We start from the raw sequence: 56556 nt of genomic DNA, 5'->3' as shown, positions 1-56556 counted from the left end.
TTGACGGTGTCGAACATGTGCCAGAACCAGTTGTCTTCCGACATGTTGCCGAGCGATGCGCCGATGCCGCCTTGCGCCGCAACGGTATGCGAGCGGGTCGGGAACACTTTCGACAGTACGGCGACGTTTAGACCGGCCTCAGCCAATTGCAGCGAGGCACGCATGCCGGAACCGCCGGCGCCAACGATCACCGCGTCGAAGCGACGGGAAGGAATTGTGGATTTGATTGCAGCCACGTTTACACTCTCCACAAAATCTGTACCGCCCATCCGGCACATGCGATCAGCCACAAAATTGTGGCAACTTGCAATGCCAGCCGGACCGATACCGACTTGACATAGTCCATCCAGATATCGCGCACGCCAACCCAGGCGTGGTAGAACAAGGCGACGAAGACCACGAAGGTCATGATCTTGAACCATTGCTGCGCGAACAGCCCGGCCCAGCCGTCATAGCTGAAATTGCTGCCGGTCAAAAATGCGATAAGGAGAACGATCGTATACAGCGCCATCACGATCGCCGTGATGCGCTGCGCCAGCCAGTCCTTGAGGCCGTAATGGGCGCCGACGACCAGGCGCTTGGGGCCGATATTGTTATTTGTCATTCAGTACGCTCCGATTAATTTCAACCCGACCAGCGCTGTCAGCACCAGGCTGACGGCCAGCACCACGACCGACGATTGACGCGCGGAGTCCTTGTCGAGACCGATATGCAGGTCCATCACGAGGTGGCGCACGCCGGCGCAGAAATGCTGCAGATAGGACCAGCTCAGCGCCAGGATGACCAGCTTGACGAACCAGCCGGAGGTAAGAATCCTGAAATACTCGAACGTACTTTCGGAGGTCAGGCTCCGGTCCAGCAGGAACAGGATGAATGGCAACAACAGGAACATGAACAGGCCACTGATGCGATGCAGAATCGACACCAGACCCGCCAGTGGCAGCCGATAATGCGCCAGTTGCGTAACGTGAATGTTGCGGAACTGCGGCCGGTCGCTCTTGGCAACTTCTTTTACGGCTTCAGACATAACAGGAACTCCCCAGTCTAACTAAAATAAATCATGCAATTTTCGCCGATTTTTGTGCGGCACAGCCAATAATTGTGCAGTGTAAACAATCAGTCAGGCCCACATTGTATAGGACTTGCCCCATATCCATGGCTCGCTTCAGCTCAACTCATTCTGATAATGATGCTGTGCGGTCAGATACAGGCCGCGCCTTAATTCGACCGGCTTGTCACCATAGGTAAACGACACCCGCTCGACACTCAGCAGCGGCGTACCGGGCGCGATGCCGAGCAATTGGGCCGCCTCGGCGTCGGCGCTCAGCGCCCGGATCGCTTCGGTCGCGCGGATCATGCGCGTCCCGAACTCTGTTTCAAACAGGCCATACATCGGCCCCTTGTAGTCGTTCAGCCGCTCGGCGGTCAGACCCTTGAAGATCGCGCCCGGCAGCCACAACTCTTCGAGAATCGTCGGTGCGCCGTCAAACGACTGGACGCGCTTGATGAACACGACGGAGTCGGCGGATTTGATGTCGAGCGTGCGCGCGACCTCGGCCGGCGCGCGCAAGCGCTTGACTTCGATGATTTTATTGGCAGGATTGTGCGGCTCGCCCTCGTCAGGCACCAGGCGCAGGAAACGGAATTGGGCACGCTCTTCGTGATGCGTCGCAACAAAGGTGCCCTTGCCCTGGCGCCGCACCACCAGGTTCTCTGCGGACAGCTCGTCGATCGCCTTGCGCACGGTGCCCTGGCTGACCTTGAAGCGGCCCGCCAGTTCGACTTCGCTTGGAATCATTTCGCCCGGCTTCCACTCGCCAGATTGCAGGCTCTGCGTTATGAGCACCTTGATTTGCTGATACAACGGGCTAAATGTCGGCGAGGCGCCAGCGACGGACGCTGCCCCACCCGCGGCGGAGGTACCATTGTTGACCAGATTGGGCAGGACAGAACTCATAGCTGCGATTTCACCACAAAACACCCGTTGCCGTCTAGCAAAAAAGCGATTGGTTATATGTCTTATATAAGACATAAGATAGTCATTGACAGGGCGATCCGGCCCGCCTACACTCGCGAACAACATTCACACTTGGCGCACTCTTCAGTTTAGCAGTCGCGTGCCGCAGCGATCAGGCTGACTTGACCGCGGTTCAAAGGTATCATTACAGGTTATCAGAACAGACATTCGTTAAGTTCCGAGATCGTTTTCATTTCACTTTGGAGATTCAACATGGCTAAAGCACCAATGCGTGTTGCCGTCACCGGCGCCGCCGGCCAGATCGGCTATTCCCTGCTGTTCCGCATCGCCAATGGCGACATGCTCGGCAAAGACCAGCCGATCATCCTGCAATTGCTCGAAATTCCCGATGAAAAAGCCCAGAAGGCGCTGAAGGGCGTGATGATGGAGATCGACGACTGCGCATTCCCGCTGCTGGCCGGCATGAGCGCCCACAGCGATCCAATGACCGCATTCAAGGATATCGACGTTGCATTGCTGGTCGGTGCCCGTCCGCGCGGCCCTGGCATGGAGCGCAAGGATCTGCTGGAAGCCAATGCACAGATTTTCACGGTGCAAGGCAAGGCGCTCGATGCGGTTGCATCGCGCAATGTCAAGGTACTGGTAGTCGGCAATCCTGCCAACACCAACGCCTACATCGCCATGAAATCGGCACCAAACCTGCCGGCCAAGAACTTTACCGCGATGCTGCGTCTGGACCACAACCGCGCACTGTCGCAAATCGCCGCCAAGACCGGCAAGCCGGTGACTGCGATCGAAAAACTGTACGTCTGGGGCAATCACTCGCCGACCATGTACGCCGACTACCGCTATGCAACCATCGACGGCAAATCGGTCAAGGACATGATCAACGACGACGCATGGAACAAAGACGTATTCCTGCCGACCGTCGGCAAGCGCGGCGCCGCCATTATCGATGCGCGCGGCCTGTCGTCGGCTGCTTCGGCAGCCAATGCCGCGATCGATCATGTGCATGACTGGCTGCTCGGCACCAACGGCAAGTGGACCACGATGGGGATCCCGTCCGACGGCTCCTACAGCATTCCAAAAGACACGATGTTCGGCTTCCCGGTCACCACCGAGAATGGCGAGTACAAGATCGTCCAGGGTCTGGAAATCGACGCGTTCTCGCAAGAGCGTATCAATATCACCCTGAACGAGTTGTCGGAAGAGCGTGAAGGCGTAAAACACCTGGTCGGCTAAGGCGACCGACGGCAGCAAGACGCTGTAACCAGGTCGGGCCGGCGGCGCTATTATTCTCAGCGCCGCCGGCCTACATAATCGCCCGCAACTCGGCAACTCTTTCAGCACCCAATACGCAACATTCACGCACCAATCACGTACCAATCACGTACCAAACGCATCAATGCATCCCACCGAGGTCTTATTCCAGGGCACGCAGTTTCCGGTTAGTTTACCGGTCTGCGATCATTACGCCGGCTCTGACAAGCTGATGCGTAAATCGATGGCCTTGCAACAAAAGCTTGGCCCGGTCTTCGACATCACCTTCGACTGCGAAGATGGCGCCGCCGCCGGCAACGAGCAACGCCACGCACAATTGGTGGCAGAGCTGATCAACAGCCCCGACAACCATTTCGACCGGATCGGCGTGCGAGTCCACGACGTCGCCAGCCCATTCTTCGAACAGGATGTCACCCTGATCTGCCAGTCGGCAGCGATCCGCCTCGCCTATGTCGTCCTGCCCAAAGTTGACGGCGTCGCGCAAACCAGGGACGCGATCGACCGCATCAACCGCCACAGCGCAAGTCGCAAGCTACCGATCCACGTGCTGATCGAAACCCATGGCGCACTGCGCGATGTGGATGCGATCGCGGCACTGGACCAGGTCGAATGCCTGTCGTTCGGCATCATGGATTTTGTCTCTGCCCACTACGGCGCGATTCCGGCCAATGCCATGCGCAGCCCCGGCCAGTTCACGCATCCACTGGTGACGCGCGCCAAACTGGAGATTGCGGCCGCCTGCCACGCGCACGGCAAGGTGCCGTCGCATAACGTGACGACCGACATCGGGGACAGCGCTGTGGTCGCCAACGACGCACTGCGGGCGGCGACCGAGTTCGGTTACACCAGGATGTGGAGCATCCATCCCGATCAAATACAGCCGATCATCAAAGCCTTTGCGCCACAAAGTGCGGAAGTCGATGAAGCCGCCCATATCCTGACCGAGGCGCAAGCGGTACAGTGGGCACCGATCCAGCGCAACGGCAGCTTGCATGATCGCGCCAGCTATCGCTATTATTGGACAGTTTTGCAGCGCGCCAAGGCCAGTGGCCTGGCATTGCCGGAATCGGCGGCATCCCTGTTATGACTGACCCAATGCTGACTGATCGAATGACGAACCACCCAAAGCTGAATTACCCAAAGCTGAATTACCCAAAGTCGGCCGTTAGTCCGGCGCACCGACATCAACACCTTCAATCATAGTCCAACGGAGACCAATCCCATGTTCAAATCCCTATCCCTGTCTGTCCTGATCGCCGCCAGCATCGCCGTGTGCGCGCAACCGGCAGTCGCAGCCGAACCAGCCCAAGCCAAGAGCACCAAGAAGGCCGCGCACAAGACGCCGGCCAAGGCCGCACCGCATGAGCCGAACGAAGAAGAAGACGAGCCGGATACCAAAGGCAGCACCACCATCGATTACACCTGCGAGCTGGGCAATAGCCTGACCATTTTCCAGAATGCCGACGACGACAAGCACGTCGCACTGCGCTGGCACAAACGTATTCACCGTCTCACCCGCGTCGGCACCACCACCGGCGCCAATCGTTTTGAAAATCATCACTACGGCCTGGTCTGGATCGGCATTCCAGCCAAGGGCATGCTGCTCGACTCGAAACAAGGGCACCAGCTGGCCAACGATTGCAAGACCGCCGAACAGATGAAAGCAGGATCCTGAGCGGCTACCGACTTACCGGTATCCCGATCCGCCATGCAAGAGAACTGATGTAATTTTTTTATCCGCTGCCAAGAAAACCAAGGAGAGGCCATGTCCCGCAACACATTGAACACACTGAAGGACTTCAAGCTTTCAGATACCAGGAAGGGCAAGTTCTACTCGCTGCCCGCGCTGGAAAAAACGCTAGGCGTCAACGTCTCGCGCCTGCCGGTGTCGATCCGTATCGTGCTCGAATCGGTACTGCGCAATTGCGACGGCAAGAAAGTCACCGAAGAGCATGTCAGGCAGCTCGCGAACTGGAGCCCGTGCGCCGATCGCGTCGATGAAATCCCGTTCGTGGTGGCGCGCGTGGTATTGCAGGACTTCACCGGGGTGCCGCTGCTGGCGGATCTGGCGGCGATGCGCAATGTTGCGTCCAAAATGGGTAAGAACCCGAAAAATATCGAGCCGCTGGTGCCGGTCGATCTGGTGGTTGACCACTCGATCCAGATCGACCATTTCCGCGAGAAAAAAGCGCTCGACCTGAACATGAAACTGGAATTTTCGCGCAATAACGAGCGCTACCAGTTCATGAAATGGGGCATGCAGGCGTTTGACACCTTCGGCGTCGTGCCGCCGGGCTTCGGCATCGTGCACCAGGTCAATCTGGAATACCTGGCGCGCGGCGTGCACAAGGCTGCCTCCAAGAAAGGCGACATCTACTACCCTGACACGCTGGTCGGTACCGACTCGCACACCACCATGATCAACGGTATCGGCGTGGTCGGCTGGGGCGTCGGCGGCATCGAAGCCGAAGCCGGCATGCTGGGTCAGCCGGTCTACTTCCTGACACCGGACGTGGTCGGCGTCAACCTGACCGGGGCGTTGCGCGAAGGCGTGACCGCGACCGATCTGGTATTGACGATCACCGAAATGCTGCGCAAGGAAAAAGTAGTCGGCAAGTTCGTTGAATTCTTCGGTGAAGGCACCGAATCGTTGTCGCTGACCGACCGCGCCACGATCGCCAACATGGCACCGGAATACGGCGCCACCATGGGCTTTTTCCCGGTCGATGAAGCCACCATCGACTACCTCAAGGGCACCGGCCGCAGCAAGGCCGAAATCACCGCCTTCGAAACCTATTTCAAGGCGCAAAAGCTGTTCGGCATCCCGAAATCGGGCGACATCGATTACACCAAGGTGGTGGCACTCGACCTTGGCAGCGTCGCACCGTCGCTGGCCGGTCCGAAGCGTCCGCAGGACCGGATTGAAATCGGTCACGTCAAGGCCAATTTCGCCGAGCTGTTCGCCAAGCCGACCTCGGAAAACGGCTTCAACAAAAAGCCGGAAGATCTCGATGCGGTCTACCAAAATGCCGATGGCGTCTCGGTCAGGAACGGCGACGTCCTGATCGCCGCGATCACCTCCTGCACCAACACCTCCAACCCGAGTGTGATGCTGGCCGCCGGCCTGCTGGCCAAGAAAGCGGTCGAAGCCGGTCTCAAGGTATCGCCGCACATCAAGACCTCGCTGGCGCCGGGATCGCGCGTCGTGACCGAGTACCTCGAAGCAGCGGGTCTCCTGCCCTACCTCGAGAAACTCGGCTTCGGCGTCACCGCCTACGGCTGCACCACCTGTATCGGCAATGCCGGCGACCTGACGCCGGCGATGAATGAAGCGATCACCAAGAACGACATCGTGGCCTCGGCCGTGCTGTCGGGCAATCGCAACTTCGAAGCGCGTATCCATCCGAACATCCGCTCCAACTTCCTGGCATCGCCACCGCTGGTGGTCGCCTATGCGATCGCCGGCAACATGACCAAGGATCTGATGACCGAGCCGGTGGGCCGCGTCAAGGGCAAGGACATTTTCCTCGGCGACATCTGGCCGACCAGCAAGGAAATCGGCAAGCTGATGAAGCATGCGTTGAATGCCAAGACCTTCAAGGATAACTACGCGGACGTCAAAGGCGATCCGGGCAAGCTGTGGGAAAAGGTGACCAGCGTCTCGGGCCAGGTCTACAACTGGCCAGCGTCGACCTACATCGCCGAGCCGCCATTCTTTGACGGCTTCACGATGCAGCCGAAACCACCCGCCACCGGTATCGTCGCTGCGCGCGCACTGGGCGTGTTCGGCGATTCGATCACCACCGACCACATCTCGCCGGCCGGTTCGATCAAGGAATCCAGCCCGGCCGGTAAATGGCTGACTGAAAACGGCGTGCTGAAGGCCGACTTCAACTCCTACGGCTCGCGCCGCGGCAATCACGAGATCATGATGCGCGGCACCTTTGCCAACGTGCGTATCAAGAACCGCATGATCCCGCTGACGGCCGACGGCTCCAGCGTCGAAGGCGGCATCACGATCCACCAGCCGTCCGGCGAAGAAATGTCGATCTATGACGCCGCGATGCGCTACGTCAACGATGGCGTGCCGACCATGGTATTCGGCGGCGAAGAGTACGGTACCGGCTCGTCGCGCGACTGGGCCGCCAAGGGTACCCAGTTGCTGGGCGTCAAGGCGGTGATCACCCGTTCGTTCGAACGCATCCACCGCTCCAATCTGGTCGGCATGGGCGTGTTGCCGCTGCAATTTCTTGGCGACGACAGCGTCGAGACGCTTGGCATCAAGGGTGATGAAACCTTCGACCTGAAAGGCATCGAGGGTGACATCAAGCCGCAGCAGGACGTCACGCTGGTGATTCATCGCAGCAACGGCCAAAGTCAGGAAGTCAAGCTCAAGCTGCGCATCGATACCCCGATCGAAGTCGACTACTACAAGCACGGCGGGATTCTGCCGTTCGTGCTGCGTCAGCTGCTCGCCGCCTGATGATCGCGCTGCTCGGGTGATCTGCCGCCGTGGCCTGGTTCGTCCACCTGGCGAACCAACGCGACGGTGGGCGGTCTACTGAGAAGGGCAATCGCAAGGGCAATCGAAACAAAAGCGCCGGATTCGTCCGGCGTTTTTTTTCGGGGGGAGCAACAACATGCGCACGTCGATGGTCGTGGTCGCGCTGCTGGCGCTGGCCGGATGGCTGTACTTCATGCTGGGTACCGATGAACGCGGCGACGAGCTAGCCAGCCCGGCCGACACCCACGCGGCCGGCAATCCCGCTGAGGCCGGTGCAGCGAGGTCTGGCGTACTGCCGAATGCACCGGTGCCAGATAGCGCGACCACGCAGTTGGCGACTGAGCCCGGTAGCAAGCCGGCGCCGATCCGGATGAGCACCACCGGCACGATCATCGGTTCTCGACGCGGCCGTGATGCGCAGCCCGCCCCGCACTAGCCGGGGTACCGCCAAGCTTGGCATAGCCGTTTCCAGACCACCGCGAACCTGCATAGTGCAAGACAGTACACGATACAACAACGTAATATACTATACCCTGTATTTTTAACTTCGCAATAAAATCAAGGGGATTGGCGCATTTTCCTAACATACTCCCTAATAATATCGTGTTCCGAGGTGCAGCCACGCATCACCAGGCGCCGAATTGGCGACCGTGCGACATTGCCAGCGGCACCCAATCACCGCTCCCGTTTGCAAATCCACTACAATAGCCATCCCCTGCCACCATTTCCCCACCATGCGTCGTCCATCCAAAACTGCTTCTCCAAAACTTTCTGCCGATAGCCAGCGTCTGGCTGCACTCGCACAGGCCACGATCCAGGCCGCCAGCCGCCTGGAAGAACGCAACTGGGAGCGCAGCCTCGACGCCGCCGTGCACAAGCTGCTGAAGGCTAATCATCAGGATGCGATCGACCATACGCTGGACCATCTGTTCGCGACCGATCTGGACGCCTACGATGCGTTGATGGAATCGGCCGAAGCCGTCAGTGAATCCTGCAGCATCGAACACGACGGCGCGGCCTATGACGCGCTGCTGATCGCCGCACCGGTGCTGGCATGGACCCGCTTTTCGATCGCGTCGGGCGCCATCCCGACCGACATGTTGCACACATTGTCGGCCCATTTGTCGGCGCATCTGCTGGCGCCCGGGACCCGACTGGCGATGGCGCCGCACCTGTTTTCGATCGACCAGCTGCCGCACAACCATGCCGAAGCCTTTGTGCTGACACAGCGGATGGCACAGACGGCACTGAAAGACGGAGTAGTGCGCGCCAGCGCCCATCCGGCACAAACCGTCCCCTTCCTGGCCGATACCCGCTATCTGCTGGCAGTGATCGCCGCGCCCGCCGGCACGCCGTTGTTCCGTTGGCAGGGCGTCACCAATCCGCTCGATGCCAACACCGAGCGCGATCACGCACTGCAGCAATGGCGCGACCAGGCCACACCCAATCTGGCAAAGTTACTGCCCGGTTGCGGTGTCGAACTGTTGTTGCCGGAGGCCTACTACGTCGCCTGTCGCGAGGCCGACAAGCAGATCCGCCCGGCGTCCATTCGCGCAGCAGTGCATTTCCTGACCCATACCCTGAGCGTTGCGCCGGTCGATTTGCGCGCCATCATCGGTGGTTTCGGCGATCCGGCAACGCAGGAGGGGATCGAGGAATACCGGATCGGCTTCACTTTGCGCCAAAGCGATACAGTCGCGTATGGCATCGTTTGGCCGCTGTATGGGCAGGAAGATGCCGAGGAAGAATTGCGCGCGATGGCAACCGTCGGCGCTGCAACGCCCGGCGCCGCCACGACCGCAATACCCGCCACACCGATCGAAGAAATCCTCGGGTTGTTACACGAGGCCGGTGTCGTGCATATCAAGAACCATCAGGAACGCTTCCCGATGGAGTTCTGCGATGACTGCGGCGCTCCGCTATTCGCAGATGCCGACGGCGAACTTGTGCACCCGGAGATGCCGGAAGATGCGCCCCCGGGCACGCAGCATTTCCATTGATTGTATGCGGCGCGGTGCAATCGTGGATCGTGCTACCTACCACCGGTAATAGCGTCGCCCCAGCGAACGCTGGGGCCCAGTGGCGTATTGCGCACCAAGAGTAAGTGAGCCGCAGCGCGCAACGCTGTCACCCCACAATCAAGCCAGCAATCGGGACAGCCCGATCAAACCTGCGATCACCACACCGAAAACGGGCGCGCGATCAGATTCGCGTTGTAATAACGCGGGTCGTCCGTCACTTCGTCACCGACCCAGTCCGGCCGCGCAAACGGCTGATCCTCCGCCGTCAATTCGATCTCTGCCAGCACCAGACCGGCATTCGCCCCCAGAAATTCATCGACCTCCCAGACCATGCCAGCATGCGCGATGCGACTCCGGTACTTTTCAATGATCGGCTGCTGACACAGCGTGTCCAGAAAAACCTGGGCATCAGCCAGCGGAATCGGATATTCCCATTCGCCGCGGCTGGCGCCGGTATTTCTGCCCTTGATCGTCAACATGGCCGACTCGCCCTCGATCCTGACCCGCACCACGCGCGCCGGATCGGATGACAGATAGCCCTGGCGCAGCAACACACGCTGCCCCAGCCCCCGCCACCCGTCACCGCGCAGCAGAAATTTGCGCTCGATCTCGACACCCATCCGCCCTCCTCCAGCTTATTTCCCGATCGCGCGCAAGATCGGCTGCAACACCGCCGCACCCAGCACCGCACTGCGAGCGCCGTCCCAGCCGACCTGCGCATCGGGCAGGTTGACGTTGTCCTTGAACGGCATTTCCAGCGTCAACGACACGCACTGGAAGGTGTGGCCGACATATTTTGATGCCAGTTTCAGCAAGTCCTCGTTGTACTTGCTGGCCGCATAGCCAACCTTGTCCTGGAAGTCCGGATTGGCCTGCTTGTAATCATCAATAAACCCCTGCTGCGCGGCCGCCTGTTGTGCGCTGAAGCCTGCCAGCATCTCACTGCCGGCCACAAACACATACGGCAAGGCCTCGTCGCCGTGGATGTCGAGAAACAGGTCGCAACCAGTTTCATGCATCTTGTGCTTGACCACGAACACCTCAGGGCTGGTCGCCAGGCTCGGCGCCATCCACTCGCGATTCAGGTTGGCGCCAGCTGCGTTGGTGCGCAGATTGCCGCGCACCGAGCCATCCGGATTCATGTTCGGCACGATATAGAACACCGCCTGCTCCAGCAGCCGGCGCGCGACCGGATTGGCGCGGTCCAGCAACGCCTCAAGCATGCCTTCGACATACCATTCGGCCATGGTCTCGCCCGGATGCTGGCGCGCGATGACCCAGATTTTCTTGTTCGCGGCCGGGTCGCCCACCACCACCACATTCATATCACGCCCATCGACCGTGCTGCCCAGGTCCTGCACCCGCGCCAGAGGTGATTCCTCGGCCCGCGCCAGCAGGCGCAGATGGCGCTCCCACGAGTACGGCTCGAAGTAGGCGTAATACACGCTGTCGCGCTCGGGCGTATGGGTGATGGTCATCACTTTGCCATCGAAGGCGGTCGGCACGCGGAACCAGTTCTCGCGGTCGTAACTGGCGGCCGCCTGATACGTGACCCACCCCTTCGGATAAGTCGCCTGCGCCGCGTTCAGAAAACGCATCGTGCAGGCTTGTCCGCGAGCACCCTGGAGGCGGAAATAAAACCACTGTGCGATATCGGCATGCGAATCCTTGCGCAGATTCAATTCAATATTGCTGGCACTCTCGGCACACTGGATCTCGATGGCACCGGCATCAAAGTTTTGGCTGATTTTAATTGTCATGAAAATTTTCTCGCAGTGCGCGGCAGGCGCTGCCGTTGGTGAAGTGGAGTGGAATCTTAGAAATTGCCCGTGCGGCCGCCGCGCCGTGAGCCCGGCTACATGCAGTCCGACCGCCCGGCAAACCGATCGCGCCATTTTCCCGGTTTTATGCCCTTTAGCAAAGCACCGGATAATTCAGGTGTAACACGCAGGCGACTTTAGCTTGGCACTGGAGAAAAATTGCCATTCAGCACAAGTTTACCGCCCAAATCGACGGTCGCTACTGCTATAATTATTAGCTCGTCGGGGCGTAGCGCAGCCTGGTAGCGTACTTGCATGGGGTGCAAGGGGTCGTGTGTTCGAATCACACCGTCCCGACCAATTAAATCAAACACTTAGGCCAATCTTCGGATTGGCCTTTTTGTTATCTGGTGGAGTTAGTCACCAGTTCAGGTACCATTTGGCGATCGTTGGACACTGTAACAAAGTTGGCCGACAGAATCGGAGGCAGACGATGGCAGATTCACCAAAGAAGTGGCAAACGTATGAAGAGGTCGCCGCTGAAATCCTTGGCCGTCTTAGGGGGGCACTTGGCCTTTCGGCAGTTGAAGCGAAACAATCTATTCCCGGTCTCTCAGGGGCAGAATGGGAGTTGGATGCGAAGGGCATCCAGAGCGGGTCGGAGGCATTTGTGATAGTCGAGTGTCGGCGTTATACGACTTCAAGAATCAAGCAAGAAGCCGTTGGTGCGCTCGCATTTCGCATTCAGGATACAGGTGCTGCGGGAGGGTTCATGGTTTCCCCCTTGGGATTGCAAGAGGGTGCTCAGAAAGTGGCGGCGTCAGCAAATATTCATTCAGTCATATTGAATGCTGAGGCAACGCCGCAGGAATTTGTTCTTTCATTCTTAGGGAACCTCTTCGTTAGTTTAACCGGCGTGGACATGCGTGGGGAAGTTGGAAAAATGACCCCTGTCGTAGAAAACAATGTTGCCGGCAAAGGTCGAGATTGAAGGTGTCGGCTCCACGCGTTGTAAACGGACGATGAGCTTCCTCGCTTCGCTCTGTCGGGTGTCCGCCGCCGGTATTTCGCGGATTTTATTTTCGCGTTTCCGGGGCGGCGGATAAACGCTATTCGTTAGAGGATATATGTCGAAGCGAGCTCTAATCCGCAAAGAAATCGATGCCATTTACGCAGAGGGCGCGGTGCTAGGTGAAGCCTTCCAGAATAACCAGGATAAACAGTTTCAATACGACTACCAACGTTGGTATACGAAGGCATTAAAAGCCGTTGCAACGCTTGCGCCTGATCGATACGCCGAGTTCAGAAATTACTATGAGATCGATCCGAAACGTAAATCTCTCGGGTACGGCTCGTACGTTATTCAGGACTTTTTCAAAAACGTCATACCATCAGGTTACCCAAATTTCGACAGCAGAAACCAAGCGTTGAGGTGCTTCTTTAATCAACTCACGCTGTTTAAGGCAATCGCTGAGCGAATTGATTCCGTTGTGGCAAACATTGAAGGCGAGCTGTACGCCGAGTTGCAGGACAGCGAGATCGTGATAGCGCGGCAATTGGCTAAGGTGAGACTTCGGGCCGCGGGAGCGCTCATGGGCGTTGTAATCGAGGGACACCTACAGAAAGTAGCATCAAGTCATGGCGTCACTGTTGGTAAGAAGAACCCGACCAATGCGGACTTGAATGACCCTCTCAAATCTGCTTCGGTTATCGACATACCCGCGTGGCGTAAGATATCGTTCCTTGCCGACCTTCGTAATCTATGTTCGCACAAGAAGGACGCCGAACCGACCAAGGAGCAAGTTGAAGAGTTCATCCAAGGAGCCGAGTGGCTTACGAAGAATGTCTTCTGACATGGTGGTTGATCGGACTGGCCGGGCCGCGCCGTCAGTTTTTGCTTTTGTTCCGAGCGGCCAGCCGCTCAGTTCTATGTAAGCCCCCTCAACCTTCCAATGGCGACGTACATGTTTACTGAGACCTTCAATGCTCTGATCAAGGAGGCACAATTCACAAAGGAGATGCTTGGCTCAGGCGCTACGCAAATTAGAAACGCCAACTACGCAGCCAAGGGTGTTTATTTCCAAGCATTCACAAGCCTGTCTACTGGCCTTGAGCGAATCGGAAAGCTCTGCCTTATGCTCGATCATTTCATTGATCACAACGGCCAGTTCCCGGATTTCAACTACATGAAAAACGAAATCGGACACAAGATTGGTGTCATCTACGAGAAGTCACTGGTGGTAGCTTCGAAGCGGTCGATATCCATGCAGTTTTTGCGCAAACTCGATGACCCCATCCATCAAGCCATTCTAAGAATCCTGGCAGAGTTTGCGCAGGGTGATCGCTATTCCAACATTGATCTGATTGTTGGCGCGAAACGGCAAAGTGATCCCATTGCGTCATGGTTCACGCAAGTAGACATACCGCTATACGCGACACGCGTATCGAGGAACAAAAAGGAAGCCATCGATGGCAACGCTACCGCCATCGCCGCGATGCTCGCCCCGCACGCCATGGTCAGACATACGTCTGAGACCGGCGACGAAATCACAGACGTTGAAGATGCAAGCCGTAGAACCGGAATGCAGACTGCCGTTGCCCCTTTTCGCCAACTATATGTACTCCAAGTCATCCGCTATTGGGTTGAGTTACTGTCCTCTCTTCAATACACAGCAATGCAAACCGGGAGTGAGGACATTCCATTCTTCAGCGAAGTGTTTGCTCCTTTCTACAATGACGACTCCTATATCAGAACGAGAAAGACATGGGATACCGTCTGAATCATCAACCCGACCATGTCGCTTCAACTGCCGCAACCATCCTGGTGGTGCGCCGCAGGTCGGGCGAGCAAGGGCCTCGCCTGCCGGAGTCCTGTCGGCCATCCAATCTTGACGCTGCATTGGCCATACAAGCCGCCGTCAGCGAGCAACTCGGCGATGGCATCGCTGCATGGAAGTGCGGCTTGCCCGCTGCCGGGCGCTTGGTCTTGGCGCCTATCTATGCCAGCACCGTCCACACTAGCGCACCATGCGCGGTGTGGGTCCGCGCCGGTCAGGCGCGGGTGGAGCCGGAACTCGCCTTCATCCTCGGTCGTGACCTGCCCGTGCGCGACCTACCCTACACGCCGGCCGAGGTCGATGCCGCGATAGCGCGTACCCACCTCGCGCTCGAGCTGATCGACAGCCGTTACAGCGATGCTGCCGACGCCAGTTTTGCTGAAAATCTGGCGGATAGCTTGCTCAATCAGGGCCTGTTCATCGGCCGGCAGGTGGATGCCGGACCAGCAAGCGCCGCCAGCGACATGACGATAACGATCACCCATGCAACTGGCGAGGCAACCCAACTTGAGGGCCACCATCCGAGTGCCGATCCACGCGCGCCACTGTATTGGCTGGCGGAGTTTTTGCGCAGCAAAGGCCGGGGGTTGCAAACCGGTCAAGCCGTGATCACAGGGTCGTATGCCGGGAGCTTTGACCTGCCGGCAGGAGAAGACATCGCCATTCAATATGGCGACCTAGGCACACTGACGGTGCATTTTGTGCAGAAATGAGTCGTATCACCGAATTGCTCGACCACTTCCGCCCTCTGTTGGGTTTGATCTAATGCGCTCTCTGGGGGCAAATACGGCTACAGGCGGCGTGAGGAGTGAGCAATGCGGAGAAATCAACCCCGAATCGCTAAAAACAGACCCGCCATGGGCGAAAAACTCAAGATGCGAACGTGCCGGGTGAAAAACCAAACATTGCGAACACGGCAATCCGCCCGCATGGGGTAATGCCGTTCAGTTAAGGGCCAATTCCCCCCAATTTGTCGCCCCCGCACAGGCGGGGATCCAGTGGCTTGCGTGCGTACGACACTGGATTCCCGCCTCCGCGGGAATGACACTAATTGGTAGTTATGCCTTAACTGAACGACATTAGCCCGCTTTGGGAGCATTTCAGCAGCCTGCTAAATAACTCAAAACTGTCGGACTGTAGTGCTTGCCCCACGGAATGTTGCAGCATGGCATGATTTAAGCTAGTGTGTCAGGATGATTCCCTCTCTCAAAACCGTCTCACATCAAAGTAATGACCGTCAATCAGGAGCCTCGCCGATGTCAGATCAACATTCGTTCGAACCGAACCCGAGAGCCGACGTTAACAACATCGCCAGTCAAGACCCTGCTCATCAGGAATTGCTTGATGCATTTATGCGCGGTGCGGGAATTGCGCAAGATCCGGCCGGACGGGGGATTGGTTCCAAACTCACGCCGGAATTGATGGAGATGTTGGGCAAGTTGCTATCGGTCTCGATACGCGGCACGCACAATTTGCTGTCCAGCCGTTCCATGGTCAAGCGCGCAGTGCAGGCCGATGTGACGGTGGTCGTTAAGCGCAACAACAATCCATTGAAATTTTTACAAGATAGCGACACCATCATATTGCAGATGCTGCGCAAAAAAATGCCGGGTTTCATGGAGCCGGTGGAAGCGATGCAAGAGGCTTACGGCGATTTGTATGCGCATCAAAAAGCGATGCTTGCCGGTTTTAGCGCCGGTGTGCGCGATGCGATGGATCGCTTTCATCCACGCCATATCAGCGATCATGTGCCGGAGCCAATTGGCATGGATAAATGGTTCCCATCCAGGCACAAGGCCCAGATGTGGGATGCCTACGGTGTGAGGTTCCGGCAAATCCGCAAGGAAGGCATACATCACGAACAACCGGCTATAGGCAACGCTTTCCTGAACGCCTACGAAAAAGAAATCGCGCGTTGCGAAGAGCAATCGCCGTTCGACTCTTTGAAGTCCGAACTGGTGGTCAAGGCTGAGGAAAGATAATCATGGGCGGCGAATTTGCAAATGCATTGGCAAATGACTTAACTGCAGCGGTAGCGGGTGAGTCGATGGCCCGGGCGTTGCAAACGCGTTGGCTGATCGATGCCGCACAAATGTGCCAGATCGGCGGCCGCGACAGTAATCAGGATGCACTGGACAGTTTGCACAATGAGGGTCTGCATTGCTTTCTGGTGGCCGATGGCGCAGGCGGACACAAGGGTGGTGAAATCGCTGCCGCAGTTGCGATCAAGGCGATCAGCACTGCGTTTGCCGCCGATTCCGCTTTCAGCGTAGAGAAGTTATCCGCATATTTGAACGCCGCCAGCCAGAGCGTGGCGCGAGCGCAAGACAGCGACCAGCAATTGCGCGAAATGAGTACCACCGTCGTCAGCTTGCTGATCGATACGCAGCGGGGCGCCGCGCTGTGGGCGCATCTGGGCGATAGCCGCATTTATTTTTTCCGGCAGCAAAGAATTCAAGCGATGAGTCAGGATCACAGCTTGGTGCAGCAATATATCGATGCCGGTTATTGCGGTGCCGAGCAATCGCGCATCCATCCGCATCGACATGTGTTGATTGCCGCGATTGGTGCCGAAACCGATTACACCCCTTGCATCAGCACGATGCAAGAGCTGGCGGCCGGCGATGCGTTCCTGCTCTGCAGTGACGGTTTGTGGGAATGGGTTCTTGAAGACGAAATGGAGCAGGCGCTGACGCAAGCGAGTTCAGCACAAGACTGGCTGAGCCGTATGCAAGGGATTGCCGACCACCGCGCCAATCAGGGCCAATCGACTTCAGTACGCGATAATACGACGGCATTTGCGATCTGGATTGACCAGATGCCGCAATCTCCCAATAGCAAAGCGCAATAATGCCAAGTAACGATATGAGCACGAGCCCCGAAGACAAAGTTCGCCCGCTGCCCGGCAAAAGCGGCTCGTCCAATTGCCTGCCCATCGGCACGCGCCTGTCCGATTTTGAAATCACCGGCGTGATTGGCGAAGGTGGTTTCGGCATCGTCTATATGGCTTTCGATCACAGCCTGCAGCGCACGGTCGCCATCAAAGAGTACATGCCAATGTCGTTGGCCGCGCGCGGCCATCACAACACCGTCCTGGTACGCGCAGCCAAACATCTGGAAGCTTTCGATACCGGCCTGAAAAGCTATATCAACGAGGCGCGCCTGCTGGCACAATTCGATTATCCGGCACTGGTCAAGGTGTATCGTTTTTGGGAAGAGAACAAAACCGCCTACATGGCGATGCAGTATTACCAGGGTCAAACCTTGCAACATCTGGCCGAACACCGACCCGAGCTGATCACCGAATCCTGGTTAAAGAAAATGCTGCAGTCGATTTTGTCCGGGCTGGATTTGCTCTACAAGGCGCAAGTTCTGCATCGCGATATTTCGCCGGAAAACATCATGATCCAGAAAAACGGCGCACCGGTTTTGCTGGATTTTGGCGCTGCGCGCCAAGTCATCAGCGGTATGCCGCAATCACTGACGGTGATCCTGAAACCGCGCTTTGCCCCGGTTGAGCAATACGCCGACGACGAAAGCATGGCACAGGGACCATGGACCGATATCTACGCCTTGTCCGCAGTGATTTACAGCTTGATCGCGAAAAAGGCACCGCCAAGCTCGGTGGCGCGCATGATCAAGGATCCGATAGAAAATCTGAGCACTGCCAACTACCCGGCTTACAGCGAATCCTTCCTCGATGCGATCAATGTCGGTCTCAGAGTTTTGCCGGAGCAAAGGCCGAAAACCATCGCCGAATTTCGTATCCTGCTCGGGGTCAAGGCCGGTGCGGTTTCCTATTCACCGGCGCCGCCTCTAATCAATTCTGCTCTTCTAGAAACTGACGAAAAGAAAGTCGAAGTTGCCGGCGCTACGGTCTGGTGGAAGCGTTGGAAAATCGCCCTGCCGGTGGCTGCGGCGGCGCTACTGACCCTGGTCGCTATTGCAAAATTTGCGCCGGGTAGCAGGGATCAGCAAGTTATCATCGACCATCCACCGGCACCGCTGGTTGCAGCAACTCCCGCTTCAGAGATCACCAACACGAGTAATGCACCGACGGTATCGGCCGACGATCTGCATACCATCCCTGCCAGCGGAACGACCAGCGCAACGGCGAGCAGCCCAAGACAAACTGCCGACAGAAAAACCGTGGCAAGTACTGTTGCAAGTACAGTAACAACTACCGCTGCTGCCAGCGCGGCGCATGTGGCAACCCAAGCTGCAGCGCAGGCCATCAATGTCAAACTCAGCGTCAGGCCATGGGGTGTTGTATATGTAAACGGCGTCGAAAAGGGAGTAAGCCCACCGATTAAGAAACTCGCGCTGCCCGAGGGCAAATATAAGGTTAGGATCGTGAATCCCGCCTTCCCCGACTACGTCACAGAGATTCGTGTCAGCAACAACGAGCCGGCCACGCTCGAACACGATTTCAACGGCAACAAATCGCAATGACAGCAACCATGCCATCCAATCTGACAAACCTGGGTTTTGCTCAATGTGTCATCCTGTGTTTCGCTTTGATAGGCTGTGCAGAGATGCGCCACAATGCCGAACCGGCTCCGAAGTCAGTTGCCAACAATTCCACTCCGACGACGATACCGAGGGTGGCACCTGCGCCGACTGTGGCAACTATTGTTGTTCCGGCCGCAGTGAACAGTTCACTGAAAGAAGGCCTCACTTTGTACGACAATGGCGATTTCAACGGCGCGATCCAGAAACTCTCCTTACCCGCCGATAGCCGGTCGGCTGACAAGAGCACGAAGCTGACGGCACTAAAAACCATGGCTTTCAGTTATTGTGTGACCACACGCATGACGCTATGCCGCCAACAATTCGACAAAGCCTTGAAGCTTGATCCGAGCTTCGATCTGGACGCCGGTGAAAAACAGCATCCTTTGTGGGGGCCGGTTTTCAAACAGGCGAAAAAAAAGCGGCGGCCAAACCGGCCGGCAAAAAAGCAAAATAACAAATCAACAGTCCACACGCAGTATCCATGCGCTTCGCAGAATAAAAGTAGCGAAAAGACCGCATCAATATTGTGTAATCAACGTTGAGTCGGAAATGAAAAATGGAGCAGGTAAAAAGAAGCCTAACCCCTCCATGGAACTAAGAGACGACGGCGTTCCGCCGTTGTCTCCGTCTCATGTCGAACGTTGAGCGTCCGCTTGCGGGAAATGCGAATGTCTCTAATGGGTCGTTTTGATCTTGCCCACGTTTGGTGGACACACTAAAAGAGCCATACTAGCTCTGAAAGAAGTGTCCCATGGAACGCAAGGGAAACACAAGCTGTGGTCGGAAATTCAAGCTGGAGGCCGTTCGGTTGGCGGCAATTGGCGGGAGGCCTAAGAGGCGCAGCTTCACCATTTTTTGAGGCACTATGCAGCTACGAACAACGCTTCTCCTTTTCACGTCGCTGATGGCTTCATCAGCCTGGTCAATCGGACCGGCCGCAACATTACCGACACAAATCGAGAACTCGGTCGGCATGAAGTTCGTGTTGGTTCCCGCCGGCGAATTCATGATGGGCAGTGATGAGTCGCCCGATTCCCTCGCCAAGTCCTATCCACAATACGAGCGAGCGCGTTTCCTGGAACTTGACGACGAAGCACCGGTACACAAGGTGCGCATCACGCGTGCGTTCTATCTCGGACAGCACCATGTCACCGTCGGCCAGTTCCGACGATTCCTGGAAGCGTCAGGCTACAAGCCTGAATCCGAAACCGACGGTACCGGTGGCTATGGTTACAACCCCGACTATGACCCGGCCAAATCGGTGCGCGGCGATGCATTTGAAGGACGTAACCCGAAATACTCATGGCGCAATCCCGGATTTCAGCAAGGCGATGATCATCCGGTAGTGAACGTCACCTGGAACGATGCGGTAGCGATGAGCAAATGGCTGAGCGAGACGGAAGGGAAGACCTATCGCCTACCGACTGAAGCGGAATGGGAATATTCAGCACGCGCCGGTACCCGAACGCGCTATTACACCGGAGACGATCCGCAATCTCTGTTGAAAGCCGCCAATATATTCGATGCCGATGCGCAGAAAAATTGGGAAAAGTGGGCAATCTATGCGCTTGCAGGACACGATGGTTTTGCATTCACGTCGCCCGTCGGCAGCTTTGCGCCGAATGCATTCGGACTCTATGATATGCACGGCAATGCATGGGCATGGACCGCAGATTGGTATGGTGAGCACTATTATGCGAACTCGCCGCTCGACGATCCAAAGGGGCCAGCGACGGGAGCCGTGCGCGTGCGTCGTGGCGGCTCATGGCACACATGGTCGTTCTATGCGCGGTCGTCCTATCGCAACTGGAATTCGCCGGACACGCGTTATACGCTTGTGGGCATGCGACTGTTGCGCGAAGCCGACTGACAAATTGTCCACCAATCAGGGCCTGATTCTGTCCGAAGCTTCACCAGCGAGCAACGACCGGCATAGGCCTCGTACACGTGAAAACCGCTCTATGCATTGTCACCCCGCATCGCGTCACCTACCGGCACAGGCCAAATGACTTCCAGCTCCACGCGAATCGATTTTGCCAGACCGTCCAGATCAGGAAACAGCGTCGCATTGGTGATATTCATCCGGTAGAGCGCTTTCATCGCTTCTTCGCGTATGTGTTGCGGCAAAACTATTTTTTTAAGCAGGGCATCGTTATCACGATACTTGCTCAGGATTTCGTCCAGCGATTTATTCAGAATGCCGGGTACGACAACCGTACCGGATTGAGCGACCAGCCGCTTGTCCATTTCGGTCGGTTCGCCAGTCCACACAATTTCATTGTCGTCCTGCAGGAAATAACGCTCAAAGTTTCCTGCCTTTCTGGGATCGATGGTTTCCCGATTTAAGGCTGGATTTTTCGCCGGGGTCGCATCCCACAATTTCGGTGTGTTTAGCGCATAGACCGCGGCATCGGTCACCGCGCTTTCGAGCGCAAAAAAAACGGCGACGAAGGGTGATTTCGTAAAGTCCAACAAACGGGTAGGCGCACCATGGTGCTGCATCAATGCAATACAGCGTAAATCGTTGCTCAGCACCGAAGAATCGGTCAGATAGTTGTGCGCCTTGCGGCGAAAGATGCGAATCGCGCGCTCTTCGCGCAGGCGCCAGGTGGACTTGTCCGGAATGAACGCATCGAGATAACGCGACAGCGAGCTCAGCAATGGCCATCGCGCATCCTGCTGTCCCCGGAATGCCCACCCGTCCAGCGTCGAGCTTAAGGAGACAAATTCATCCCAGGTGGAAACGCTAATCTCTTCCAAGTCTGCTCCTTTCGTTTGGCAGGATTCAGTATTATGTCGCCAGTTTCTGGCTATCCAGTTTGACAAACAGCAACCTGCGCTCTGACGCCCGCGCGGTCTCCTTCTCCGATACCGCATAAGCGATAGCCAGTCGCGTGCCGATCTTTAAATTTCCAAACATTCTTCCTCCCTAACCGTCGCGCACCGCAGCACGCGGCGCGCGACGAAAGCTACCCTAGAACGAGTGGTGCATGCCTACCGTTGTCACCCATTGGCTGTCACTGCTGGATACACCGGTGTTGTTCTGGATCGCAAAGTGCGCAGTGCCCCCGGCGCGCTGGTACGCCGCCTGCGCATAGACTTCGGTGCGCTTGGACAGCGAGTAGACATTGCTCACGCTGATCTGGTTATAGCGCGCGCCTTCCAGTTTGGAATGCGTGTAGCCGAGGTTCAGCGCATTGGCCGGGTTGTAATGCCAGCTCGCGCCGAGATCGACATTCTTTTGCGTCAAGCTGGATGCCGGCAGTTCGATCTTGTTCTGTGTGTACAAGCCGTTCAGACGCACATCGCCGATCGTGTAGCCGGCGCCTGTTGCCAGTGTCGTCAGGCTGTTGAATACGGTCGCGCCATTGCCCAGACCAAGGCTGCCGAGAAAGGTGCCGGCATAGCCCGCTACGCGATCGTTTTGCTTCGAGTACGCCAGCACCAGGCGCAACGGACCCTGTACATAGTTGGCGCCCGCGCTGATGTTGCGACCCTTGCTGTTGTCGCCCGCGACTTCACCAAAACCGTACATCGCGCTCATAGTCAGTCCGGAGAAACTGGGCGAGGTGTAGCGGACGGCGTTGTTGAACTGAAAGGTATTAGCCAGCGTATCCAGATTACCCGGATGGAACAGGTAGAAATTGGTGAGCTGGAAGCCGTTGCTCAGTTTGCCTGCATAGTCGAATACGATATCCGGCATGTTACCCAAGGTCACCGCACCGAAGCTGCCCGACAGGCCGATAGTGCTGGCACGGTTGAACAGGCGGTTAGCATTGGTGCTGGCGCCGGTATCGGTGGAAAAACCGGCCTCCAGCTGGTAATTGGCTTTCAAACCCTCGCCCAGATCTTCAGTGCCGCGGAAACCAATCCGGTCCGGTTGCATGGTGCCCTGGTCCAGCCGCGTGACTGACTTGCCGCCCACGTTGTTAACGTATGCAACGCCGGCGTCCATGCTGCCGTAGACCGTCACGTTGCTTTGCGCGAACGCACCTGCAGTCATGCCTGTAGCCGCGATGACAAAAAGTACCTGTTTCATCAAACTCCCCCCCTTTTATTGAATTGCACGGCGCACGCCGTGTACATTTCACCCGCTCGCCCTTCGCTTGCCGCGGTGAATAAAGACAAACGCGTTTCACCTATAAAACAACGTTTTAAAAAATCCACTAGCGTCAAAAAAAGCCCGAGTTGATCCGGGCATTTCCTGAAGCTGTCAGCGATTACAAATCGAGCACCATGCGCTGTCCCTTGCAACCGGACACGCACACCATCATGGTCTTGCCGGATTCGCGCTCAGCCTTGGTCAATACGCCGTCGCGATGGTCAGGCACGCCTTCCAGCACCCTGGTCTCGCACGAACCGCACACGCCTTCGCGGCAGCTGTGGTCGACACTCATTCCGGCTTCCAACAGCGCGTCCAGCAGCGACTTTCCGGCCGGCACCGTGACCGATTTCTTGGCGCGCGACAGGTAGGCCACATACTCGCTGCCTTGGACCGCCTCCACCGGCTCCGCGGGGGTGAAACGCTCGATGTGCACGTTCGGAAAACCAAGCTCTGCGCAAATGTTTTCGAAAGCGTTCAGCATCGGCGTCGGTCCACAGCAGTAAAAATGCGCAGTGGCGGACTGGCCGGCAAGGTAAGCGCGCAGATCAGGCGGCGCTCCTTTGTCCTGGTCAAAATGGGTCTGCACGCGTCCGTCCGTCAGCAGCATGTCGCAGAACGCCGCTTCCGCCTGGGAGCGCGCGCAGTACAGAAGTTCAACCGACTTGCCCAGGCTGCGCAGATGGTTCAGCATGCAAAAAATCGGTGTAATGCCGATGCCGCCCGCGATCAGTACCGTATGCGGCGCCGATTCGTCCAGCGGAAAGTTATTGCGCGGCAGCGAGATATCGATGGTCGAGCCGACGCGCAACTGCTCGTGCACATAACGCGAACCGCCGCGGCTGTTGCGGTCATTCAGCACGCCAACCACATAACGGTGCCGCTCGGTCGGCGGGTTCGACAGCGAGTAGCTGCGCACCACGCCGTTCGGCAGATGCAGATCGATGTGCGCGCCCGCGGCGAAGGCGGGCAGTTCGGTACCCGCCGGCGACACCAGTTCCACGCTGACGATGCCGGCTGCCTCGAAGCGCATTGCCTGCACACGGACGGAAAGAAGAGGACTGCTAGTCATGGTTCAAACTCTTGCAAGAATTAAACTGCATTACAGGTCGAAGGTCGGAACACGGCAGAAGTTCACGCCGCCTTTTCCTCGGCCGCTGCGAGCTGCGCTTTCGCCAGGCTGCGCAGGTGACGGCGCAGACGGACGATGCCCATGTCGTGCTGGTACAGCATTTCGTGCTGATTGGCGTCCGGCTCCATCGCTTCCAGGATCGCGCGGTCCTGTTCCAGCACTTTCCAGTGCCGTTCCTCGAGGCGGTTCTTATACAGGAAGCGCCAGGTGTCGCGCTGCCAGCCGCTGACCTTGCGCACGCGCCAGTGGAATGCGGTCGACACGTTGTCCGAGATCGGCGTGTAGCTGCCGATGATGATGAAATTACCGCCGGGCCCGCCCGTTTTCGGATATGGAATTTCCAGGCGCATCCAATGCAGGCCGGTATCGGCCCATTCGGTCCAGTCGAAGTTGACGCCGCGCTGGCCTTCCTTCTCGAACACGAAGCCGGTGTCGGTATCGCGCACGCGGAATGCCGCCGTGGATTCGCCTTCCGCCATCGAATGCGACTGCTTGTGCAGGAAGGTGCCGTGCATCGGGTCCATCACATTGTCAAGCACGTAGCGGTAATCGCCGTTCCATTCGGTGTAGCAGAGGAAGTTCGAATACTCGTCGCCGGTCAGTTCGGGCGGCAGGTTCAGCGGCGGCGGTTCGGCGATCTCGCCGCTGGCGTTGTACAGGAAGATTGCGCCGGCCGCTTCTCGCACGTGGAAGGAACGAGTCGCCTTGGCGCCTTCCAGCTTGCAGCCGGGGCTGCCCGGCACGCTCATCACCACGCCGTCGGCGCGCACCTGCACGCCGTGGTAGCCGCAGGCGATCCGGTCGCCCAGCGCAATGCCGAGCGAGAGTGGCGCGCCGCGATGCGGACAATGGTCTTCCAGCGCGTGCAGCACGCCGGACGCTTCGCGCCAAAACACGAACTTGCGGCCGAGACGGCGCAGCGACACCGGGCGTTCAGCGACAAATTCGGACGGGCAAATTGGATACCACAGATCCTTCAGGCCGATGGACAGTGCGGCATCAACGGGATCGTTTGCTTGAGTTCTCATCACTTGACCTTTCTTTGATTAGCATTCGGCGGCCAGACGCGCCATTTCCGTCTGATAGTTTTGCTCGGTCCATACGTCGCTGCCAGGGCAGTTCGGCCCGCTGCGGTTCAGGTGTTCGACCAGTGCCGCCAGATCATGAATGCCGGACGCAAACGAGCGTTCGATCGAATCGCCCAGCAGATCCTCGTAGGCGGTCGGCAGGCGGCGGCGCGCCTGGTGCGAATTCAAATAAAGTTCTTGCATCATTCCCTCCGTTTCTGTGGCGTGCGCGGATGCGCTTGCGCCGGGTACCAAGTCATCAATTCAATCGCATTGGGCATCAGGCGCGGCCGATTCCGCCTTCACTGTCCATGCATCGTAGCCATACACCCAGTCGGCATTGCCGCCTTCGCGCAACCAGTTGTTGCCGCGCGAACCGATCTGAATCTTGCTGGCGCGCTCCAGGCGCAACGATTCGTAACGCTGGAATGCGGTATCCATATCGGCAACTTGAGTAATCCCTGCGATCTCACGCGCAAGAACGACCGCGTCCTCGATCGACATACCCGCGCCTTGCGCCATGAAGGGCATCATCGGGTGGCAGGCATCGCCCAGCAACACCATGCGGTCATGCGACCAATGCGGGAGCGGATCGCGTTCGTACAGCGCCGTCTTCAACACTTCGTCGCAGGCATCGAGAAGAGCCCGCGCGTCGGGGTGGAAACCGGCGTAGCTGTCGCGCAATTCCTGCACGCTGCCCTGCGTAGTCCACGATTCCAGATGCCAACTTTCCTGCGCGGTGGTGGCGAAGATAAAAATATCCTTGCCGCGGTTAAGCGGGAAAGTGACGATCTGACTTTGCAGATTAGGGCCCCACCATTTGGTGAACGCCTGAATGTTCGGCACCTGGGCTACACGTTCGGCCGGTATCACCGCGCGGAACGCGACCACGCCGGTGAAGCGTGGATTTTCCCTGCCGAACATCGCGGTGCGTACCGCGGAATGGATGCCATCGGCGCCGATCAATGCATCGACCAGGTAGGTACTGCCGTCTGTGAACGTCAGCGTAATGCCATCCGCATCCTGCTTGACTTCTTCAGCGCGCTTGGCGAACAAGACGCGCTCCGCCGGGAACACGGCGGCCAGTGCGGCCAGCAAATCGGCGCGGTGGATGGTCAGTTGCGGCGCGCCGTATTTTTGCTCGGCGCTGTCGCCCATCTCAAGCCGCGAGGTTTCATCGCCGGTGTCCCAAGTGCGGCTAATACGGTGCGTGGGGCGCGCGGCAGTGTGGCGCACGGCATCGCCGATGCCCAGTCCGTCCAGTGCGCGCACCGCATTCGGGGTCAGATTTATGTCGGCACCAACCCGCAGGAATTGTTTCGACTGTTCGAACACGACCACATCATGGCCAGCGCGATGCAAGGCGATCGCTGCAGTGAGCCCGCCAATACCGGCGCCGACAATGCCGATTTTCAGAGAAGACATATGGTTTACCTTTGCTGTATGTGGATGCTGCGGGTCAGGACTTCGGTTTGTCGGTCAAAAACTTGCCGCCCGGCGCATTCGCATTGCGCTGGCGGCGCGTGTTGCCATCGAGACCACCTTCAATCGCCCATTCGGCAAAGACGGTCGGTCCGGGCTCGAAATCGCGCGGCTGCCAGTCGGCGTCGAGCTGGTCTTCATCAGCGTAATACTCGATCAGCCCGCCGGCCGGATTGCGGAAGTACCAGAAGTAGGCCGACGAGATTGGATGTCGTCCAGGTCCGAGCTGCGTGTCCCAGCCCTGGCGCGCCATGTGCATGCCGCCGCCGAAGACCTCGTGGATATCGCGCACCGTGAACGCCACATGGTTCAGGCCGGCGCGCGCTTCTGGCGTTTGCAGCAGGAACAGGTCGTGATGGCCGCCTTCGGCCGCGCAACGCAGGAAGGCGCCGCGACCCGGGTAATGGTCGGACGGCACGAAGCCGAAGTTTTCGCAGTAGAACGCTTCGCAGGCCTTGACGTCCTCGACAAAGAACACCACATGACCGACTTCGATCGGCGCGGCGCGTTCGTAGGCCGGGCTGCGCTGATTGATGCGTGGTCGGTGCGACCAGGTATTCATCTCAGCACATTCGACCTCGATCTCGCGCTTCTTGGTGACCTGGAAACGCACAGCCAGACCGTTCGGATCGGTACAGCCGACGCGCGTCCCATCGCTCACGTAACCGGGCAGCCCGGCGATGCGTGCCGCAAAACGCTGCAGCACTTCGGCGGTTGACACGCCCCACACCACTTCGCGCAGCGTCGGCCCGGCTTCGATCGCCGGCGGCAGGTCGGGATCATCACTGCGTTTGACCAGCACGCGGCAGCCGTTCTGCGTTTCGTACGCCAGCAATCCTTCATTCTCTTCGACCAGGCTCATACCCCAGTCAGCAAAGAAGCGCTTGCACAGAGGCAGATCGTCCGCGCCATAGGTAATTTCGTCGATACCCAAAACGTCCATCAAATATTCTCCTCGCCAGCCCAAGGCAGCGGCTGTTCGTTCATGCCCCAGTAGAGGCTCTTCTGTTCCATGTATTGCAGGATGCCGAGCCGGCCCTTTTCGCGTCCGAGGCCGCTGTCGCGCCAGCCGCCAAACGGGGTCGAGATCGAAAACTGCTTGTAGGTATTGATCCAGACATTACCGGCCTGTACCGCGCGGCCGAATCGCCAGGCCTTCTTGTAATCGCGGGTCCAGATGCCAGCAGCGAGCGCATATACGCTGTCGTTGGCCTGTTCGATCAAATCGTTTTCGTCGCTGAACGGCATCGCCACCAGCACCGGCCCGAAGATCTCTTCCTGGCAGATGCGCTGGTCGTTGCGCACGTCTTCGATGATGGTCGGCAGGTAGTAATTGCCGCGATCGAATTGCGCGCCTTGCGGGCGCATGCCGCCAGTACGCAGGCGGCCGCCGTCCTCAATACCCAGCGCGACATAGGATTCAATCGATTCGCGATGACGCGCCGTGATCAGCGGGCCGACCTGCGTGCGCTCGTCGGCCGGGTCGCCCACCCGCAACGCAGCGGCGCCGGCAGCCAGGCGTTCCATGAAGGTGTCGTAAATGCCATGTCCGACAAACAGGCGCGAACCGGCGATACAGGATTCGCCGGACGAGCTGAATATTCCGTACAGCACGCCGGCCACCGCGTGATCCAGATCAGCATCCTCGAACACCATGGTCGGCGACTTGCCACCCAGTTCGAGCGACACCGGCATCATCTTGTCGGCAGCAATATGCGCAATATGCTTGCCGGTGCTGGTGCCGCCGGTGAATGACACGCGGCGCACCAGCGGATGAAGCGTGATGGCGTCGCCGATCACCGAGCCCTTGCCGGGCAACACGCTGATCAGGCCCTTGGGCACACCTGCTTCTTCGCAAATCCTGGCAAGTTCCAGCGCCATCAGCGGCGTCACTTCGGCCGGCTTGACCACCACCGCATTGCCGGCGGCGAGTGCCGGCGCCATCTTTTGCGCTTCGCTTGCGATCGGCGAATTCCACGGCGTGATCGCCGCTATCACACCCATGGGCTCGTACACGCTCATGGTCAGGTTGTCGCCGCGGCTAGGTGTGATGGTTTCTTCCAGCGTCTCGCAGGCGGCAGCGAAGAACTGGAACGTGGCGGCGGCGCTGCCGACCAGGTTGCGTGTTTCCGTGATCGGCTTGCCGTTGTCCAGGCGCTGCAGCTGCGCCAGTTCCTCGCCGCGTTCGCGGATCAGTTGCGCCACGCGGTACAGCACGGCGGCTCGTTCGTGCGGCTTGCGCTGCGCCCAGCCGCTGGTGCGAAAGGCCACATCGGCACCCTGGATCGCTTCTTCCACGTCGTCGAGGCTGGCCGCGTTCAGGTAAGCCACTGCCTCACCCGTGGCCGGGTACAGCGTGGCGTAGCGGTCGCCCTGCCCCAGGCGCCAGCGGCCGGCGATACAGATGGGAAGTGTTTGGTTCAGATTCATGTCAGCCTTCGATCAATATAAGTTGGCTCAAATCGACAATGCATGTGCGCGGTTGTTGAGCGCGCGCACCACGCTGAACACCGTCAATGCCGAGGTTTTAGGGTTGGCCACCAGCGGCTTGCCCCGCATGGTCAGCTCGAAGCCGCCGAATGCGCCTTTGGCTTCCACGTGATGCACGTTTTCCGTGACCGCTGGATCGGCCAGCAGGCGCACCTGCGTATGATCCAGCCCCAGTCCGGCCAGTGCCAGCGTGGCCGCGACGTTGGCATTCTTTGGATACAGCCGTGCGGCTTCGCGCGCGCTGCCTTCAAAGATCACGGTGACGCCGTCCAGTGCATCGAGCGCGAACAGCGCTTCCGCCGGCGTGTCTTTCCAGGCGCCAGGCGGCTTGCGCCCGGTGTAGACCACCGAATCGAGCCCGCCGATCTTGGCCGCCGACAACGCGTCGATCGCGCCGATGGCGCCAGACAGCAATTGCACCTGCGTCTTGCCGCGTCGAGCCGCCTGTTCCAGACGTTCGGCCAGGCCGGGTTCGCACAGCGCGCCGATTGACACCACCATGCAGGCAATGCCGCGTTCCAGCGCCGGCAGGATATGTTCTTCAATCGCCCCATGACCGGCACATTCAATCAGCAGGTCGGGGCGCACTCCGTCATAGTCCAGGCGCACGGCGACCCGCGCCTGCGGCGCCAGCGCGCGCACCATCGGGCCCGCGCTGGCGAGTGCCGCTTCCGGCACGATGACGACGTCGAACACGACCTCCGGATCGCTCTTGAGTAACTCCATAACACCGGCGCCGATAGCGCCATAGCCGATCATCGAAACGTGCAACATATCTTTCTCTCCTTAAGCTGTTGCAGGTTCGTCGACCTTGACCGGCGGGCCGGCAAAGGCGGTCTTGAAGCTGCCGATCGACAGCATGTCGATTTCAAGCAGAAACGGGCCGGGTTCGGCCAGCGCGCTACGCAAGCCGGCGCCGACATCGGCCAGATTGCTGATGCGAGCATGGCGCAGCTGGAGCGACTGCGACAACATCGCGTAGTCCGGCGTATGCAGGTCGACGTAATGACGGCGGCCACCGTACTGCGCGTCCTGGATGTTCTTGATCACGCCATAACCTTTGTCATTCATCAGGACGATCACCATGTCGGCACGTTCCTGCACTGCGGTTGCCAGCTCGCCCAGGTTCAGGATGAAGCCGCCATCGCCGGCCAGACAGAACGTTTTCTTGCCGGGTGCGGTCTCGGCGGCGCCCACTGCGGCGCCGATCGCCATCGCCAGCCCCTGCCCGATGCCGCCGCCCAGTGCATGCACGCCGGCCAGCGGATCGAAAATGCGCAGGAAGCGGTTGCCCCAGGTGCTGTTCGACACCGTCACATCACGGACCCAGTTGAAGCTGCGGCCGGCAGCTTCCTGTAGGCGCGATACCAGCGCGCTGTATGGGCCAAGGCCGTCGACCAGGCCGGCGACCGCAGTGTCGCGCGCCTTTTGCAAGTCGCCAATGAAAGCGGGATCGACCTTCATTTTTCCTTCCAGGCGATCGGCCAGGCCTTGCAGCGCCAGCGCAGCATCGCCGCAGAGGAAGGCATCGCTCTGGTAGCAGCGGCCTTCTGCGGCCGGATCGGCATCGATCCGGAACAAGGGACGCGGCAGCTTCAGTTCATATTTCAGTGTTTCGTTGCCGCGCAAACGGGAACCGACCACCACCATCGCATCGCAAGTTTGATAGAAATTTTCCACCGGCTTATGCAGGTTGAAGGCGCCCAGCGAGCGCGCGTCATCTTCCGGCACCACGCCTCGGCCTTGTGTCGTCGTCACCACGCCGAAGCCCATGTTCATCAGGCGCTTGACCTGTGCACTGGCACCGCGCGTTCCGCCACCCAGCCACAGCAGCGGACGTTTTGCTTTCATCAATTTCTCGGCCAGTTCATCGAGCGCTTGCTCGGACGGGGCCTGGCACGCGATCGCCAGCGGGCGCAGATCGGCCGGCATGGTGATCAGTGCAGCCTGGATGTCGATCGGGATTTCTACGCTGACCGGGCCCATCGGCGGCGTCAGCGCGGTTTGCACCGCCAGCTTGATGGTGCTGATCGCAGTATCCACGCTGCGGATGCGGAAGGCCGCTTTCGAGACGGCTTTCAGCATCGTCAGCTGATCCGGCGCTTCATGGATATATGACAGACTCTGGTCGAGGTAAGGGGTTTCGATCTGGCCGGTCAGGTGCAGCAAGGGCGTGCCGGCGGTGAGTGCTTCCACCATGGCGCCGGAGGCATTTCCGGCGGCAGTGCCGGTACTGGTCAGGCAGACACCGAGGCCGCCGGTGGTGCGCGCATAGGCATCGGCCATGTTGGTACCGCCCGCTTCGCCGCGCGCAGGCACGAAACGGATCTTGCCGCGCTCGCCCAAGGCGTCGAGGATCGGCATGTTGTGAATCGAGATCACGCCGAACGCCGCCTTGACGTTGCACTGTTCTAGAAAAGCTGCAATGGCGCAGCCGACGGTAATTTTGTTTTGATTAGGCATGGCGGGAAAGTCCTCCTGAAACATCGATATGGCTGCCTGTTGTGTAAGAAGAAAGCGGCGTCGCCAGAAACACGATCGCGCGTGCCGCTTCCTCTGGGAGGCCGAGACGGCCGAGTTGAATCTGTTTTTTCTGCGCCAATTGGGCGGTCCATTGCTGCCACGACAGCGCGCGCTCCTGGTCCGGCCGGGCCTCGTAACGGCGGCGCCATTGACCGGATTCGACCAGGCCGATCAGGATCCCGTTGACGCGGATCTGGTCGACGCTGAATTCGGTTGCCAGCGCGCGCACCAGGTTGTGCACGCCGGCCCGGGCGGCCGAGGTTGCCACCATGTGCGGCTCCGGCTGCACCGCGAGCAGTGAATTCACACAGACGACCGCGGCATCGGGCGCGCGTTGCAGCTGCGGCAGGAAGGCCCGGGTCGGATGAATGACGGAAAAGAATTTGAGCTGCAGTTCTTCCAGCCACGCCGCATCGTCGGTGTCGGCGAAGGTCGAGATACGGCCCTGGCCGGCGTTGTTGATCAGGATGGAGACGGTGCCGAGCGCCTGCTCGACCTGGGCAGCGAAATCGCGCACCTGTTGCGGCGCCAGCACGTCGCATACCGCGCTCAGGATGCGGCTGTCGGGAAAGCGCTGGCGCAGACCCGCTTCGGCCAGCGCGAGACGCTCCGCATTGCGACCGCACAGCGCGACCGCAGCGCCGGCTTCGAGCAGCAACTCGACGGTTGCCAGCCCGATGCCGGCAGAGCCGCCAGTCACGACCGCGACTTTACCGTCGAGATTGATCATGCGCATGGTGATTACCTCCGCCACAGGTTGACGACCTTGCCCGATTGTTCCGGTGCATGGTCGAGCAAACGTGACAATTCACTGGCGCTGCCACGCACGTGGCCCACGATACCGTCCAGCTGGCTGGCCTCGATGTGCGGCGCAGGGATGGTCGCGCCGAGTGCGGCCACGACCTTGCCGGTATGGTCGCGCACCGGCGCTGCCACGGTCGATATGCCGCGTTCGAAGAAGCCCTCTTGCAGCACATAACCGCGCTCCATATCTTGCTGCACGATGTTGAACAATTCGAGCACGGTCTTCGGCGTGTTTTCGGAGAACACTTCCAGATGATCTTCGGGATACAGCTCGCGTAACTGGTTCAAGGACAGATCTTGCAGCAACACGCGGCCGAGTACCGTCGCATGGGCCGGCAGCCGCGTGCCGACGTTGACCGAGCTGACGAAGGCGGTCGGCGTGACGGACTTGGCGACGTATACGATGTAACGGCCGTCACGCACCACCAGGTTGCAGGAATAACCGATTTCATCGCGCAGGCGTTCCAGCAGCGGACGGCCGATCTCGGTCAGCTCAAGCGAGGCCAGATATTCGAAGCCGAGGCGCAGCACGGCCATGCCGAGACGGTAATCGCGGCCGCCTTCGGAGCGCTCGACAAAGCCCATGCGCTCGAGCGTGGTCAGCAAACGGAACACTGTCGAACGCGGCACGCTCAGGCGCTTTGCCAATTCCGGCGCGGACAGGGTCTTGTCCTGGCGATTAAATTCGCACAGCAGGCGCAGACCTCGCTCGAGTCCTGGAACGGCGTATTTTTCCTGCGTATCTTCTTCTGGCAGCTCTGGTTTGGTCATGATTTTTCCTGTTGAATTTGTTAACTATCAATCCTGGCGAATCGCGGCAGCTACCGCGTCGGGCTGTTCGACGTAACAGGCATGGCCGGCTTCATCGATCAACGCGAACGGCAGCGCGAATTGCGTCGCCAGTGCCCGGCTGTCTTGCGGCGTGGTGATCGCATCGGCACCACCGCAATACACGGCGCCTGTAACACCTACCGGAGCATAGTTTTGGATTGCGTCGCCGCACAACATATGCACCGCTTGCGTATATCCGGCGGGGTCAAGCTGCTGCATGTTCCAGCGCACCCAGGCGCGTGCCGCGTCGCTTGCTTGCGGCGACAGCATGCGACCGGAACGATGCTCGGCCATGCCGCTCACGCCCATGTTTTCCAGCGCGGCCAGGCGATCCTGCGCTACCTGCTGTCCCTGCGCGCGCCTGGCGGCGCTACCGTAACCCTGTGCAGGGCTGAGCAACACCAGCTTCGACACGCTTTCGCCATGCGCCGCGGTATACGCTGAAGCCATGATCGCGCCGAGCGAATGGCCGACCAACACGCAGCGCTTGATGTCCAGCGTTGTCAGCAACTGGTGCAGGCGCGCCGCATAATCCGCAGCGCGCGGCAGCGCATTGGCCAGTGGCGAGGAACTTCCGTATCCCGGTGCATTCCATGCGATCACCTGCGCCTCGTGCGCCATTCTCAGCGCGCAAGGCAGCCAGGACGCTGCGCCAGAGCCGATCCCGTGCAGCAGCACGATGGCCGGACCTGTTCCGCAGGTACGGTAAGACACGACGCCGCCGTCCACCGCGATGCGACGCTCGGGGAAGCGTTCGTCCAACAGGGACATGGCGTCCTGCAGGTCGTCACGGCGGACCGCGGATGCGCAAGCGGTCGTCATATCAGCCACGCTTGATCTTGGTCAGCGGGCTATCCGGCGGATAGGTCGGCGTGACCGGTGTGTTCGAGCCGAGCATCACGCACATCAGCGCATCTTCTTCGCCGATGTTTATTTCCTCGCGGTACACGCCAGGCGGAATCGACACCACATCGCGGTCGGTCAGAATGGTTTCGTAGCGCTCGCCGTCCTTTTCCAGCACCAGCTTGATCTTGCCGCGCAAGACGAAGAACACTTCTTCCACATCGATGTGCAGATGCGACGGTCCTTCATGCCCGGCCGGAATGATCATGGTGGAGAAGGTGAAATGTTCCGACGGAATCGTGTTGCTGTCGGTCGCCACGCCGGTGCCGCCAGTGCCGATATAACGCATTTGCGCGCGGCGGTATTTCGGATCGTAATCGGCCTGGAACTTCAATGCGTTCCAGTCATACTGGCGTGTCGAAAAACGGGCCACGCGAGTATTCATCCAGTCTTCAAAACTCGCGCCCGCCGGCTGATCCCAGCTGCGCTGGATTTTCAATTGTTCTGAAACATCGCCCATCGTTAGCTCCTTGGATTAAATTAATTCATGACAAAGCCGCCGTTGACGGCAAGCACTTGTCCAGTGATAAAACGGGAAAGGTCGGACAGTGCAAACACCACTGCGCCGGACACATCGTCGGGCAACTGGAGGCGCTGCAGCGCGCGCCCGTCCTGATAGGTGCGATAGCGCTCTTCCGGCACGTATTCAGTCGCTTCGACCCGCGTCAGACCGGGCGCGACCGCATTCACGGTGATGTTATCGGCGCCGACTTCGCGCGCCAGCGAGCGTGTCATGCCGATCAGCGCGCTCTTGCTGGCCACATACGCCAGCAGGTTCGGCGCGCCCCACAGTGGCGTGTCGGAAGCCAGGTTGACGATGCTGCCGCGGCCGGATGCGCGCAGTGCCGGGAGACAGGCATTGGTGATCAGCCAGGTGCCACGCACATTAACCGTCATCACCTTGTCCCACAGCGCGATATCGAGTTGCTCGGACGAACGGCCGCCGGAGTTCGTGACCGCTGCGTTATTCACCAGGCCGTCCAGTCCGCCCAACTGTTCGACCACGCTCCGGGCGCAGGTGTCGATCGATTGTGGATCGGCCAGGTCGAGCAGATAGCCGTGCACCTGCAGGCCGCGCCGGGTCAGCTCGGCCACGCTTTGGCGCAGGTTCTCTTCCAGGATGTCAGCCATCGCAACGCTGGCGCCGGCTTCCGCGATCGCGGTGGCAAAGGCCAGACCGAGGCCGCGCGCGGCGCCGGTGACCAGCACCCGGCGTCCGGCTAAAAGTTGGTTCAATGCAGGCATGGCGGCGCTTCCTTATTTGGTGGTAGTGGTCGCTTTGGGCAGGTAGTGCAGAACGCGGCGTTCGGCCCAGACCACGGCGCCGTATGTGACGATGCCAGTCACGGTCAAGGCGCAGATCGCGACAAACACCGCCGCGGTATTGCCTTGGCCTTCGCCGTCGACCAGCAGGAAGCCGAGGCCCTGGTTGCCGCCGACCAGTTCGCCGACCGTGACGCCGATCACCGCCAGTGTCGAGGCAATGCGCAAACCAGAGAACAGCGCCGGCATCGCGGAACGGAATTCGACCAGATGGAAGATCTGCCAGCGGCTCGCATTCAAGGTGCGCACCAGGTTGACCATGTCCGGGTCCACCGTGCGGATCGCGGACAATACATTGATCATTACCGGGAAGAACACGATCAGGATCGCGACGATGATCTTCGGATAGATGGTGTAGCCGAGCCACATCACGAACAATGGCGCGAAGGCGACTTTCGGCGCAATCTGCAGCGCCAGGATGTAAGGCGACAGCATTGCTTCGGCGCGCGGCGATAGGCCGAGCGCAACGCCGACCGCCAAGCCGAGCAGCGAACCGAGCAGAAAGCCGACCACTACTTCCAACGCGGTAATGCCGAAATGGCCGAGCAGGTTGCTGTTGCTCCACATCACGCCGGCTTCTTGCACCACCCTGCTAAAGCGGGGCAGAATAAATTCCGGCATGCCGAGCCAGCCCGGGCCCCATTCCCACAGCGCCAGGAACAGCGCCAGCAGCAGCAAGCTGCCGGTGACAGTCTTGGCCTTGTCATTAAACGAAGGACCGCGTTTTGCTGGTGCTGGCATGACCACATTGTTTGCTGTAGTTGCGGTTTCCATTATCGATCTGTCCCGACGAATTGATTGGTGTACAGATCTTTGACCGGCGAGGCTTTGCTGACGATGCCTTCGCTGACATAAAATTTCTGCACGTTCTCCATGCGCGCCGCATCGATCTGGCCTAGCGGCTTCTGGTTCGCATATACATGCTTGCGATACAGATTAAAAATTTGTTCGATGCTCGCTTCCTTGCCTTTATACGAAGGCACGGCCTCGACATAACTTGCAGCTGCGGCTTTCGGGTCCTTCATGATGTCTTCCATGCCGCGCAGGGTGGCGCGCACTAGGCGCTTGAGCAGCTCGGGCTTGTGTTGAATGGTGTCGTCGGAAGCGAGAATCGCCTGCGCCATGCTCTTAAAGCCATTGCTCTCGATGATGTCGACCTTGGCGCCGGCATCGGTGGCGCTGACAATCCAGTCCGGCACACCGGCAAACCCGGACGCTTTGCCGCCGGCAAACACTTGCCAGACGCCTGACGGACCGGCGGCCTGGATCGATACATCGGTCTTGCTCAGGCCGATGCCGCGCAGGTTGCCCAGCAAAGCGTAATAGGTGGTGTCGGTATACGACATCACGGTGACCGTCTTGCCCTTCAAATCCTGCAAGGATTTGATGCCTTCATTCTGGTGCACGCCGACCATGGTCAGCGAGCCCGCGCCCAGCACCGCAATCGCCTTCACCGGCACGCCGTTGGCACGCACGATGATCGGCGTGTCGCCGATTGCACCGCCGATCAAAGCATTGCCGGCGCCAATCTGTTTTGCCACATCGACGCCGCCCTTGGCAGCGACGAAATTGATCTTCAGGTTTTCGTCCGCGTAATAGCCTTTTTGCTGCGCGATCATCCAAGGCGCAAATGCGGGGGTATTCGGCGGCGCCGGCAGCAGGTAAGTTATTTCCTCCGGTGCGGCATGCGCGAGAGGCGCCACTGCTGCTGCCGCCAGTGCCAACGTGCAGCAGAGAGATGCGAGAGGTTTATTCATGCTCATGTTCACTCCTGGTTAGTTTCTTAAATACGCATTTGGATGCGCTTTGATTGGGTATGCGACGGCTGCGCCGCCTTAATGCAGCTCGGCGCTTTCTTCCTTGCCCACTTTCAGCAGTTCCATCAGGCGCCCCTGCAAGGGCCCGATTTCCGGCAGCTTGCGGCGCTCCAGTGGGTTGTCGCGATACGGCAGATCGACCACGATTTCTTCGATGATGGTGCCGGGACGCTCGCTCATCACGAGCAGACGGTCGGACAAGGCGATCGCTTCGACCAGATCGTGGGTGATGAACAGCGCGGTCTTGCGTTTTTCATACAGCATCTTCGCCAGGTCTTGCTGCAACACCATCTTGGTCTGTGCATCGAGTGCGGAGAATGGTTCATCCAGCAGCAATACCTGCGGGTCCACCGCCAAGGTGCGCGCCAGCGCCGCGCGCTGCCGCATGCCGCCGGACAGCTGGTACGGGTAATGCTCTTCAAAGCCTTTCAAGTGACACTTGGCCAGCAGCTCGTCGGCCACGCGTTGTCGTTCGCGCGGTGCGACGCCATCGATTTCAAGGCCCAATGAGACATTGGCGCGGATGGTACGCCATGGCATCAGCAAGTCTTTCTGCAGCATGAACGCGACTTTGCGCACTGGCTTGGTGACGAGCTCGCCACTCACATAGACTTCGCCCGCGCTCGGCAAATACAGACCGGCGCCCATGTTGAGCAAGGTGCTTTTGCCGCAGCCGGATGGTCCGATAATCGAGACCACCTCTCCGCTGCGGATGGAAATATTGACATTGGTTACCGCGGCACGTGGTTCAGATGTCTGCCGGTCGAGGAAGCTCTTGCCAACTTTACGGAATTCGATTTCGATCATGATGTCTCTGACTCGTTAATGTTGATGCTCGAAAGCTAAAGCGGGGATGCCTGCTGTGAGCGGTGATTCAAACTACCTGGCCAGCCACTTCTTATCGCCACAAAGAAGCATTGTTTGTTTCACATACGAAACACTGATTCATATATGAGCGGTTATGCGATTGAAATATAACAGATATTCCGGAAAATGCCAGCGGTTTGTTTTAAATAAAAATCGTTGTTTTATATATGGAACAAGATGCGGTTTGGAGGCAGGCGCTGGATCCAAGTGTTCGCGCCGGTTGAACATGGCTCCAGCGCAATATCACGCTCTAATCAATCATCGAAACATAGCAACGTCCATGCATGAGTCGCCCGACGCTTCCAGGCCTAAGAATTAGGTTAAATGGAGGTGTCATGAGTGCAAACCGGTATACAGAAGGCAGAAGATAGAAGAATTCAAGGTCGGAAGCGGTCAAGCAGGTCAGCGGTGACATCCCGGTGCAGTAGTGGCCGCTCGGCTCGGCGCGAGCGCCTACAGTGGGCTTATGCGCATTTGCTGTGGACATACTTATGCATGACCAAGTGCGACACCCACCCGGCTCACGATGGCGCTCCCAATGTGGCGTTCATGGCGATCGTGATCATGATGGCGTTCCGAATAGCTACGACCGCGCTACCGCACAGAAGCCCAATGCATTACGATATCGCCAAGCACCTGAAGGCCGGATGGGACGTTTCTTACCTCGGCCCGCTTCTGGGCCTCTGGTATAAAGGCCTTCATGCGATTGCCCTGGATTTTGCGGGGATTGATGTAAGCTTTTCCTCGCGTTACGACAACTTCTCTGCAGTGTGATCCATATGTTCCAATCGATCCCCGTTCCGATTCGCAAGGAGTGCCCACCCGGTGCCTGCACATGTGATCGGGGCAGCCTATTGAATGACCCTTACGGCGATAGTCGCATACTGATGTTGACATTGGAGGAAGAGAAAAAACTCATCGCGCGGATTGACAATATTTCCAGCTATGCTGACTTGAGGCACATCGAAGAACGCATGCAATCACAGCTGGGCATTGTCCTTCAGATCACTCCAAGTATTCGCGAAGTACGCACGGTGCGTGGCTTTAGCATCCAGCTTATAGAACGCCCCGGGCTTTGCAGGAAGACGCGACAATCCATTCCCGCAGCCATTCGCAGGTGTCTCGAGAAGAATCCGGACATTGTCTATGCCATCCTTAACGCGCGCGACCTCCTTGGTGCTGGCTAAACCAGGGCAAGTCCCCTCTCGAAATGCAGGCTGACAGTTTTCAGTTGGCCGGCGCTTGACCTATGAATCATCTGGACGGCCGCCGGCCTGGCTTTTACACTTCTGTCGGTTCAGCCATCTCCACAGCAGGAAAGACGAGACGGGTTACCGGCTTGCGGCTGAACTGCTCAAGACCTGGGATCAGTGCTCCGAGTTCGGTGCACACGCTGACGACAGTTCTTGCGCGCTGCGTTTAACGGTTACTCCGATTACAAATGTACTGACACGAGCCATACACAGAGCAGTGCCCTCTATGGCTGACGGCGTTCCATCCAGCTCACCTCGGACGGGCGGCCGACCAGGCTCAGCGTCGCCGTTGCCGCCGGCGTGCGCGCAATCACTTGGCCGCCGCGGATCACTGCTAACCGGGTCGCACGCAGGCGGATCGCCTCGACCGTATCGCGCGCCTGCAACAACACCAGGTCGGCCTTGCAGCCGACGGCGATACCGTAGCCGTCCAGCCCCAGGATGCCCGCTGGCGCCGTGGTGACCGCATCGAAGCAGGCGCGCATCGCGTCCTGGCCGGTCATCTGCGCCACATGCAGCCCCATGTGCGCGACCTCCAGCATGTCGCCGCTGCCCATCGGATACCACGGGTCCATCACGCAATCATGACCAAAGGCGACTGCGACGCCGGCTGCCACCAGTTCGGGCACACGGGTCATGCCACGCCGCTTCGGATACGTGTCATGCCGGCCCTGCAGCGTGATGTTGATGAGCGGATTGGCAATCGCGGCGACGCCGGCTTCGCGGATCAGGGGGATCAGCTTGGACACATAGTAGTTGTCCATCGAATGCATCGAGGTCAGGTGTGATCCGGCCACCCGGCCTTGCAGGCCGAGGCGCTGCGTATGGTAAGCCAGTGTCTCGATATGGCGCGACAGCGGATCGTCCGACTCGTCGCAGTGCATGTCCACGCGCAGCCCGCGCCCGGCCGCCAGCTCGCACAATATGCGAACCGATTCGGCGCCATCGGCCATCGTGCGTTCGAAGTGCGGGATGCCGCCGACCACGTCGATGCCTTTGTCGAGTGCGCGTGTCAGGTTGTCCAGCGCACCTGGTGCGCGCAGCACACCATCTTGCGGAAAGGCGACCAGCTGCAGGTCGAGATAGGGTTTCACCTTTTCGCGCACGTGTAGCAGTGCATCGACGGCCAGCAGACGCGGATCGCAGACATCCACGTGCGAGCGGATCGCCAACAAACCCTTCGCCACCGCCCAGTCGCAATACGCGAGCGCACGCTCGACCAGCGCTTCTTGTCTCAGCAGCGGCTTGAGCTCGCCCCACAGCGCGATGCCTTCCAGCAGGGTGCCGGACCGGTTCACGCGCGGCAGGCCATAGGACAGCGTCGAGTCCATGTGGAAGTGAGCATCGACGAAAGGCGCGGACACCAGTTGGCCAGCCGCATCGATTGTCTCGCCCGCCTGGGCTGCCAGCGCCGGCTGCACCGCGACGATGCGGCCATCTTCGACGCCAATATCGATGCCGCTGCGGCCGTCCGCCAGCGTACAGTTGCGAATGATTAGATCAAGCATCAGACAACTCCACGAAATGCTGCCGTCAATTTGTACTAAAAGAGTGCCGCAAACAAGTGCCACGAAAACACAGGTTCATCAAGCAATATCCACTGTAGATTCAGTGTCCAGCCCGCAACCTCGCAGCAGCAGCTTGGTCAGGTGCGCAGTCGCGGACTCGATTTGCCGGGCCCCCAACCGCTTCACGCCCAGTACCGCGCACACCTGCGGCTCGAAATCCGCATAGGTCTGGGTTGCAGCCCAGATCGTGAAAAAGAGGTGGTGCGGATCGACCGGCGCCATTCTGCCGTCGGCGATCCAGCGTTCAATCACGCGGGCTTTGACATCGACCAGCGCGCGCAGGTCAGCGCGCAGATAATCGCCGATCTCGGCCGCGCCATGCAGGATTTCGTTAGCAAACACCCGTGATGCATCGGGATGGGATGCGGACAGCTTCATCTTGGCGCGGATGTAATCCGATAGTGCGCGCTTGGGGTCATTGTCCTCGCGGATGCTGTCGGTCTCGGCCAGCCAGAGCGACAGCGTATTGGCCAGCACCGCGCGATAGATATCCTTCTTGGTCCGAAAGTAGTAATGCAGGTTGGATTTAGGCATCTGCGCGCGCTGCGCGATCTCGCCCACGGTCGCGCCAGCAAAGCCGGCGCGGGCGAACACATATTCTGCCGCGTGCAGTATGTCGGCTTCATTGCTGAGGCGAATTCGTCCTTTGCCTTGCTGCTGCATCGCGCAGACTTACTTGGTACCGAACATGCGGTCGCCGGCATCACCGAGGCCGGGGATGATATAGCCATGATCGTTCAGGTAGTCGTCGATCGCCGTCGTGGTGATCGATACATCCGGATGCGCCGCCCGCAAGGCGGCGAGGCCTTCGGGCGCCGCCAGCAGGCACACGTATTTGATGGCGCCGGCACCGGTTTCCTTCAAGCGGTTGAGCGCGGCGATCGCTGAGTTGCCGGTCGCCAACATCGGGTCGACCACGATCACCAGGCGCTCGCTGATATCCTCGGGCACCTTGAAATAATATTCGACCGGCTCCAGCGTTTCCGGATCGCGATACAGACCAATATGGCCGACACGCGCGGCCGGCAGAACGTCCAGCATGCCATCCAGCATGCCGTTGCCGGCGCGCAGGATCGACACCAGGCACAGCTTCTTGCCGCTGATGGCCGGCGACTTTGTCGTCGCCAACGGCGTCTTGATCGTGACCAGCTCGGTCGGCAGGTCGCGCGTGACCTCATATGCGAGCATCTGACTGATCTCGCGCAGCAAGCGGCGGAAGTTATCAGTCGTCGTCTCCTCGCTGCGCATATAAGTCAGCTTGTGCTGGATCAGCGGATGGCTGATCAGGTTCAGGTTTCTTGTCATCGCATCTCCCGGGTTATCGTTGCTCAAAATACGGTGCCATCGCTGACGATGCTGACCGGCGGCATACCGCCTGGTCGGCGTTCTGCTGCAATCCGGCGTCCGGCGGCCCAAGTGCCGCCCTCCAGCACGCGCGCCAGCGGAAACGCCTCGGCGCTCACACCCAGCTGCGCGCGCACTGCGTCGGCCACGCGATCGAGTGCGATCACGGTCAGCGCGCGCCATTCGACCACCGCCGGCTGGTCTACCGTCAGGCTGGTGCTGCAAAAAGCCGGATCGCGCGGCAGCACCAGCCCGAGGTCGAGCAGCAAGCCGCCGTTGCGGTATTCCGGCAGGCCGGTCAACTGGTCGAGGCCGGTGACGCAAAAGCCCGCTTCTTCCAGCGGCTCCAGCAGCGAGTAAGTCAGCCATTGCATGAGCTTGTGGAAAGGCAGCAGCCCGCCCTCCACGTCCGGATGGCGCCAGCAATCGCCGAGCGACACGCCGTCCAACAGGATGCGGCCGGGCCAAACCGGACCCAGCGCGCGCAGCAGGGTCTCGAGGATGAATGACGCTTCGATCTCCTTGCCGTGCGCATGGTCGGCCAGGTAATCGAACAGATTGCCCAGGCGCCGCGTCGGGCCGAATACGGTGGGCGTGGCCGCGGCCACTTCGCCGAGACGGCGCAGCATCTGGACCCGGCCCGCGAGTCCCACCAACGGATTGCTGTCGCTCACCTGGAAGGCAGTAGCCACGGTTTGCTCAGACAGCGCGACCAGCGCCGACGCATCGGTGCGCAAGGGCTGGTTGCGCTCGGCCGACAGTGTGCCGCCGGCAAACAGCGCGAGGCTGGCCACACCCAGGCCTTCCGAGCGGGTCAGCTGGATCTGGTTGGACTGGTCGAGGTAGCGCCAGTCCGGACCGGCGCCCGCATCCAATTTGACGGAACCGTTCGTCGTATTGATCGCATAAACGACGTCGTCAAACCCGCCGGACAGCCACAACGTCTTCCGCGCCGACATTGCTAATATCCGGAATGCCGCCGCGCGGAATTGGCCGGTCTGACTTGCTCCCCAAATTAGTCCGACATCGACATAGAGTCTGCGGTTACTCATCAGTAATTTCTTGCGTCACATCAATAGGAAGAGGCTAAACGGGTACACGATTGCATATAGACGATATGGCATTGTTTATTTGGCAATAATTTTCCGCAGCTAACAAGCGATAGCAAGAAATCCGATGCCTAATGGCACGTAGGAAGGTGATCTTATTGCGGTCGAAAGAAAATCGATAAAAACAGGCGATGCGGCGGCGTCGACTTTCTGCCGAATTTATATCAGTGAATCGCCCTTGGTTTGGCAGACGCTTCCAGGCCTAAAAATTAGGTTAAATGGAGGTGTCATGAGTGCAAAGCGGTATACAGAAGAATTCAAGGTCTAAGCGGTCAAGCAGGTCAGCGGGGACATCCCGTTGCAGAAGTGGCCGCTCGGCGTGAGCGCCCACAGTGGGACTTATGCGTACTTCTGTGGACATACTTGTACATAACCAGGTGCGACACCCTCCCGGCTCACGATGTCGCTCCCAATGTGGCGGTCATGGCGATCATGATCATGATGGCGTTCCCAATCGCTATGATCGCGACCGCGACGGCGACGGCGTTCCGAATCGTTACGACCGCGTTACCGCACAGAAGCCCAATGCATTACGATGTACGGCAGGCATTCGCCACATTAAGGAGAAAAAAATGAACATTAAATTCTCAAGCAAAGGCATTCTGTACGCCCTCGGCTTTATCACCCTCTCCGCGATGTCCGTAACGGCCTTCGCGCAGAGCCGCGAATATCAGCGCGGTTACGATCAGGGTTACCGCGATGGGTCCGAGGCTCAAAGCAGCCAGGATCAGCAACGCGGACCGGTAGGACGAATCATCATTGAGAAAGCCAATTATGGTATTCGTGAAGCATCATGCGATGCACGGGATACCGTGCAGAGAGCGGTCGGCCGGCGCCGCAACCTTTCGATAGCAGCGAATAACGAGCTGTGCGGCGATCCTGCTCCAAATCGTCCGAAGCAGCTCTATGTAGAGTATCGCTGTGGCGATGGACCGGCATTACGCGCACGGACCCGCGAAGGTGGCACCGTCACACTGACTTGCCGATAACAACGGCGGTGAAAAAATAATGGCGCGACGACCGTATCGGTGTCCGCCATTTTCATTTTCCTGATCGATGTTGTCTGTCGCGGCCCGCTTATTTACTCGCTTGGTTACCGCATTCAAAAAAATTCACACTGCTTGAGATAAGCCCCCTACCCCGACAAACGCTCGTGGCCGATTGGTGTACGGACCCTACCGTTTTTGACCGTCGTTTTATAACAGGGCAATTCGTGTACGCAACGTATCGCCCGCCGCGTAGCAGCGCCGTTACCTATGTTTTTTTCGCCTACTGGCTTCGATTGGCTGCTCGATGGCAGCAACCGTGCATGGGGCCGACTGCGAGACTGCTGGCGCCGAGCGCGGGATTGCGCTACTCCAGCCGGAAGCCTACCTTGATCGTGACCTGGTAGTGCGAAACCTTCCCGTCCGCGATATGTCCTCGCGACTCGACCACTTCATACCAATCCATGTGCTTGACCGTGAGCGCTGCCTTGGCAATCGCATCGCGTATCGCGTGATCGGTACCCTCGCTTGAGGAGCCGACCAGTTCGATAAGCTTGTAAGTCTGTGCGGACATGATGTTTCCCCAATTAAGAAAGCCTGACATCGAAAGGTTGTTCTTCGCAAACAACTACCAATATTGCTCCCAAACGCGCCGGCAGTCATTACGCAGCGCACCAATGCGTGCGCGAATCCGGTGGCGTGTCAAGATAGCGTGGGCGCCGCCCGGCCCTTGGGGCTTGTTGTCTTATGTTCTTTATAAATCGGTTCGAGGTGGGATGTTTGCGCCAGAACAATCGCGCCCGGCTTTGTGTCCAGGCTTCGTCAAATTCTCGTCAAGTGGTTCGACATGGACCTGCGCCGCGCGCGCAGGGAATGCGGAGTTGGCATTGCAAGGAGCTTCGCGTACATCGCGCGAGGTGGGAATGCAGGTCGCGGAAGTTTGCGAATGGTCGCGAGCGATGGTCTAATAACGGTCGGACCTGCCCCAACCTTCATGGCCTTCGCCACCCCTGTCGCGGTGGTGGTCATGCCAATCGCCGCCGCCATGCCTATAGCCGCCTTCCCAACCTGGACCATACGGCGCCACTACACACCCGCCGAGTAACACGGCCAACGTAACAAAAATTGTCAGACGTTTCATGGCGGGCTCCACAATAATTGGCGACATACGTTTCGACACCAACGTCTGCTGGCGGTTCACGTCAGGTTAGTAGACCAAACCCCACCCAATACGCCATGTTTAGCCACCGTACGCTGGAAGAACGCATTCCTGTTCAATAAGAGCGACCCCGACCGCTGCTCAGGCCGATTGCAACTCCTGATATAGCGCAATAAATTCATGGCTTAACTTGTGACGCGCATCCAGATGAATCATCGGCAGACCCTGTTCGTGCGATTCGCGAATCCTGATTGAGCTGGAGAGCTTGCTATCGAGCACCGGCAGGCCTTCGGCCAAGAGTTCGTTCACCATACGCAGCGGCAGACTGGCGCGTGGCTGGAACTGATTTACGACGATGCCCTCGACCGCCAGCGTCGGATTGTGGTCGGCCCTGATCTCCGCCACATTGTTCAGCAGTGTGTAGAGCGCCTGGCGCGAGAAATCGTCGCAGTCGAACGGAATCAGGCAACAGTCGGCGGCGATCAGCGCGGACTGGGTAAAGAAGTTATAGGCTGGCGGCGTATCGATGATGATTTCGTCATATTCTTTTGCCAGTTCGACCAGAGTGTCGCGCAGTTTATAGATCTTGTGGCGCGATTCGAGCTTGGATTGCAGATCACCGATTGCCGGGTGAGAGGGAATCAACGACAGGTTCTCGAAACGGGTTGCATGCACGTAGCTGTTCGCCGCCTTGGGGTAAATAACGAAATCCAAGGTCTGTTGAAAGTAATCGGCCAAAGTAGGAGTCGCCTCCTTGGCCGCGTCGCCCATCAGATAGCGGCTGGAATTACACTGCGGATCAATGTCAATCAACAACGTTTTTTTGCCTTGGTGCGCCGCAATGGCGGCGAGGTTAACCGCTATGGTCGATTTCCCGACTCCGCCCTTTTGATTGAAGATGACACGTTTCATACTGCATCCCGTTGAAGTAATTGTCCTGATGAGGATTTTAGCTGATTGCTGCAATGCAAAAAATTATTCCGTGTCGCTTATTTGCTGACGGTTGTGTTGCTTTCGCAACAAAGTACTACCAGCGAATGATCTTGCCGGGGTTCATGATGTTCTTCGGATCAAATGCATGCTTGAGTGCGCGCATCATGTCGATCGCATTGTCGCCATGTTCCTGCACCAGAAAATCCATCTTGTGCAAGCCGACCCCGTGTTCGCCAGTACAGGTACCGTCCATCGCCAGCGCACGCGACACCATGCGTGCGTTGACGCCTTCGGCCTTCGCCACATCGGCCGCATCATGCGGATCGACCATCATCAATACGTGAAAATTGCCATCGCCGACGTGACCGATGATCGAATAAACCATCTCATTTTTTTCGCAATCGGCCTTGGTATCGAGGATGCATTCGGCCAGCCGCGAAATCGGCACGCAGCAATCGGTCGAGATCGACCTGGCACCGGGACGCATCTGCAATAGCGCGAAATAGGCGTTGTGACGCGCGGTCCACAAGCGCGATCGGTCTTCCGGGCGCGTGGCCCATTCAAAGCCGACTGCGCTGTGTTCTGCTGCGATTGATTGCACCAGTTCTGCCTGTTCCTGGACGCCCTGCTCGCTGCCGTGAAATTCAAAGAGCAGCAACGGCTGCTCCGGCAGATTCAGCTTGTCATGCGCATTGATGGCCTTGACGCCATTCTCGTCCAGAAATTCAACCCGCGCGATCGGGACGCCCATCTGGATGGTCTGAATCACACAGTTGACGGCATCTGAGGTGCTCGGAAACGAGCATACCGCCGCTGAAATGGCTTCCGGTTGCGGATACAGCTTGACCGTGACTTCGGTGATGATGCCGAGCGTGCCCTCGCTGCCGACGAAAACGCGCGTCAAGTCGTAGCCGGCCGATGATTTTCTTGCGCGGGTGCCGGTCTTGATGATGCGGCCGTCCGCCGTGACCACCGTGAGCGCCAGCGTGTTCTCGCGCATCGTGCCGTAACGCACCGCGTTGGTGCCGGAAGCACGGGTCGCCGCCATGCCGCCAAGCGACGCATCGGCGCCCGGATCGATCGGGAAGAACAAGCCGCTATCCTTGAGCTCCCGATTCAATTGCTTGCGCGTCACGCCCGCCTGCGCGGTCGCCGTCAAGTCCTCGGCATGCACCGCCACCATTTGATTCATTTGCGACAGATCGATCGTCACTCCGCCTTGCAAAGCCAGCACATGGCCTTCCAACGACGTGCCGGCGCCGTAGGGAATGACCGGCACGCCATGTGCATGGCACAGCTTGACGGTGGCCGCCACTTCGTCGGTCGACTGGGCAAACACCACGGCGTCGGGCAGCATCGGATCATACGAGGATTCATCGCGGCCATGATACTCCCGCACCGCGTGCGTGGTGGACAAGCGCTCATCGAAGATCGACAGCAATGCCGACAATAGCGATTCCGGCAACGCCTGATTCAGTACCGAAGATTGAACTGGATGATTCATGGCGATCTCCCTGTTGATGCAATCTTACCCCCTAAAAATCCACCCCCTCGTCACAATCGCAACAGAGGTGGGGGAAACTTCACTGGCAGGCACTTGAACCTCCCGTAGTTTTCCTGATATGGGGACGGGTCACCTAGCCTCGACATCAGCGCTAGAATATGTTTTTAACCAACCTCGGCAGGCTCGTAACCATTGGCGCAGATGGTTAAGCGGCCAGACGCGTTTATGCAAATGCCTGCGCATCTGCCGGAGTTTGATGAAATGTAAGGATTCCCTCACTGCTGTGACTAACTGTCAACGATCCATAGTGGTCGACAGTCAACAGCAAAGGATGTCCTGCCATGTGCAATCGGAGACAAGTTCTACGCCGTTTTACGGCTTTTGCCGGAGGCATGTTCGCGCTGCCCGGGGCGCTTTTCAGTCCGGGCGTTCATGCAGCGGAACCGTTTGAAGTCATGCATACCGATGCCGAATGGCGGAAACGGCTGACTTCGCAGCAGTACAAGATATTGCGGCAAGCCGGAACCGAGCGGCCGTTTTCGAATCCGCTCGATCATGAAAAGAGAACGGGCGTGTACGTTTGCGCAGGATGCAAACTGCCGCTCTTTTCTTCTCAGACCAAGTTCGACAGCGGCACTGGTTGGCCGAGCTTCTGGAAGCCTCTGGACAAGGCGGTAGAGAAGTCGACCGACACCATATTAGGCATGACGCGCGACGAAGTGCATTGTCGCCGATGCGGTGGTCATCTTGGCCATGTGTTCGACGATGGACCACCACCTACCGGCTTGCGCTATTGCATGAACGGTACTGCACTGATCTTTATTTCCAAGACCTAATCCGTAAACACCTGCAAACACCTGCAAGCGCCTGCGATCACCTCTGACGCGGCGCTATGCGACCTGGAGCAATAACATGAGATTCGAACGCAATGGCTTTTCAACAAAACGGCATTTTCTGACAAGCGGCAAACTGTTTCTGCTTGCCGGGGCACTGCTAATAGTTGGTGCCGGTATCCAGTTCACCAACAGCGTGGCAGGCGAGAGCGCCGTCAAAATCCCGCCGCCAGCAGTGGACGAAGTCGCCGGCACGCAAGGTGCCCAGGAGAAAGCGGTTTTTGCGGGCGGGTGCTTTTGGGGCATTCAAGCCGTATTCCAGCACACTAAAGGCGTGCTGCAGGCGGTGTCTGGGTATGCCGGAGGCAAGCAGGAGACCGCGGACTATGAGCGCGTGAGCTCCGGCAATACAGGACATGCGGAATCGGTGGAGATCACCTTCGATCCCAAGCAAATTTCTTACGGGAGGCTGCTGCAAATTTATTTTTCCGTGGCGCATGACCCGACCCAGCTCAATCGACAATTCCCTGACTCAGGGACACAGTACCGGTCGGCCGTTTTTTACAGGAACACCCACCAGAAACAGGTTGCCGAACGCTACATTGCGCAGTTGGACGCGGCGCATGTCTTTCCACGCAAAATCGTGACGCAGTTGAGCCCGCTCAGTGCCTTCTATCCTGCGGAAGCCTATCACCAGGATTACGCCACCTTGCATCCGGAGTCGGGCTACATCGCGACTTACGATCTACCGAAAATCTCCAATCTGAAAAGCACGCTTCCGGAAGTGTATCGGGACATCCCCGTGCTGGTGACATCACAGGCGCCTGGGAAGCTCACTAACCGAAAATGAAACTGGCGGAGCGTCCTGCGATGCACTGCGATGCCTGGCAATTTTCGCGACCACCGCAGCGTTTTTCGAGGTTAGTTCGTTAATCTTCGCAGTGCGCGTAGAAAATTCGACGCGTCCAGACGCGTCATCCTTTCCCTTTTTGTCTAATGTAAACGCTCCGTAAACCCCGGTCTGGGGCTTGCGTGGCTGGAAATTAGCAATGTCCCGGCTTTACAGATTTCGGCCTGTAGCCTTTTTTATTTTTGTCTGATTTGCACCCCATTTTGTCCTCCACGATTTAAAAAACCGCCCCACACGCAATCCAAGCTGCTCACTCAGCAGAAATGCAAATACGGCATGTCGTCGGATGATAGACGTCTGCAAATCTGCATTCATCTGCGCTTTAGCGATAATATGTCCCCGGTTGATGCTGCGGGGCAACCAATTCAGGCCGAGCGCTTCGTTCTTCGCTACTCCCATATTTCTGTAAATATAGAATGTAGATAACCAATGCATAGATTCAGGACAACGGTGTTCAGCAGCCTCCCGAAGTCAATCGACCCCAAGCAGGCGCTGCGCATGCGCCGCTATTTCATGGCGGCCGGGACGTCTCTCCTGGCGATCGGCCTGCTGTTTGCCTGCTATCTGCAGGGCGCTCTGTCAAGCGCCGCATTCTTTCAAAGCGCCACCCTTGTCCTGCTGGCGATCCTCGCTTTCTACGTCGTGTTCCGCTCCGGGCTCAATCTGAGGTTCAGCGATCCGAATCTCGCCGTTCCGCAAATGTTGGCCTCGAGCCTCGTGACCCTGTACGCCATGTACGCTGCCGATGGGGCGCGGGCTGTGTTCCTGGTGCTCCTGTTGATGGCCTTTCTGTTCAGCGTGTTGCAACTTACGCGACGGGCATTACTGGTTTACGCTGCGTGTATTTTAGGTGCCTACGGCGGCGTGATCGGCCTGCTGTGGCGCTTCAAGCCGCGCTCGCTGGACCTGCGTCTGGAGCTGCTGCAGTGGCTGGCGCTTGCGCTCACCCTGCCCTGGTTCGCGCTGATGGGCGGCTTTATCAGCGGGCTGCGCAAGCAGTTGCACAAAAGCAACAAGGAACTGCAAGCGGTGTTGCAAAGGGTTCAGGCGAGTGAGGCGAGCCTGGCTCAGGCCCAGCGCATCGCCGGGCTTGGTAGCTGGACGCTCGACCGCGCGCGTCGTTCCGCCACCTGGTCTTTGGAGACCTATCGCCTGTTTGGCGTCGATCCCGCACAGCCCACCCTGACCGGCGAACGATTCGTGCGGCTCGTGCATCCGGAAGACCGCCTGCATTACAACGAACTCATACAAACGGCGTTGCGCGAAGGCCTTGATTTCGACGACCAGTTCCGCATTGTGCTTCCCAATGGCGAGATTCGCTGGTTGCACGCGCTGGGACAGCCGGACGTCGACGCCGATGGAAACGCGACGCTTTTGCGCGGCACGGTGATGGATATCACTAAGCGCAAGGTCGCGGAAGACGAAATCCGGCAATTGGCTTTCTACGATCCGCTCACCCGTTTGCCAAACCGGCGCTTGCTAACCGATCGGCTGCACCACGCGTTGGCTGCCAGCACCCGCAGCAAGCGGCACGGCGCCTTGCTGTTCATCGATCTCGACAACTTCAAGACCATCAACGACACTCTCGGGCATGATAAGGGTGACCTTTTGCTGCAACTGGTCGCCAAGCGTCTTTCAAGCTGCGTGCGCGTGGCAGATACGGTGGCCCGGCAGGGCGGCGACGAGTTCGTCATCATGCTGATGGACCTGAGCGAGGTCCCGGAGGAAGCGGCCGTGCAAACAGAGGTCATTGGTGAGAATATCCTCGCAGCCCTGAGCCGGCCCTACCAGGTCGCCGGCCATGTCTACCACAACACCGCGAGTATCGGCGCCACGTTGTTCGATGGTCACCTCGAATCCACCAATGAGCTGCTGAAACGCGCAGACCTCAGCATGTACCAGGCCAAGGCGGCAGGCCGCAATGTCCTGCGCTTCTTCGAAGAGGACATGCAGGCAACCGTCACTCTGCGCGCCGAGATGGAGACGGCTCTGCGCCAAGGGCTGCAGGACGGTCAGTTTCTCCTTTATTACCAAGCCCAAATAGATGACGCGGGTTGCGTGACCGGTGCCGAAGCTTTGGTGCGCTGGCAGCATCCAGTACGCGGCCTGGTATGTCCTGCCGAGTTCATTCCCCCAGCTGAGGTGACCGGGCTGATCCTGCCTTTGGGCCGCTGGGTACTGGAAACGGCCTGTGCGCAGCTGACAGCCTGGTCCTCCCGTCCGGCAACGGCCCACCTCACTATGGCGGTGAATGTCAGCGCCCGACAGTTCCGGCAGCCCGATTTCGTGAAGCAGGTGGTGGAACTGCTGGATCGTACTGGAGCCAATGCACGAAAGCTCAAGCTGGAGCTGACCGAAAGTATGCTTCTGGACAACATGGAGGAGATCATCGCCAAAATGAGCGCGCTGAAAGCCCTAGGTGTGGGCTTTTCGCTGGATGATTTTGGTACCGGCTATTCGTCGCTGTCCTACCTTAAGCGCCTTCCCCTGGACCAGCTCAAGATTGACCAGTCCTTCGTCAGGGACGTGCTCACTGATCCCAACGATGCCGCGATTGTTCGCACCATTGTGGCTCTCGCGCAAAGTCTCGGCCTGTCGGTTATCGCGGAGGGAGTGGAAACTGAGCCACAGAGAGACTTCCTTGCCCGCAATGGCTGCAATGCCTACCAGGGCTACTTGTACAGCCGACCGCTGCCGCCCGAACAGTTTGAGTCCCTGAATCTGATAGGCGTCCGTTCAAAGGGATTAAGCGATCTCAATATCCACGTTAGCCCTGAAATAATTGAACCAGCCTTAATCGGTCCAAGCCCTATCAGTTAATTTCGCGCTCAACCGGGAACCCTGGAGCAGATTCTAGCGTCGCAACAAAGAACCACCCAAGCCCTGTAGCGGCCCCAGAGGGTTACGTTCATCCACAAATTGCTGGATATTCGGCTTGCCGCTCCACAGTTTGTATATCACGCGCGTATTCCTGACCACGACGATTGCATCGAACTGCCATCCGGAAATATCCACGCGGCGGTGGAAACTCAGGAAATCCAGCCAAAAATTGCCAAAACGCTTGCGGTCCAGATGCGTCTGCTCTATCTCATAGGCGACGCAAGATTTGGTTTCCATCAGGCAGCTTTGCAATTCCGGATCCAGCAAACGCACATCGATGGAAGAGCCGGCGACAATCTTGCGCAGCAAGTCGGCGTGGCTCAAGATGGCGACGTTTGGTGTTTTTTCCGGGTCGATGCCTGACGTTTTCAATTCCGCCGTCGTAGTTGTGTAGGGAACAATGCTGTCAAACATGGCTTGTGCATCTGAATAACTGTGCCATGGAGTTCGCATATCCTCCTTGGAATGCGGCAACAGGTCAGCACACCCGGACAGCAATAAGAAAACGCCTGCGATAGAGCATTTTTTCAGAACGCAACGCCGCATCAGCTTCATATGGTGTCCATGTGACCGTTTATTAAGCCCTGGATGAAAGCGATAATCCGCAATCCATTCAGGCAAGAATCACGGAGCAGCCTCAAATATTCGGATCCAGATCTTATCTGGCCTGCAAAATGCCTCCATGAAACAAATAACTGGCGACAATATGGCATAGATCAAACGAATGAAATGCAATCATTTTGCTATCGGCAGCGCTGCCGGTTCACACAAACGGGGTAAAGAAACGTAGTGCTTGGCTGTACCAGCTCAGACTTAAGCTGACAGATGGTGTCAGGAATGAACGGCTGCAATCGACTCGAAGTAGCGATTGAGCCAACGGCCGGGAGCCGGCTCCATGCCGCAAGCAGCGAGGAGGTCCTGAGTTTTGTGTAATCGGGGTATCGTTTAATGCTGCGGCATGCGCTCATCGAGCATGATGGTGAACCGATTCAGCGCCGCTTTCCAGTTCGGAATCGGCATTGCACTATGTTTTTTGTTCGGCCTCTTGTTTGCCGCTATCGTGGCTGGGAGCAGTCTGCTAGGTCAGCACGGCGCGTCCGATAATGGTACGGGCGATGCATTCTGTCCGGCTGTGCTGCGGCTTCGGGACAGCGCGTGTGAGGGTCGCGTTTCATACGCGAGGCTGCAACACCGCATCCTCGGCAATTCACTGAATCATTGACGCTTCATTGCCTCCTTCTTCACCTTCTTGTCGGCCTTTTTCTCCTTCAATGTTTTGGCGGGTTCCTTCTTGGTGGTTTTCTTCGCGTCTTGACTTTTGCTCATGGCACTTGCTCCATCGTTGAAATTTTGAACGCTGCATGGTCGATTAAATGACATTGCAGCCGTTGGTACGTCCCCAGTATAGTAGCACTTGGATTTCTTCAACCGCTATGCGCAATCGCTCCAAATGGCACCCCGATCAGGACAAATCCGGCCAGCCTGGGGCCGCAGGCAATGCATCGCATTCCTGAAAATCACGCCGCTGTTGATTTCCCCGCGCGATGATGAACAAGGCTTCGGCCATACCGATCTGGCCGATGGTTGAATTAAGGCTTCTTCTTGATCAGGGAAGACAAGGCCGCAAAAGGGTTGTGGGTTGCGGCGGCCACGCTGCTGCCGTGTCCCGACGTGCCCTGCTGATCCGCCTCCAGATAACGCGAGTGTTCGTTGTCGTGGCAGTACAGGCAGAGCAACTCCCAGTTGCTGCCGTCGGCTGGATTGTCGTTGTGATTGTGGTTGCGGTGATGCACCGTCAATTGTGACAGGTTGTCACGGGTGAACTCCCGCATGCAGCGGCCGCAAATCCAGGGATACATTTTGAGCGCCCGCTCGCGGTAACCCTGCTCGCGCAGGTCTGCGCTACGGCGGGCATCGGCCACGATCTTGTCCAGCCTGGCGCTATCCGGTTTTTTCTGCAACATGGTTCTTCCTCTGGACTAGCCTACTGAAAGGCGTTTTGCTTAAGCGTTTTGCTTAAGCGCTTTGCTTAAGCGCTTTGCTTAATTTGTATCAGTTAAATTAGACCAATATATCACCACATTCCGTCATCCAAACGCGGACCAAAGGACATCACCTTGCGCTTCATTCACTCCTCGGACTGGCATCTGGGCCAGACCCTGCATAACTTCGAATGCCGCTTCGAGCATCAGGCGAACGCGCCATGCGCGCCGCCTTGCAACGCGAGCGCGATCGGCTTCTGCGCGCTCGACCGTTGTCTTGGGGCCGGGCATCATGCGGACGGCGCGCCGCTTCTGCCGGTCAGGAACCAGGTATGCAGCGCGCCCATACCCTTGGCGTCGATGATGCCGCGCTCCTCGAACAGGAACGGCTCCGCCAGCCGCCGTCGGGTGGCCTCCGTCACCTGCACGCGTCCGGCCACGCCATGGGATTCCATCCGGCTGGCGGTGTTCACCGCGTCTCCCCACAAGTCATAGATGAACTTGCGCTTGCCGATGACGCCGGCCACCACCGCGCCGCTGTTGATGCCAATGCGCAACTGCAAGCGGTAGCCGTTGCGCGCATTGAAGCGGTCCAGCGCGTCGAGCATATCCAGCGCCATGTGGGCCGCCCGCACTGCGTGATCGGGCGCCGGCACCGGCAGTCCTGCGGCAGCCATGTAGGCATCGCCAATGGTCTTGATCTTCTCGAGGCCGCGGTGGTCCGCAATGCTGTCAAAGTCGGTGAAGATTTCATTGAGCATCGCCACCAGCCGCTCCGGGCTCATACCCGCGGACACCCTGGTGAACTCGACGATATCCGCGAATAGCACCGTCACCTCCGGGAAGCTGTCGGCGATGGCCTCCGGGATGCCATCAGCGCTGAGGTCGGGGCGCGCCTTCAAGCGCTCGGCAATGGGAGAGGGCAGCAGGTTGAGCAGCAGCCGCTCCGACACCTTCTGCTCCGCCACGATCTTGTCGTACAGGCCCTTGAGCTCGTCGCCCTGACGACGGATCAGCTCACGGCTTGCCTCCACTTGCCGCAACGTCTGCTCCAGCACTTTGCTGTAATTCAGCGATTCTTTGTGCAACAGGCGCACTTCCAGCATGTTGCGAACGCGCATCAGCACCTCGGCCAGATCAAATGGTTTGCTGACGAAATCCTTCGCGCCGGCTTGCAGCGCGCGCAGCTTGTGACCCGGTTGGGCGGTGATCACGAGGACCGGAAGGTAGCCGCCCGTTTCGATTTCCTTCAAGCCCTCCATCACCTCGAATCCATCCATGCCGGGCATCTGCAGATCGAGCAGGATCAGGTCGTAGCGGTTTTTTCGGTGCAGCGCGCAGACCCCATGCGGATCCATCGTCGACGTGATAGAAGTGTAGCCGGCACCGCGCAGCATCCGCTCGAGCAGCAGGACATTTGCTTCCATGTCGTCAACGACAAGGACGTTGGCGTCAAGTAGGTCGGATGAACTGATCATCGCATGCTTCCTGCCTCATTGGCGCCGATTAACCCTCGCGAATGCCAGTGCCACGTTCAGCGCGTCCATGAACTCATCGAGCTTGATTGGCTTGGTCACATAGCGGAAGAATCCTGCCTGCATGCCCTTCTCGATGTCGCGTGGCATCGCATTGGCACTGAGGGCGATGACCGGGATGTGCGCCGTAGCCGGGTCGTCGCGCAGGATTTTCAGGGCGTCAACGCCGCTGATGTCCGGCAGATTGATGTCCATCACGATCACCTCCGGCTGCGCGGTGCGCGCCAGCGCGATGCCGAGCTGCCCATTCACCGCGGTCAGCAGGCGCAGCTCGGTGTGGCGCGCGATGAGTTGTTCGACCAGTTCCCGGTTCGCCGGGTTGTCCT

General features: G+C 58.5%; 57 protein-coding genes and 1 tRNA gene (1 of these 58 only partly in view). 23 read left to right on the top strand and 35 right to left on the bottom strand.

The annotated features are described in order from the left end of the window. The 4 genes from sdhA to ACFOFO_RS15885 all read right to left on the bottom strand — a co-directional run. Positions 1 to 236: the beginning of a succinate dehydrogenase flavoprotein subunit gene (sdhA, locus tag ACFOFO_RS15900; protein ID WP_390324013.1), read on the bottom strand. Its footprint begins 1543 nt before the window's first position; 236 of the gene's 1779 nt are visible here — the first part of the coding sequence; its start codon is at positions 234 to 236; the stop codon falls past the left edge of the window. Between the two features lie 2 nt (positions 237 to 238). After that, positions 239 to 604 (bottom strand): succinate dehydrogenase, hydrophobic membrane anchor protein, encoded by a 366-nt coding sequence (sdhD, locus tag ACFOFO_RS15895; RefSeq protein ID WP_390331996.1) that lies wholly within the window; start codon positions 602 to 604, stop codon positions 239 to 241. Beyond that, on the bottom strand, positions 605 to 1027 hold the full coding sequence (gene sdhC / locus ACFOFO_RS15890) for a succinate dehydrogenase, cytochrome b556 subunit (RefSeq protein ID WP_390324011.1): 423 nt from the start codon (positions 1025 to 1027) through the stop codon (positions 605 to 607). Positions 1028 to 1165: 138 nt separating this feature from the next. After that, entirely contained in the window at positions 1166 to 1957 is a 792-nt protein-coding gene (locus tag ACFOFO_RS15885; RefSeq protein WP_390331995.1) for a GntR family transcriptional regulator, read from the bottom strand. A 273-nt stretch (positions 1958 to 2230) separates the two neighbouring features. Here ACFOFO_RS15885 and ACFOFO_RS15880 point away from each other — a divergent pair, with 273 nt between their 5' ends. The 6 genes from ACFOFO_RS15880 to ACFOFO_RS15855 all read left to right on the top strand — a co-directional run bounded on the left by ACFOFO_RS15880 (position 2231) and on the right by ACFOFO_RS15855 (position 9763). Then, complete coding sequence (locus ACFOFO_RS15880) at positions 2231 to 3220, top strand: malate dehydrogenase (protein WP_390331993.1); 990 nt, start codon at positions 2231 to 2233, stop codon at positions 3218 to 3220. 163 nt (positions 3221 to 3383) lie between these two features. After that, the gene (locus tag ACFOFO_RS15875; RefSeq protein ID WP_390324009.1) at positions 3384 to 4346 is read left to right on the top strand and encodes an HpcH/HpaI aldolase/citrate lyase family protein; all 963 of its coding nucleotides are present in this window, start codon (positions 3384 to 3386) and stop codon (positions 4344 to 4346) included. Between the two features lie 135 nt (positions 4347 to 4481). Further along, on the top strand, positions 4482 to 4934 hold the full coding sequence (locus tag ACFOFO_RS15870; RefSeq protein WP_390324007.1) for a hypothetical protein: 453 nt from the start codon (positions 4482 to 4484) through the stop codon (positions 4932 to 4934). A 90-nt stretch (positions 4935 to 5024) separates the two neighbouring features. Further along, entirely contained in the window at positions 5025 to 7742 is a 2718-nt protein-coding gene (gene acnA / locus ACFOFO_RS15865) for an aconitate hydratase AcnA (protein ID WP_390324005.1), read from the top strand. Between the two features lie 157 nt (positions 7743 to 7899). After that, on the top strand, positions 7900 to 8199 hold the full coding sequence (locus tag ACFOFO_RS15860; protein ID WP_390324004.1) for a hypothetical protein: 300 nt from the start codon (positions 7900 to 7902) through the stop codon (positions 8197 to 8199). A gap of 298 nt (positions 8200 to 8497) precedes the next feature. Continuing rightward, a complete protein-coding gene (locus ACFOFO_RS15855) occupies positions 8498 to 9763 on the top strand; it encodes a DUF2863 family protein (RefSeq protein WP_390331991.1) in 1266 nt (421 codons plus the stop codon). A 176-nt stretch (positions 9764 to 9939) separates the two neighbouring features. Here ACFOFO_RS15855 and ACFOFO_RS15850 read toward each other — a convergent pair whose 3' ends face one another. Both ACFOFO_RS15850 and ACFOFO_RS15845 read right to left on the bottom strand, forming a co-directional pair. Continuing rightward, positions 9940 to 10404: a CYTH domain-containing protein gene (locus tag ACFOFO_RS15850; RefSeq protein ID WP_390324001.1), complete on the bottom strand. Its 465-nt coding sequence runs from the start codon at positions 10402 to 10404 to the stop codon at positions 9940 to 9942. Positions 10405 to 10419: 15 nt separating this feature from the next. After that, a complete protein-coding gene (locus ACFOFO_RS15845; protein ID WP_390324000.1) occupies positions 10420 to 11544 on the bottom strand; it encodes a M14 family metallopeptidase in 1125 nt (374 codons plus the stop codon). A 283-nt stretch (positions 11545 to 11827) separates the two neighbouring features. Between ACFOFO_RS15845 and ACFOFO_RS15840 the strand changes: the two genes are divergently transcribed. The 10 genes from ACFOFO_RS15840 (at position 11828) to ACFOFO_RS15795 (ending at position 20763) form a co-directional block, all read left to right on the top strand. Then, positions 11828 to 11904: transfer RNA gene (locus ACFOFO_RS15840), tRNA-Pro, on the top strand. Between the two features lie 133 nt (positions 11905 to 12037). Next, entirely contained in the window at positions 12038 to 12535 is a 498-nt protein-coding gene (locus ACFOFO_RS15835; RefSeq protein WP_390331990.1) for a restriction endonuclease, read from the top strand. Between the two features lie 136 nt (positions 12536 to 12671). Beyond that, complete coding sequence (locus tag ACFOFO_RS15830; RefSeq protein WP_390323998.1) at positions 12672 to 13397, top strand: hypothetical protein; 726 nt, start codon at positions 12672 to 12674, stop codon at positions 13395 to 13397. Between the two features lie 111 nt (positions 13398 to 13508). Beyond that, positions 13509 to 14324: a hypothetical protein gene (locus ACFOFO_RS15825; protein ID WP_390331988.1), complete on the top strand. Its 816-nt coding sequence runs from the start codon at positions 13509 to 13511 to the stop codon at positions 14322 to 14324. After that, positions 14309 to 15094 carry a 2-keto-4-pentenoate hydratase gene (locus tag ACFOFO_RS15820; RefSeq protein ID WP_390323993.1) on the top strand — a complete coding sequence of 262 codons (786 nt, stop codon included), beginning with the start codon at positions 14309 to 14311 and terminating at the stop codon, positions 15092 to 15094. The genes ACFOFO_RS15825 and ACFOFO_RS15820 overlap by 16 nt, the downstream gene beginning before the upstream one ends. A 543-nt stretch (positions 15095 to 15637) precedes the next feature. After that, on the top strand, positions 15638 to 16363 hold the full coding sequence (gene tagH / locus ACFOFO_RS15815; protein ID WP_390331986.1) for a type VI secretion system-associated FHA domain protein TagH: 726 nt from the start codon (positions 15638 to 15640) through the stop codon (positions 16361 to 16363). Positions 16364 to 16389: 26 nt separating this feature from the next. Then, positions 16390 to 17232, top strand: a complete 843-nt coding sequence (locus ACFOFO_RS15810; protein ID WP_390331984.1) for a PP2C family protein-serine/threonine phosphatase — start codon at positions 16390 to 16392, stop codon at positions 17230 to 17232. 14 nt (positions 17233 to 17246) lie between these two features. Next, entirely contained in the window at positions 17247 to 18833 is a 1587-nt protein-coding gene (locus ACFOFO_RS15805; RefSeq protein WP_390331983.1) for a protein kinase domain-containing protein, read from the top strand. After that, positions 18830 to 19435, top strand: a complete 606-nt coding sequence (locus tag ACFOFO_RS15800) for a TssQ family T6SS-associated lipoprotein (RefSeq protein WP_390331981.1) — start codon at positions 18830 to 18832, stop codon at positions 19433 to 19435. Before ACFOFO_RS15805 ends, ACFOFO_RS15800 begins: the two co-directional genes overlap by 4 nt. A 362-nt stretch (positions 19436 to 19797) precedes the next feature. Continuing rightward, a complete protein-coding gene (locus ACFOFO_RS15795) occupies positions 19798 to 20763 on the top strand; it encodes a formylglycine-generating enzyme family protein (RefSeq protein WP_390323985.1) in 966 nt (321 codons plus the stop codon). Between the two features lie 89 nt (positions 20764 to 20852). Here the strand turns inward: ACFOFO_RS15795 and ACFOFO_RS15790 are convergent, their stop codons facing one another. From ACFOFO_RS15790 to ACFOFO_RS15705, 18 genes are all read right to left on the bottom strand, one after another. Then, entirely contained in the window at positions 20853 to 21770 is a 918-nt protein-coding gene (locus ACFOFO_RS15790; RefSeq protein ID WP_390331980.1) for an FRG domain-containing protein, read from the bottom strand. 97 nt (positions 21771 to 21867) lie between these two features. Continuing rightward, positions 21868 to 22932, bottom strand: a complete 1065-nt coding sequence (locus ACFOFO_RS15785; protein WP_390331979.1) for a porin — start codon at positions 22930 to 22932, stop codon at positions 21868 to 21870. 181 nt (positions 22933 to 23113) lie between these two features. Then, positions 23114 to 24067 (bottom strand): PDR/VanB family oxidoreductase, encoded by a 954-nt coding sequence (locus ACFOFO_RS15780; RefSeq protein WP_390331977.1) that lies wholly within the window; start codon positions 24065 to 24067, stop codon positions 23114 to 23116. Positions 24068 to 24129: 62 nt separating this feature from the next. Next, on the bottom strand, positions 24130 to 25155 hold the full coding sequence (locus ACFOFO_RS15775) for a Rieske 2Fe-2S domain-containing protein (protein WP_390323976.1): 1026 nt from the start codon (positions 25153 to 25155) through the stop codon (positions 24130 to 24132). Positions 25156 to 25173: 18 nt separating this feature from the next. Then, positions 25174 to 25401: a recombinase-like helix-turn-helix domain-containing protein gene (locus ACFOFO_RS15770; RefSeq protein WP_390331976.1), complete on the bottom strand. Its 228-nt coding sequence runs from the start codon at positions 25399 to 25401 to the stop codon at positions 25174 to 25176. A gap of 57 nt (positions 25402 to 25458) precedes the next feature. Continuing rightward, complete coding sequence (locus tag ACFOFO_RS15765; RefSeq protein ID WP_390323974.1) at positions 25459 to 26619, bottom strand: FAD-dependent monooxygenase; 1161 nt, start codon at positions 26617 to 26619, stop codon at positions 25459 to 25461. A gap of 34 nt (positions 26620 to 26653) precedes the next feature. After that, positions 26654 to 27619, bottom strand: a complete 966-nt coding sequence (locus ACFOFO_RS15760; RefSeq protein ID WP_390331974.1) for a VOC family protein — start codon at positions 27617 to 27619, stop codon at positions 26654 to 26656. Next, positions 27619 to 29106, bottom strand: a complete 1488-nt coding sequence (locus ACFOFO_RS15755) for an aldehyde dehydrogenase (RefSeq protein ID WP_390323971.1) — start codon at positions 29104 to 29106, stop codon at positions 27619 to 27621. The genes ACFOFO_RS15760 and ACFOFO_RS15755 overlap by 1 nt, the downstream gene beginning before the upstream one ends. A gap of 27 nt (positions 29107 to 29133) precedes the next feature. Then, positions 29134 to 29940, bottom strand: coding sequence for an aspartate dehydrogenase (locus ACFOFO_RS15750; RefSeq protein ID WP_390323969.1), 807 nt, complete (start codon positions 29938 to 29940; stop codon positions 29134 to 29136). A gap of 12 nt (positions 29941 to 29952) precedes the next feature. Continuing rightward, on the bottom strand, positions 29953 to 31629 hold the full coding sequence (locus tag ACFOFO_RS15745) for a thiamine pyrophosphate-binding protein (protein ID WP_390323967.1): 1677 nt from the start codon (positions 31627 to 31629) through the stop codon (positions 29953 to 29955). Beyond that, positions 31622 to 32425, bottom strand: a complete 804-nt coding sequence (locus ACFOFO_RS15740) for an SDR family oxidoreductase (RefSeq protein ID WP_390323966.1) — start codon at positions 32423 to 32425, stop codon at positions 31622 to 31624. The genes ACFOFO_RS15745 and ACFOFO_RS15740 overlap by 8 nt, the downstream gene beginning before the upstream one ends. Before the next feature lie 5 nt (positions 32426 to 32430). After that, on the bottom strand, positions 32431 to 33264 hold the full coding sequence (locus ACFOFO_RS15735) for an IclR family transcriptional regulator (RefSeq protein ID WP_390323965.1): 834 nt from the start codon (positions 33262 to 33264) through the stop codon (positions 32431 to 32433). A gap of 27 nt (positions 33265 to 33291) precedes the next feature. Then, positions 33292 to 34095, bottom strand: coding sequence for an alpha/beta fold hydrolase (locus tag ACFOFO_RS15730; RefSeq protein ID WP_390323964.1), 804 nt, complete (start codon positions 34093 to 34095; stop codon positions 33292 to 33294). 52 nt (positions 34096 to 34147) lie between these two features. After that, positions 34148 to 34687, bottom strand: a complete 540-nt coding sequence (locus ACFOFO_RS15725) for a cupin domain-containing protein (RefSeq protein ID WP_390331973.1) — start codon at positions 34685 to 34687, stop codon at positions 34148 to 34150. 20 nt (positions 34688 to 34707) lie between these two features. Then, positions 34708 to 35472, bottom strand: a complete 765-nt coding sequence (locus tag ACFOFO_RS15720) for an SDR family oxidoreductase (protein WP_390323962.1) — start codon at positions 35470 to 35472, stop codon at positions 34708 to 34710. A 12-nt stretch (positions 35473 to 35484) separates the two neighbouring features. Beyond that, complete coding sequence (locus ACFOFO_RS15715; RefSeq protein ID WP_390323959.1) at positions 35485 to 36291, bottom strand: ABC transporter permease; 807 nt, start codon at positions 36289 to 36291, stop codon at positions 35485 to 35487. A 32-nt stretch (positions 36292 to 36323) separates the two neighbouring features. Then, positions 36324 to 37307, bottom strand: coding sequence for an ABC transporter substrate-binding protein (locus tag ACFOFO_RS15710; RefSeq protein WP_390328029.1), 984 nt, complete (start codon positions 37305 to 37307; stop codon positions 36324 to 36326). Between the two features lie 78 nt (positions 37308 to 37385). Next, positions 37386 to 38174, bottom strand: a complete 789-nt coding sequence (locus ACFOFO_RS15705) for an ABC transporter ATP-binding protein (RefSeq protein ID WP_390323958.1) — start codon at positions 38172 to 38174, stop codon at positions 37386 to 37388. Positions 38175 to 38729: 555 nt separating this feature from the next. On the opposite strand from ACFOFO_RS15705, the gene ACFOFO_RS15700 reads away from it, so the two are divergent. After that, positions 38730 to 39008: a hypothetical protein gene (locus tag ACFOFO_RS15700; RefSeq protein ID WP_390323956.1), complete on the top strand. Its 279-nt coding sequence runs from the start codon at positions 38730 to 38732 to the stop codon at positions 39006 to 39008. A gap of 113 nt (positions 39009 to 39121) precedes the next feature. Further along, complete coding sequence (locus tag ACFOFO_RS15695; protein WP_390323955.1) at positions 39122 to 39421, top strand: hypothetical protein; 300 nt, start codon at positions 39122 to 39124, stop codon at positions 39419 to 39421. A gap of 290 nt (positions 39422 to 39711) precedes the next feature. Here the strand turns inward: ACFOFO_RS15695 and ACFOFO_RS15690 are convergent, their stop codons facing one another. The 4 genes from ACFOFO_RS15690 to ACFOFO_RS15675 all read right to left on the bottom strand — a co-directional run bounded on the left by ACFOFO_RS15690 (position 39712) and on the right by ACFOFO_RS15675 (position 43451). Then, complete coding sequence (locus ACFOFO_RS15690) at positions 39712 to 40995, bottom strand: amidohydrolase family protein (RefSeq protein ID WP_390323954.1); 1284 nt, start codon at positions 40993 to 40995, stop codon at positions 39712 to 39714. Between the two features lie 78 nt (positions 40996 to 41073). Further along, positions 41074 to 41718, bottom strand: a complete 645-nt coding sequence (locus tag ACFOFO_RS15685; protein ID WP_390323952.1) for a TetR/AcrR family transcriptional regulator — start codon at positions 41716 to 41718, stop codon at positions 41074 to 41076. A gap of 9 nt (positions 41719 to 41727) precedes the next feature. After that, positions 41728 to 42360, bottom strand: a complete 633-nt coding sequence (gene upp, locus ACFOFO_RS15680; RefSeq protein ID WP_390323950.1) for a uracil phosphoribosyltransferase — start codon at positions 42358 to 42360, stop codon at positions 41728 to 41730. Positions 42361 to 42383: 23 nt separating this feature from the next. After that, the gene (locus ACFOFO_RS15675) at positions 42384 to 43451 is read right to left on the bottom strand and encodes a DUF1688 family protein (protein ID WP_390323948.1); all 1068 of its coding nucleotides are present in this window, start codon (positions 43449 to 43451) and stop codon (positions 42384 to 42386) included. A 629-nt stretch (positions 43452 to 44080) separates the two neighbouring features. Here ACFOFO_RS15675 and ACFOFO_RS15670 point away from each other — a divergent pair. Beyond that, positions 44081 to 44497 (top strand): hypothetical protein, encoded by a 417-nt coding sequence (locus ACFOFO_RS15670; protein ID WP_390323946.1) that lies wholly within the window; start codon positions 44081 to 44083, stop codon positions 44495 to 44497. A gap of 364 nt (positions 44498 to 44861) precedes the next feature. On the opposite strand, the gene ACFOFO_RS15665 is transcribed toward ACFOFO_RS15670, so the two are convergent. From ACFOFO_RS15665 to ACFOFO_RS15655, 3 genes are all read right to left on the bottom strand, one after another. Further along, on the bottom strand, positions 44862 to 45068 hold the full coding sequence (locus ACFOFO_RS15665; RefSeq protein WP_390323945.1) for a dodecin: 207 nt from the start codon (positions 45066 to 45068) through the stop codon (positions 44862 to 44864). A gap of 726 nt (positions 45069 to 45794) precedes the next feature. Then, on the bottom strand, positions 45795 to 46565 hold the full coding sequence (locus ACFOFO_RS15660) for a ParA family protein (protein ID WP_390323943.1): 771 nt from the start codon (positions 46563 to 46565) through the stop codon (positions 45795 to 45797). A 115-nt stretch (positions 46566 to 46680) separates the two neighbouring features. After that, a complete protein-coding gene (locus ACFOFO_RS15655) occupies positions 46681 to 48090 on the bottom strand; it encodes an FAD-binding oxidoreductase (RefSeq protein ID WP_390323942.1) in 1410 nt (469 codons plus the stop codon). A 341-nt stretch (positions 48091 to 48431) separates the two neighbouring features. On the opposite strand from ACFOFO_RS15655, the gene msrB reads away from it, so the two are divergent. The 3 genes from msrB (at position 48432) to ACFOFO_RS15640 (ending at position 52653) form a co-directional block, all read left to right on the top strand. Then, the gene (gene msrB, locus ACFOFO_RS15650) at positions 48432 to 48926 is read left to right on the top strand and encodes a peptide-methionine (R)-S-oxide reductase MsrB (protein WP_390331971.1); all 495 of its coding nucleotides are present in this window, start codon (positions 48432 to 48434) and stop codon (positions 48924 to 48926) included. A 76-nt stretch (positions 48927 to 49002) separates the two neighbouring features. Next, positions 49003 to 49773 carry a peptide-methionine (S)-S-oxide reductase MsrA gene (msrA, locus tag ACFOFO_RS15645; RefSeq protein WP_390331969.1) on the top strand — a complete coding sequence of 257 codons (771 nt, stop codon included), beginning with the start codon at positions 49003 to 49005 and terminating at the stop codon, positions 49771 to 49773. Between the two features lie 510 nt (positions 49774 to 50283). Next, the gene (locus ACFOFO_RS15640; protein ID WP_390323940.1) at positions 50284 to 52653 is read left to right on the top strand and encodes a putative bifunctional diguanylate cyclase/phosphodiesterase; all 2370 of its coding nucleotides are present in this window, start codon (positions 50284 to 50286) and stop codon (positions 52651 to 52653) included. A 33-nt stretch (positions 52654 to 52686) separates the two neighbouring features. On the opposite strand, the gene ACFOFO_RS15635 is transcribed toward ACFOFO_RS15640, so the two are convergent. Further along, the gene (locus tag ACFOFO_RS15635; RefSeq protein ID WP_390331968.1) at positions 52687 to 53268 is read right to left on the bottom strand and encodes a hypothetical protein; all 582 of its coding nucleotides are present in this window, start codon (positions 53266 to 53268) and stop codon (positions 52687 to 52689) included. 895 nt (positions 53269 to 54163) lie between these two features. Here ACFOFO_RS15635 and ACFOFO_RS15630 point away from each other — a divergent pair. Beyond that, the gene (locus ACFOFO_RS15630; RefSeq protein WP_390323937.1) at positions 54164 to 54301 is read left to right on the top strand and encodes a hypothetical protein; all 138 of its coding nucleotides are present in this window, start codon (positions 54164 to 54166) and stop codon (positions 54299 to 54301) included. A 1-nt stretch (position 54302) separates the two neighbouring features. On the opposite strand, the gene ACFOFO_RS15625 is transcribed toward ACFOFO_RS15630, so the two are convergent. From ACFOFO_RS15625 to ACFOFO_RS15615, 3 genes are all read right to left on the bottom strand, one after another. Next, the gene (locus ACFOFO_RS15625) at positions 54303 to 54677 is read right to left on the bottom strand and encodes a YajD family HNH nuclease (protein ID WP_390323935.1); all 375 of its coding nucleotides are present in this window, start codon (positions 54675 to 54677) and stop codon (positions 54303 to 54305) included. Positions 54678 to 54985: 308 nt separating this feature from the next. Beyond that, entirely contained in the window at positions 54986 to 56173 is a 1188-nt protein-coding gene (locus tag ACFOFO_RS15620; protein WP_390323933.1) for an adenylate/guanylate cyclase domain-containing protein, read from the bottom strand. Positions 56174 to 56188: 15 nt separating this feature from the next. Beyond that, positions 56189 to 56556 (bottom strand): response regulator (locus ACFOFO_RS15615; protein WP_390331967.1); only part of this gene is annotated, 368 nt, incomplete at its 5' end.

The organism is Pseudundibacterium arcticum, assembly GCF_042646465.1.
Classification (GTDB): domain Bacteria; phylum Pseudomonadota; class Gammaproteobacteria; order Burkholderiales; family Burkholderiaceae_D; genus Undibacterium_A; species Undibacterium_A arcticum.
This window is presented reverse-complemented; position numbering and strand designations above follow the sequence as displayed.

Bases quoted from the DNA above. Each gene is read 5' to 3' on its own strand.
- ACFOFO_RS15800 (WP_390331981.1), top strand. From the start codon at position 18,830: ATGACAGCAACCATGCCATCCAATCTGACAAACCTGGGTTTTGCTCAA.
- ACFOFO_RS15750 (WP_390323969.1), bottom strand. From the start codon at position 29,940: ATGTTGCACGTTTCGATGATCGGCTATGGCGCTATCGGCGCCGGTGTT.
- ACFOFO_RS15835 (WP_390331990.1), top strand. From the start codon at position 12,038: ATGGCAGATTCACCAAAGAAGTGGCAAACGTATGAAGAGGTCGCCGCT.
- ACFOFO_RS15760 (WP_390331974.1), bottom strand. From the start codon at position 27,619: ATGGACGTTTTGGGTATCGACGAAATTACCTATGGCGCGGACGATCTG.
- ACFOFO_RS15855 (WP_390331991.1), top strand. From the start codon at position 8,498: ATGCGTCGTCCATCCAAAACTGCTTCTCCAAAACTTTCTGCCGATAGC.
- ACFOFO_RS15870 (WP_390324007.1), top strand. From the start codon at position 4,482: ATGTTCAAATCCCTATCCCTGTCTGTCCTGATCGCCGCCAGCATCGCC.
- ACFOFO_RS15860 (WP_390324004.1), top strand. From the start codon at position 7,900: ATGCGCACGTCGATGGTCGTGGTCGCGCTGCTGGCGCTGGCCGGATGG.
- ACFOFO_RS15785 (WP_390331979.1), bottom strand. From the start codon at position 22,932: ATGAAACAGGTACTTTTTGTCATCGCGGCTACAGGCATGACTGCAGGT.
- msrB (WP_390331971.1), top strand. From the start codon at position 48,432: ATGTGCAATCGGAGACAAGTTCTACGCCGTTTTACGGCTTTTGCCGGA.
- ACFOFO_RS15700 (WP_390323956.1), top strand. From the start codon at position 38,730: ATGACCAAGTGCGACACCCACCCGGCTCACGATGGCGCTCCCAATGTG.
- ACFOFO_RS15885 (WP_390331995.1), bottom strand. From the start codon at position 1,957: ATGAGTTCTGTCCTGCCCAATCTGGTCAACAATGGTACCTCCGCCGCG.
- ACFOFO_RS15830 (WP_390323998.1), top strand. From the start codon at position 12,672: ATGTCGAAGCGAGCTCTAATCCGCAAAGAAATCGATGCCATTTACGCA.
- ACFOFO_RS15735 (WP_390323965.1), bottom strand. From the start codon at position 33,264: ATGACCAAACCAGAGCTGCCAGAAGAAGATACGCAGGAAAAATACGCC.
- ACFOFO_RS15775 (WP_390323976.1), bottom strand. From the start codon at position 25,155: ATGAGAACTCAAGCAAACGATCCCGTTGATGCCGCACTGTCCATCGGC.
- ACFOFO_RS15625 (WP_390323935.1), bottom strand. From the start codon at position 54,677: ATGTTGCAGAAAAAACCGGATAGCGCCAGGCTGGACAAGATCGTGGCC.
- ACFOFO_RS15660 (WP_390323943.1), bottom strand. From the start codon at position 46,565: ATGAAACGTGTCATCTTCAATCAAAAGGGCGGAGTCGGGAAATCGACC.
- ACFOFO_RS15740 (WP_390323966.1), bottom strand. From the start codon at position 32,425: ATGCGCATGATCAATCTCGACGGTAAAGTCGCGGTCGTGACTGGCGGC.
- ACFOFO_RS15755 (WP_390323971.1), bottom strand. From the start codon at position 29,106: ATGAATCTGAACCAAACACTTCCCATCTGTATCGCCGGCCGCTGGCGC.
- ACFOFO_RS15825 (WP_390331988.1), top strand. From the start codon at position 13,509: ATGTTTACTGAGACCTTCAATGCTCTGATCAAGGAGGCACAATTCACA.
- sdhD (WP_390331996.1), bottom strand. From the start codon at position 604: ATGACAAATAACAATATCGGCCCCAAGCGCCTGGTCGTCGGCGCCCAT.
- ACFOFO_RS15780 (WP_390331977.1), bottom strand. From the start codon at position 24,067: ATGACTAGCAGTCCTCTTCTTTCCGTCCGTGTGCAGGCAATGCGCTTC.
- ACFOFO_RS15805 (WP_390331983.1), top strand. From the start codon at position 17,247: ATGAGCACGAGCCCCGAAGACAAAGTTCGCCCGCTGCCCGGCAAAAGC.
- ACFOFO_RS15715 (WP_390323959.1), bottom strand. From the start codon at position 36,291: ATGCCAGCACCAGCAAAACGCGGTCCTTCGTTTAATGACAAGGCCAAG.
- ACFOFO_RS15875 (WP_390324009.1), top strand. From the start codon at position 3,384: ATGCATCCCACCGAGGTCTTATTCCAGGGCACGCAGTTTCCGGTTAGT.
- ACFOFO_RS15845 (WP_390324000.1), bottom strand. From the start codon at position 11,544: ATGACAATTAAAATCAGCCAAAACTTTGATGCCGGTGCCATCGAGATC.
- ACFOFO_RS15705 (WP_390323958.1), bottom strand. From the start codon at position 38,174: ATGATCGAAATCGAATTCCGTAAAGTTGGCAAGAGCTTCCTCGACCGG.
- ACFOFO_RS15690 (WP_390323954.1), bottom strand. From the start codon at position 40,995: ATGCTTGATCTAATCATTCGCAACTGTACGCTGGCGGACGGCCGCAGC.
- sdhC (WP_390324011.1), bottom strand. From the start codon at position 1,027: ATGTCTGAAGCCGTAAAAGAAGTTGCCAAGAGCGACCGGCCGCAGTTC.
- ACFOFO_RS15745 (WP_390323967.1), bottom strand. From the start codon at position 31,629: ATGCCTAATCAAAACAAAATTACCGTCGGCTGCGCCATTGCAGCTTTT.
- ACFOFO_RS15730 (WP_390323964.1), bottom strand. From the start codon at position 34,095: ATGTCCCTGTTGGACGAACGCTTCCCCGAGCGTCGCATCGCGGTGGAC.
- ACFOFO_RS15720 (WP_390323962.1), bottom strand. From the start codon at position 35,472: ATGCCTGCATTGAACCAACTTTTAGCCGGACGCCGGGTGCTGGTCACC.
- ACFOFO_RS15635 (WP_390331968.1), bottom strand. From the start codon at position 53,268: ATGAAGCTGATGCGGCGTTGCGTTCTGAAAAAATGCTCTATCGCAGGC.
- ACFOFO_RS15630 (WP_390323937.1), top strand. From the start codon at position 54,164: ATGGCACCCCGATCAGGACAAATCCGGCCAGCCTGGGGCCGCAGGCAA.
- tagH (WP_390331986.1), top strand. From the start codon at position 15,638: ATGTCAGATCAACATTCGTTCGAACCGAACCCGAGAGCCGACGTTAAC.
- ACFOFO_RS15685 (WP_390323952.1), bottom strand. From the start codon at position 41,718: ATGCAGCAGCAAGGCAAAGGACGAATTCGCCTCAGCAATGAAGCCGAC.
- ACFOFO_RS15850 (WP_390324001.1), bottom strand. From the start codon at position 10,404: ATGGGTGTCGAGATCGAGCGCAAATTTCTGCTGCGCGGTGACGGGTGG.
- upp (WP_390323950.1), bottom strand. From the start codon at position 42,360: ATGACAAGAAACCTGAACCTGATCAGCCATCCGCTGATCCAGCACAAG.
- ACFOFO_RS15670 (WP_390323946.1), top strand. From the start codon at position 44,081: ATGAACATTAAATTCTCAAGCAAAGGCATTCTGTACGCCCTCGGCTTT.
- ACFOFO_RS15710 (WP_390328029.1), bottom strand. From the start codon at position 37,307: ATGAATAAACCTCTCGCATCTCTCTGCTGCACGTTGGCACTGGCGGCA.
- ACFOFO_RS15790 (WP_390331980.1), bottom strand. From the start codon at position 21,770: ATGCGGTATCGGAGAAGGAGACCGCGCGGGCGTCAGAGCGCAGGTTGC.
- ACFOFO_RS15620 (WP_390323933.1), bottom strand. From the start codon at position 56,173: ATGATCAGTTCATCCGACCTACTTGACGCCAACGTCCTTGTCGTTGAC.
- msrA (WP_390331969.1), top strand. From the start codon at position 49,003: ATGAGATTCGAACGCAATGGCTTTTCAACAAAACGGCATTTTCTGACA.
- ACFOFO_RS15820 (WP_390323993.1), top strand. From the start codon at position 14,309: ATGGGATACCGTCTGAATCATCAACCCGACCATGTCGCTTCAACTGCC.
- ACFOFO_RS15655 (WP_390323942.1), bottom strand. From the start codon at position 48,090: ATGAATCATCCAGTTCAATCTTCGGTACTGAATCAGGCGTTGCCGGAA.
- ACFOFO_RS15665 (WP_390323945.1), bottom strand. From the start codon at position 45,068: ATGTCCGCACAGACTTACAAGCTTATCGAACTGGTCGGCTCCTCAAGC.
- ACFOFO_RS15880 (WP_390331993.1), top strand. From the start codon at position 2,231: ATGGCTAAAGCACCAATGCGTGTTGCCGTCACCGGCGCCGCCGGCCAG.
- ACFOFO_RS15795 (WP_390323985.1), top strand. From the start codon at position 19,798: ATGGCTTCATCAGCCTGGTCAATCGGACCGGCCGCAACATTACCGACA.
- ACFOFO_RS15695 (WP_390323955.1), top strand. From the start codon at position 39,122: ATGTTGACATTGGAGGAAGAGAAAAAACTCATCGCGCGGATTGACAAT.
- ACFOFO_RS15675 (WP_390323948.1), bottom strand. From the start codon at position 43,451: ATGAGTAACCGCAGACTCTATGTCGATGTCGGACTAATTTGGGGAGCA.
- acnA (WP_390324005.1), top strand. From the start codon at position 5,025: ATGTCCCGCAACACATTGAACACACTGAAGGACTTCAAGCTTTCAGAT.
- ACFOFO_RS15770 (WP_390331976.1), bottom strand. From the start codon at position 25,401: ATGATGCAAGAACTTTATTTGAATTCGCACCAGGCGCGCCGCCGCCTG.
- ACFOFO_RS15765 (WP_390323974.1), bottom strand. From the start codon at position 26,619: ATGTCTTCTCTGAAAATCGGCATTGTCGGCGCCGGTATTGGCGGGCTC.
- ACFOFO_RS15725 (WP_390331973.1), bottom strand. From the start codon at position 34,687: ATGGGCGATGTTTCAGAACAATTGAAAATCCAGCGCAGCTGGGATCAG.